The organism is Anaerococcus cruorum, assembly GCF_046365495.1.
GTDB classification, from domain to species: Bacteria; Bacillota; Clostridia; order Tissierellales; family Peptoniphilaceae; genus Anaerococcus; species Anaerococcus cruorum.
This window is the reverse complement of sequence record NZ_JBGMEH010000001.1, coordinates 230,687-287,276: the sequence shown is the minus strand read 5'-3', so window position 1 is coordinate 287,276 and position 56,590 is coordinate 230,687. Positions and strand designations below refer to the sequence as shown.

Annotated in this window: 68 protein-coding genes (2 of these 68 cut by a window edge); 58 read left to right on the top strand and 10 right to left on the bottom strand. The window is 32.6% G+C overall.

The features are described 5' to 3' along the window. Both ACCQ40_RS01475 and hemZ read left to right on the top strand, forming a co-directional pair. Positions 1-3, top strand: the final stretch of a protein-coding gene (locus tag ACCQ40_RS01475; RefSeq protein WP_410032306.1) for an AbgT family transporter. 1,329 nt of this gene lie to the left of the window's left edge; the window shows 3 of its 1,332 coding nt (coding positions 1,330-1,332); its start codon lies off the left edge, out of view; the stop codon is at positions 1-3. A 64-nt stretch (positions 4-67) separates the two neighbouring features. Further along, on the top strand, positions 68-1,366 hold the full coding sequence (hemZ, locus tag ACCQ40_RS01470) for a coproporphyrinogen dehydrogenase HemZ (RefSeq protein WP_410032305.1): 1,299 nt from the start codon (positions 68-70) through the stop codon (positions 1,364-1,366). A gap of 20 nt (positions 1,367-1,386) precedes the next feature. Here the strand turns inward: hemZ and ACCQ40_RS01465 are convergent, their stop codons facing one another. Beyond that, entirely contained in the window at positions 1,387-2,256 is an 870-nt protein-coding gene (locus ACCQ40_RS01465; RefSeq protein ID WP_394019648.1) for a C39 family peptidase, read from the bottom strand. Positions 2,257-2,552: 296 nt separating this feature from the next. Between ACCQ40_RS01465 and pepD the strand changes: the two genes are divergently transcribed. The 26 genes from pepD (at position 2,553) to ACCQ40_RS01335 (ending at position 27,969) form a co-directional block, all read left to right on the top strand. Then, entirely contained in the window at positions 2,553-3,695 is a 1,143-nt protein-coding gene (gene pepD, locus ACCQ40_RS01460; protein WP_410032304.1) for a beta-Ala-His dipeptidase, read from the top strand. Next, entirely contained in the window at positions 3,614-3,964 is a 351-nt protein-coding gene (locus ACCQ40_RS01455) for a M20/M25/M40 family metallo-hydrolase (protein WP_410032456.1), read from the top strand. Before pepD ends, ACCQ40_RS01455 begins: the two co-directional genes overlap by 82 nt. 142 nt (positions 3,965-4,106) lie before the next feature. Then, positions 4,107-4,373 (top strand): HPr family phosphocarrier protein, encoded by a 267-nt coding sequence (locus tag ACCQ40_RS01450; protein ID WP_394019652.1) that lies wholly within the window; start codon positions 4,107-4,109, stop codon positions 4,371-4,373. 138 nt (positions 4,374-4,511) lie between these two features. Next, entirely contained in the window at positions 4,512-5,243 is a 732-nt protein-coding gene (gene sufC / locus ACCQ40_RS01445) for a Fe-S cluster assembly ATPase SufC (RefSeq protein WP_410032303.1), read from the top strand. Between the two features lie 3 nt (positions 5,244-5,246). Continuing rightward, a complete protein-coding gene (gene sufB, locus ACCQ40_RS01440; protein WP_410032302.1) occupies positions 5,247-6,659 on the top strand; it encodes a Fe-S cluster assembly protein SufB in 1,413 nt (470 codons plus the stop codon). Next, positions 6,659-7,699, top strand: coding sequence for a SufD family Fe-S cluster assembly protein (locus ACCQ40_RS01435; protein ID WP_410032301.1), 1,041 nt, complete (start codon positions 6,659-6,661; stop codon positions 7,697-7,699). The genes sufB and ACCQ40_RS01435 overlap by 1 nt, the downstream gene beginning before the upstream one ends. Position 7,700: 1 nt before the next feature. Continuing rightward, positions 7,701-8,921 carry a SufS family cysteine desulfurase gene (locus ACCQ40_RS01430; protein WP_410032300.1) on the top strand — a complete coding sequence of 407 codons (1,221 nt, stop codon included), beginning with the start codon at positions 7,701-7,703 and terminating at the stop codon, positions 8,919-8,921. A gap of 1 nt (position 8,922) precedes the next feature. After that, on the top strand, positions 8,923-9,342 hold the full coding sequence (gene sufU / locus ACCQ40_RS01425) for a Fe-S cluster assembly sulfur transfer protein SufU (RefSeq protein ID WP_410032299.1): 420 nt from the start codon (positions 8,923-8,925) through the stop codon (positions 9,340-9,342). A gap of 678 nt (positions 9,343-10,020) precedes the next feature. Continuing rightward, on the top strand, positions 10,021-12,540 hold the full coding sequence (locus ACCQ40_RS01420; protein ID WP_410032298.1) for an ATP-dependent Clp protease ATP-binding subunit: 2,520 nt from the start codon (positions 10,021-10,023) through the stop codon (positions 12,538-12,540). A gap of 2 nt (positions 12,541-12,542) precedes the next feature. Continuing rightward, positions 12,543-13,715 carry an ornithine cyclodeaminase family domain gene (locus tag ACCQ40_RS01415; RefSeq protein WP_410032297.1) on the top strand — a complete coding sequence of 391 codons (1,173 nt, stop codon included), beginning with the start codon at positions 12,543-12,545 and terminating at the stop codon, positions 13,713-13,715. A 1-nt stretch (position 13,716) separates the two neighbouring features. After that, positions 13,717-14,811: a putative NPN-dependent ornithine cyclodeaminase gene (locus tag ACCQ40_RS01410; protein ID WP_410023782.1), complete on the top strand. Its 1,095-nt coding sequence runs from the start codon at positions 13,717-13,719 to the stop codon at positions 14,809-14,811. Between the two features lie 273 nt (positions 14,812-15,084). Then, positions 15,085-15,960 carry an ATP-dependent sacrificial sulfur transferase LarE gene (gene larE / locus ACCQ40_RS01405; protein WP_410032296.1) on the top strand — a complete coding sequence of 292 codons (876 nt, stop codon included), beginning with the start codon at positions 15,085-15,087 and terminating at the stop codon, positions 15,958-15,960. Continuing rightward, positions 15,950-16,696, top strand: coding sequence for a nickel pincer cofactor biosynthesis protein LarB (larB, locus tag ACCQ40_RS01400; RefSeq protein WP_410032295.1), 747 nt, complete (start codon positions 15,950-15,952; stop codon positions 16,694-16,696). The genes larE and larB overlap by 11 nt, the downstream gene beginning before the upstream one ends. After that, a complete protein-coding gene (larC, locus tag ACCQ40_RS01395) occupies positions 16,697-17,536 on the top strand; it encodes a nickel pincer cofactor biosynthesis protein LarC (RefSeq protein WP_410032294.1) in 840 nt (279 codons plus the stop codon). A gap of 2 nt (positions 17,537-17,538) precedes the next feature. Then, positions 17,539-17,961 carry a nickel pincer cofactor biosynthesis protein LarC2 gene (larC2, locus tag ACCQ40_RS01390; protein ID WP_410032455.1) on the top strand — a complete coding sequence of 141 codons (423 nt, stop codon included), beginning with the start codon at positions 17,539-17,541 and terminating at the stop codon, positions 17,959-17,961. A 2-nt stretch (positions 17,962-17,963) separates the two neighbouring features. Next, positions 17,964-19,226, top strand: coding sequence for an ABC transporter substrate-binding protein (locus ACCQ40_RS01385; protein ID WP_410032293.1), 1,263 nt, complete (start codon positions 17,964-17,966; stop codon positions 19,224-19,226). Further along, positions 19,213-20,172: a FecCD family ABC transporter permease gene (locus ACCQ40_RS01380; RefSeq protein ID WP_410023777.1), complete on the top strand. Its 960-nt coding sequence runs from the start codon at positions 19,213-19,215 to the stop codon at positions 20,170-20,172. Before ACCQ40_RS01385 ends, ACCQ40_RS01380 begins: the two co-directional genes overlap by 14 nt. After that, positions 20,165-20,893, top strand: coding sequence for an ABC transporter ATP-binding protein (locus ACCQ40_RS01375; RefSeq protein ID WP_410032292.1), 729 nt, complete (start codon positions 20,165-20,167; stop codon positions 20,891-20,893). The genes ACCQ40_RS01380 and ACCQ40_RS01375 overlap by 8 nt, the downstream gene beginning before the upstream one ends. A gap of 67 nt (positions 20,894-20,960) precedes the next feature. After that, complete coding sequence (locus ACCQ40_RS01370) at positions 20,961-21,893, top strand: DMT family transporter (protein WP_410032291.1); 933 nt, start codon at positions 20,961-20,963, stop codon at positions 21,891-21,893. A gap of 57 nt (positions 21,894-21,950) precedes the next feature. Next, a complete protein-coding gene (locus tag ACCQ40_RS01365; protein WP_394010679.1) occupies positions 21,951-22,202 on the top strand; it encodes a hypothetical protein in 252 nt (83 codons plus the stop codon). A 108-nt stretch (positions 22,203-22,310) separates the two neighbouring features. Continuing rightward, a complete protein-coding gene (locus ACCQ40_RS01360; RefSeq protein ID WP_410032290.1) occupies positions 22,311-23,312 on the top strand; it encodes a LacI family DNA-binding transcriptional regulator in 1,002 nt (333 codons plus the stop codon). Next, on the top strand, positions 23,299-24,189 hold the full coding sequence (locus tag ACCQ40_RS01355; protein WP_410032289.1) for a ribokinase: 891 nt from the start codon (positions 23,299-23,301) through the stop codon (positions 24,187-24,189). Before ACCQ40_RS01360 ends, ACCQ40_RS01355 begins: the two co-directional genes overlap by 14 nt. Then, positions 24,189-24,581, top strand: coding sequence for a D-ribose pyranase (gene rbsD, locus ACCQ40_RS01350; RefSeq protein ID WP_410032288.1), 393 nt, complete (start codon positions 24,189-24,191; stop codon positions 24,579-24,581). Before ACCQ40_RS01355 ends, rbsD begins: the two co-directional genes overlap by 1 nt. Before the next feature lie 8 nt (positions 24,582-24,589). After that, the gene (locus ACCQ40_RS01345; RefSeq protein WP_410032287.1) at positions 24,590-26,071 is read left to right on the top strand and encodes a sugar ABC transporter ATP-binding protein; all 1,482 of its coding nucleotides are present in this window, start codon (positions 24,590-24,592) and stop codon (positions 26,069-26,071) included. Next, a complete protein-coding gene (locus tag ACCQ40_RS01340; protein WP_410032286.1) occupies positions 26,068-27,012 on the top strand; it encodes an ABC transporter permease in 945 nt (314 codons plus the stop codon). Before ACCQ40_RS01345 ends, ACCQ40_RS01340 begins: the two co-directional genes overlap by 4 nt. A gap of 9 nt (positions 27,013-27,021) precedes the next feature. Next, positions 27,022-27,969 carry a D-ribose ABC transporter substrate-binding protein gene (locus ACCQ40_RS01335; protein WP_410032285.1) on the top strand — a complete coding sequence of 316 codons (948 nt, stop codon included), beginning with the start codon at positions 27,022-27,024 and terminating at the stop codon, positions 27,967-27,969. Positions 27,970-28,039: 70 nt separating this feature from the next. Here the strand turns inward: ACCQ40_RS01335 and ACCQ40_RS01330 are convergent, their stop codons facing one another. Both ACCQ40_RS01330 and ACCQ40_RS01325 read right to left on the bottom strand, forming a co-directional pair. Then, positions 28,040-28,300 carry a hypothetical protein gene (locus ACCQ40_RS01330; RefSeq protein ID WP_394010672.1) on the bottom strand — a complete coding sequence of 87 codons (261 nt, stop codon included), beginning with the start codon at positions 28,298-28,300 and terminating at the stop codon, positions 28,040-28,042. Further along, positions 28,297-28,779 (bottom strand): dihydrofolate reductase, encoded by a 483-nt coding sequence (locus ACCQ40_RS01325; RefSeq protein ID WP_410032284.1) that lies wholly within the window; start codon positions 28,777-28,779, stop codon positions 28,297-28,299. The genes ACCQ40_RS01330 and ACCQ40_RS01325 overlap by 4 nt, the downstream gene beginning before the upstream one ends. 64 nt (positions 28,780-28,843) lie before the next feature. On the opposite strand from ACCQ40_RS01325, the gene nagA reads away from it, so the two are divergent. Further along, positions 28,844-29,971 (top strand): N-acetylglucosamine-6-phosphate deacetylase, encoded by a 1,128-nt coding sequence (gene nagA, locus ACCQ40_RS01320; RefSeq protein ID WP_410032283.1) that lies wholly within the window; start codon positions 28,844-28,846, stop codon positions 29,969-29,971. A gap of 40 nt (positions 29,972-30,011) precedes the next feature. Here the strand turns inward: nagA and ACCQ40_RS01315 are convergent, their stop codons facing one another. Together ACCQ40_RS01315 and ACCQ40_RS01310 are read right to left on the bottom strand one after the other, a co-directional pair. After that, a complete protein-coding gene (locus ACCQ40_RS01315; RefSeq protein WP_394010669.1) occupies positions 30,012-30,209 on the bottom strand; it encodes a hypothetical protein in 198 nt (65 codons plus the stop codon). Between the two features lie 62 nt (positions 30,210-30,271). Next, complete coding sequence (locus ACCQ40_RS01310; protein WP_394010668.1) at positions 30,272-30,640, bottom strand: hypothetical protein; 369 nt, start codon at positions 30,638-30,640, stop codon at positions 30,272-30,274. A 221-nt stretch (positions 30,641-30,861) separates the two neighbouring features. Between ACCQ40_RS01310 and fsa the strand changes: the two genes are divergently transcribed. The 6 genes from fsa (at position 30,862) to ACCQ40_RS01280 (ending at position 35,799) form a co-directional block, all read left to right on the top strand. Continuing rightward, positions 30,862-31,515, top strand: coding sequence for a fructose-6-phosphate aldolase (fsa, locus tag ACCQ40_RS01305; protein ID WP_410032282.1), 654 nt, complete (start codon positions 30,862-30,864; stop codon positions 31,513-31,515). A gap of 120 nt (positions 31,516-31,635) precedes the next feature. Continuing rightward, a complete protein-coding gene (gene tkt, locus ACCQ40_RS01300) occupies positions 31,636-33,630 on the top strand; it encodes a transketolase (protein ID WP_410032281.1) in 1,995 nt (664 codons plus the stop codon). Positions 33,631-33,745: 115 nt separating this feature from the next. Next, the gene (locus ACCQ40_RS01295; protein WP_410032280.1) at positions 33,746-34,309 is read left to right on the top strand and encodes a chromate transporter; all 564 of its coding nucleotides are present in this window, start codon (positions 33,746-33,748) and stop codon (positions 34,307-34,309) included. Continuing rightward, positions 34,299-34,856: a chromate transporter gene (locus tag ACCQ40_RS01290; RefSeq protein WP_394010664.1), complete on the top strand. Its 558-nt coding sequence runs from the start codon at positions 34,299-34,301 to the stop codon at positions 34,854-34,856. Before ACCQ40_RS01295 ends, ACCQ40_RS01290 begins: the two co-directional genes overlap by 11 nt. A 9-nt stretch (positions 34,857-34,865) precedes the next feature. Continuing rightward, entirely contained in the window at positions 34,866-35,102 is a 237-nt protein-coding gene (locus ACCQ40_RS01285) for a hypothetical protein (RefSeq protein ID WP_410032279.1), read from the top strand. A 49-nt stretch (positions 35,103-35,151) separates the two neighbouring features. Further along, the gene (locus tag ACCQ40_RS01280; protein ID WP_410032278.1) at positions 35,152-35,799 is read left to right on the top strand and encodes a DMT family transporter; all 648 of its coding nucleotides are present in this window, start codon (positions 35,152-35,154) and stop codon (positions 35,797-35,799) included. A 52-nt stretch (positions 35,800-35,851) separates the two neighbouring features. On the opposite strand, the gene ACCQ40_RS01275 is transcribed toward ACCQ40_RS01280, so the two are convergent. The 3 genes from ACCQ40_RS01275 to ACCQ40_RS01265 form a co-directional block, all read right to left on the bottom strand. Then, complete coding sequence (locus ACCQ40_RS01275) at positions 35,852-37,072, bottom strand: diphosphate--fructose-6-phosphate 1-phosphotransferase (RefSeq protein ID WP_410032277.1); 1,221 nt, start codon at positions 37,070-37,072, stop codon at positions 35,852-35,854. A gap of 207 nt (positions 37,073-37,279) precedes the next feature. After that, positions 37,280-38,080, bottom strand: coding sequence for a Cof-type HAD-IIB family hydrolase (locus ACCQ40_RS01270; protein WP_410032276.1), 801 nt, complete (start codon positions 38,078-38,080; stop codon positions 37,280-37,282). Positions 38,081-38,122: 42 nt separating this feature from the next. Beyond that, positions 38,123-38,629: a PTS sugar transporter subunit IIA gene (locus ACCQ40_RS01265; protein ID WP_410032275.1), complete on the bottom strand. Its 507-nt coding sequence runs from the start codon at positions 38,627-38,629 to the stop codon at positions 38,123-38,125. Between the two features lie 172 nt (positions 38,630-38,801). Between ACCQ40_RS01265 and hcp the strand changes: the two genes are divergently transcribed. The 10 genes from hcp (at position 38,802) to ACCQ40_RS01215 (ending at position 49,468) form a co-directional block, all read left to right on the top strand. Then, a complete protein-coding gene (hcp, locus tag ACCQ40_RS01260) occupies positions 38,802-40,421 on the top strand; it encodes a hydroxylamine reductase (RefSeq protein WP_410032274.1) in 1,620 nt (539 codons plus the stop codon). A 129-nt stretch (positions 40,422-40,550) separates the two neighbouring features. Further along, positions 40,551-41,198 carry a Crp/Fnr family transcriptional regulator gene (locus ACCQ40_RS01255; RefSeq protein ID WP_410032273.1) on the top strand — a complete coding sequence of 216 codons (648 nt, stop codon included), beginning with the start codon at positions 40,551-40,553 and terminating at the stop codon, positions 41,196-41,198. Positions 41,199-41,234: 36 nt separating this feature from the next. After that, positions 41,235-42,713, top strand: coding sequence for a hypothetical protein (locus tag ACCQ40_RS01250; protein ID WP_410032272.1), 1,479 nt, complete (start codon positions 41,235-41,237; stop codon positions 42,711-42,713). A 59-nt stretch (positions 42,714-42,772) separates the two neighbouring features. Then, a complete protein-coding gene (locus ACCQ40_RS01245) occupies positions 42,773-43,306 on the top strand; it encodes a DUF4367 domain-containing protein (RefSeq protein ID WP_410032271.1) in 534 nt (177 codons plus the stop codon). 46 nt (positions 43,307-43,352) lie between these two features. Beyond that, positions 43,353-44,129, top strand: coding sequence for a putative ABC transporter permease (locus ACCQ40_RS01240; protein WP_410032270.1), 777 nt, complete (start codon positions 43,353-43,355; stop codon positions 44,127-44,129). A 46-nt stretch (positions 44,130-44,175) separates the two neighbouring features. Beyond that, positions 44,176-44,940, top strand: a complete 765-nt coding sequence (locus ACCQ40_RS01235; RefSeq protein ID WP_410032269.1) for a putative ABC transporter permease — start codon at positions 44,176-44,178, stop codon at positions 44,938-44,940. 82 nt (positions 44,941-45,022) lie between these two features. Beyond that, entirely contained in the window at positions 45,023-45,709 is a 687-nt protein-coding gene (locus ACCQ40_RS01230; protein WP_410032454.1) for a response regulator transcription factor, read from the top strand. Further along, on the top strand, positions 45,693-46,649 hold the full coding sequence (locus ACCQ40_RS01225; RefSeq protein WP_410032268.1) for a sensor histidine kinase: 957 nt from the start codon (positions 45,693-45,695) through the stop codon (positions 46,647-46,649). The genes ACCQ40_RS01230 and ACCQ40_RS01225 overlap by 17 nt, the downstream gene beginning before the upstream one ends. Positions 46,650-46,748: 99 nt before the next feature. Next, positions 46,749-47,507, top strand: a complete 759-nt coding sequence (locus ACCQ40_RS01220; RefSeq protein ID WP_410032267.1) for an ABC transporter ATP-binding protein — start codon at positions 46,749-46,751, stop codon at positions 47,505-47,507. Further along, positions 47,504-49,468, top strand: a complete 1,965-nt coding sequence (locus ACCQ40_RS01215) for an ABC transporter permease (RefSeq protein ID WP_410032266.1) — start codon at positions 47,504-47,506, stop codon at positions 49,466-49,468. The genes ACCQ40_RS01220 and ACCQ40_RS01215 overlap by 4 nt, the downstream gene beginning before the upstream one ends. Before the next feature lie 33 nt (positions 49,469-49,501). On the opposite strand, the gene ACCQ40_RS01210 is transcribed toward ACCQ40_RS01215, so the two are convergent. Both ACCQ40_RS01210 and ACCQ40_RS01205 read right to left on the bottom strand, forming a co-directional pair. Beyond that, the gene (locus ACCQ40_RS01210; protein WP_410032265.1) at positions 49,502-50,203 is read right to left on the bottom strand and encodes an LrgB family protein; all 702 of its coding nucleotides are present in this window, start codon (positions 50,201-50,203) and stop codon (positions 49,502-49,504) included. Continuing rightward, positions 50,196-50,549 (bottom strand): CidA/LrgA family protein, encoded by a 354-nt coding sequence (locus tag ACCQ40_RS01205; protein WP_394010644.1) that lies wholly within the window; start codon positions 50,547-50,549, stop codon positions 50,196-50,198. The genes ACCQ40_RS01210 and ACCQ40_RS01205 overlap by 8 nt, the downstream gene beginning before the upstream one ends. Positions 50,550-50,946: 397 nt before the next feature. On the opposite strand from ACCQ40_RS01205, the gene rpsJ reads away from it, so the two are divergent. The 13 genes in view from rpsJ to rplX are tightly spaced (at most 54 nt apart) and all read left to right on the top strand, a layout consistent with a single transcriptional unit that may run on beyond the window. After that, entirely contained in the window at positions 50,947-51,258 is a 312-nt protein-coding gene (gene rpsJ, locus ACCQ40_RS01200; RefSeq protein WP_044565289.1) for a 30S ribosomal protein S10, read from the top strand. 54 nt (positions 51,259-51,312) lie between these two features. Further along, positions 51,313-51,948, top strand: coding sequence for a 50S ribosomal protein L3 (gene rplC, locus ACCQ40_RS01195; RefSeq protein WP_394010643.1), 636 nt, complete (start codon positions 51,313-51,315; stop codon positions 51,946-51,948). 11 nt (positions 51,949-51,959) lie between these two features. Beyond that, positions 51,960-52,583: a 50S ribosomal protein L4 gene (gene rplD, locus ACCQ40_RS01190; protein WP_410032264.1), complete on the top strand. Its 624-nt coding sequence runs from the start codon at positions 51,960-51,962 to the stop codon at positions 52,581-52,583. Beyond that, complete coding sequence (rplW, locus tag ACCQ40_RS01185) at positions 52,583-52,876, top strand: 50S ribosomal protein L23 (RefSeq protein WP_394010641.1); 294 nt, start codon at positions 52,583-52,585, stop codon at positions 52,874-52,876. Before rplD ends, rplW begins: the two co-directional genes overlap by 1 nt. Positions 52,877-52,887: 11 nt before the next feature. After that, positions 52,888-53,718: a 50S ribosomal protein L2 gene (rplB, locus tag ACCQ40_RS01180; RefSeq protein WP_410032263.1), complete on the top strand. Its 831-nt coding sequence runs from the start codon at positions 52,888-52,890 to the stop codon at positions 53,716-53,718. A 9-nt stretch (positions 53,719-53,727) separates the two neighbouring features. Further along, the gene (rpsS, locus tag ACCQ40_RS01175) at positions 53,728-54,015 is read left to right on the top strand and encodes a 30S ribosomal protein S19 (protein ID WP_203126086.1); all 288 of its coding nucleotides are present in this window, start codon (positions 53,728-53,730) and stop codon (positions 54,013-54,015) included. Positions 54,016-54,024: 9 nt separating this feature from the next. Next, positions 54,025-54,363, top strand: coding sequence for a 50S ribosomal protein L22 (gene rplV, locus ACCQ40_RS01170; protein WP_101539547.1), 339 nt, complete (start codon positions 54,025-54,027; stop codon positions 54,361-54,363). Between the two features lie 9 nt (positions 54,364-54,372). Then, entirely contained in the window at positions 54,373-55,122 is a 750-nt protein-coding gene (gene rpsC, locus ACCQ40_RS01165; protein WP_394010638.1) for a 30S ribosomal protein S3, read from the top strand. Positions 55,123-55,145: 23 nt separating this feature from the next. After that, a complete protein-coding gene (rplP, locus tag ACCQ40_RS01160) occupies positions 55,146-55,574 on the top strand; it encodes a 50S ribosomal protein L16 (RefSeq protein ID WP_410032262.1) in 429 nt (142 codons plus the stop codon). A gap of 2 nt (positions 55,575-55,576) precedes the next feature. Beyond that, positions 55,577-55,783, top strand: coding sequence for a 50S ribosomal protein L29 (gene rpmC, locus ACCQ40_RS01155; protein ID WP_101539544.1), 207 nt, complete (start codon positions 55,577-55,579; stop codon positions 55,781-55,783). A 5-nt stretch (positions 55,784-55,788) separates the two neighbouring features. Further along, on the top strand, positions 55,789-56,049 hold the full coding sequence (rpsQ, locus tag ACCQ40_RS01150) for a 30S ribosomal protein S17 (RefSeq protein ID WP_394010636.1): 261 nt from the start codon (positions 55,789-55,791) through the stop codon (positions 56,047-56,049). 18 nt (positions 56,050-56,067) lie between these two features. Beyond that, the gene (gene rplN, locus ACCQ40_RS01145) at positions 56,068-56,436 is read left to right on the top strand and encodes a 50S ribosomal protein L14 (RefSeq protein WP_394010635.1); all 369 of its coding nucleotides are present in this window, start codon (positions 56,068-56,070) and stop codon (positions 56,434-56,436) included. A 9-nt stretch (positions 56,437-56,445) separates the two neighbouring features. Then, on the top strand, positions 56,446-56,590 hold the beginning of the coding sequence (rplX, locus tag ACCQ40_RS01140) for a 50S ribosomal protein L24 (RefSeq protein WP_410032261.1). It continues 164 nt past the right edge of the window; 145 of the gene's 309 nt are visible here — the first part of the coding sequence; the start codon lies at positions 56,446-56,448; the stop codon falls past the right edge of the window.

Sequence of the window (56,590 nt, the reverse complement as noted above, 5' to 3'; positions counted from 1 at the left end):
TAAATAGTAGACAGGTTTTCCCTATGAAAGCCTGTTTTTATTTACCAACAATAAGTATAATCATCCCATGAAAATTTACTTAGCTAATGAAAATAAAAGAAAAATTGTATATGATATTTTAAATATATTTTATGATGATAGGGAAATTATTTTTGCCGATGATGGTGAGCTTATTATTTTAGATGATGAGCTTAAATATGGTGGACAAGTTTATTCTTATAAGGATAATTATCAGCTTAAGGGTACATTGTATAACATATTAGTGGAAGTAAATGATTATAAATCTCCATGGGGCTTGCTCACCGGGTCTAAACCATCCAAACTCTTGCAAAAACAAAGTCCAAATCAGATAAAAGAAAAATATTTTGTTTCTGATGAGAAAATAAAGTTATTGGTAGATGTAGAAAATCAGCAAGAAAAATTAGAATTTGATAAAGATAATTTTAATTTATATATCAATATTCCTTTTTGCCCAACTAGATGCGAATATTGCTCCTATCCAACTATAATAGGACCCAACCACGATAAGAGCGAGTATGTTTCGTATTTAATAAAAGAAATTAACGAGACAAATCTGCCAGAAAATTTAGATACTATTTATATCGGTGGTGGGACTCCCTCTTATATTAGCCATGTGGATTTAAAAAAACTTTTAACTGCTATAAATAATAAGTTTACCTATAAAGAATTTACTTTTGAGGCAGGTCGTGAAGATACACTTGATAGAAAAAAATTAGAAATACTGAAGGCAAATGGTGTGAACAGGATATCTTTAAATCCCCAAACCTTTAATGAAAAAATTATAAAATCTGTGGGTAGGATCCAAGATATGGATCATTTTCTAAAAATGTATGACCTAGCCTCTGATTTAGGATTTATAATTAATATGGATTTTATAGTAGGGTTGGTAGGAGAAACTAGCAGAGACTTTATAAAAAACTTTGATATTCTAGAAAAATTGACTCCCGATAATATTACCTTCCATGCCTTGGCTACAAAATCTGGCAGTAAGTATAAGGAAAAAAACAAAAAGGGATCTATTGATGATGCCCTTGCTATAAATGAAGCTATAAAAAGATTTACAGAAAAAAATTCTTATAAACCCTACTATCTCTATCGCCAAAAAAATATTATCAGCAACCTAGAAAATGTTGGCTATCAAAAGGCAAATACTGCCCAAAGATACAATATAATTATCAATGAAGAAATAGAGAATGTTATAGGCTTGGGTATGAATGCTAATAGCAAGCTTATGAATGGTAAAAAATACAGGAACGCTCGCAATATGAAAGACTATAGGGAAAATATTGAGAAAATAATTAGGGATAAAAATCAAATTATAAATGAATATATAAGGCAAAAGTGAACCTAAGATTGGGTTCACTTTTACTTTATCAGCCAAATTTTAGCGATTTGATTAGAAATCTCATCATAAGACCAAGATTTTTGACTCTTGCGTATACTGTTTGGGTCGTTTATGACAAATTTTCCATTCCTATATGAGTCTATGACCATAATATGACCAAAAAGGGTGAAATACCCGCGGTTTACAGAGACGATCAGAGGTCCCTGGTCTAAGGCATAGATCAATTCATATTCATCTAGGGGGATTTCACTAATAGTATAACCATATCGCTTGGCCTCATCTGAGAAAAAATCCCATGAAATTCCTCCGTAGGTCATGTAGGCTTCTGCATCTTTGGCAACTATATCTGGAGTTATGGAAATATCTCCATTTAACCTAGCCAGGACCATGGCCATAGCTGTAGGGCCACAACCATACAAACCTATATTTTTATCATCTAAGGCATTATAAGCCCACCTATTGTCCCATTGTAAAAAGTAGGGAGTCTTACGATCTAGTAAAACTGACTCGCCAGGGAAAAACTCGAAATTAGTAATGCCGTTTTGATAGTTGTAAACAAAATCAATTGTATCGGAGTCATTGCCAGCAAGATAAATCAAAGCATCATCTAAATTATCAAAATTATCTACAATCCAACTTGCTTTATCATTACCACTATTTGCTTCTTTTTTTAAATTATTTTTAAGAATTCTCTTATCATCTGTTTTATATCCATCTGGGTCAAATCCTAGACCAAAATTAAATAATTCACTTATTAGATCTAGTGGGGAATCTGTGTAATAAGAAACCTCATTGTATCTTGTTTTTAAGAAATTAAAAATGATTATTAAAAAAACTATTATTACCAAAGTGGATAAGCAGCCAAATTTTTTTCTTTTATGTACTTTCATATCTACTCCTACACTTATGTTTAAATATATTATATCATGATTCGAATTAATGAACAATATTAGTTATAAAAATAAATATATGTAACTAAGTAATTAAATTTATTAAATATCGACAGTTATTATCTTTTGTCTATAAAATAGTAGTGATAATAAATTAAGGACTAAGGCCTATTATTAAAATTAAAGCAAACCCTTTGCCCCAAGGTCGATCAAACTTGGGGTTAATATACAAAAGTTTAAAATAAATTGGGTATTAAATAATATAGGACTTAGTTAAATAGAAAAAGGAGATATAAATGGAAATTAAAGATTTAAAACCTGAACTAGTTTGGAAATTTTTTAGTGAATTAAGTGAAATTCCAAGAGGTTCTGGAAATGAACAAGCCGTTTCTGATTATTTGGTAAATTTTGCCAAAGAAAGAAACCTAGAAGTACGCCAAGATGATGCTTTAAACGTAGTATTTAAAAAAGATGCGACAGAAGGTTACGAAGATAAACCAACCATTGCCCTTCAAGGACATATGGATATGGTTTGTGTAAAAGAAGATGATTCTGACCATGACTTTAGCAAAGACCCTATCAAATTATTAATCGAAGATGGCTGGGTAACAGCTGATGGTACAACTTTAGGTGCTGATGATGGTATGGGAGTTGCTTACATTTTAGCAATTTTTGATGATGAAGATGTAGTTCACGGGCCACTTGAAGCAATCATTACAACTGGTGAAGAAGTTTCAATGATTGGTGCAAATGAACTTGATACTTCAGATATCAAGGCTGATTATTTAATTAACATCGATACAGAAGATGATGGTATACTTACAATCGGCTGTGCTGGTGGTTGTGATTTAGAAATTAGCTTTAAAAAAGAAAAAGAAGCTGCCCAAGGCGAATTTTTAAAACTTGACCTAAGAGGTTTTGAAGGTGGCCACTCTGGTATGGAAATTGACAGAGGACGCCTAAATGCAATCAAAACTGTTGGTAGACTTTTAGCTGGTATTGATGGAGTACAAATTGCATCAATCAACGGTGGAGTAAAAAGAAATGCAATTGCCTCCACAGCCCAAGTTACTTTTGCAGTAGCTGATAAAGACGCTGCTAAAAAAGAATTAGAACAAAGAATAGCTGATATATTAAACGAATCAAAAGATACAGATCCAAATGGAAAAATTACTCTTGAAGATGCAAGTTTTGATGGGGAAGTATTGACAAAACAACTTTCAGATAATATTGTAAATACTCTTTACACCCTACCAGATGGATTAATTAAAAAACATGAAGGTGAAGTTATTTCTTCTTCAAACTTAGGTATTCTAGAAGAAGACGAAAATGAAGTGAGGATAGTATCTATGATTAGATCACAATTGACTCTGCTAAATTTAACAGAGCAGCAATTTCTCAAAAAATTGCTGAACAATTTGGTGCTCACTGCGAAGTAAACAATCCTTACACAGGATGGCAAAGAGAAGAAACAAAATTAATAGATATTGCCAATGATATTTGGAAAGAACAAACTGGATCAGAAATGATAGTAGAAACAACTCACGGTGGTCTAGAATGTGGATTATTTAAAGGTGTTATGCCAAATGTAGAAATGCTATCATTTGGACCAACAATAGAGGGCGCACACTCACCATCTGAAAGAGTAAATATAGAATCAACAGAGAAAAATTATAAATTCTTAGTTGAATTATTAAAAAGAGCCTAGTTAAAAAGTCCACCCAGCTAGGGTGGTCTTTTTATATGCTTTTATTAAAAATATTAACAAAAAAATCACGGAAAATGTTTGCATTTTCATAGATTATATTGTAATATAATTACATAAGAAAAAACCTAAAAAAGGAGGTACTATGTACGAGCAAAAAGTTATACTAACTAATGAAATTGGCTTGCATGCAAGGCCTGCATCAATTTTTATAAGAGCAGCGGTGAAATTTCCTTGTGACATCACAGTTGAGAAAAATGGAAGAAGTTATAATGCAAAGTCAATCATGTCAGTTCTTAGCATGAGTGCTTCTAATGGTGATGAGTTAATTGTAAGAGCTAGTGGAGATAACGAACAAGAAGCTGTAAAAACTCTTGTTGATGTTATAGAAAATAAGATAAATAACCAATAAAAAAATTTACGAGCCTAGGCTCGTTTTTTTATTGCATAAATAAAGGTACAATGTGTAAAGGATTATAATTGATAATTCCTAGTAAAGTAGTATATTTTAATTGAAGATTTATTACTAAATTTAAAAGAAGAGGTAAAAATGTCTGAGTTATTAAAAATAGAAAATCTACATGTATCAGTTGAAGATACTGAGATTTTAAAAGGTATAGATTTAACAGTAAACAAAGGTGAAGTCCATGTTGTAATGGGATCAAATGGATCTGGTAAGTCAACACTTATGAATACAATCATGGCAAATCCTGTTTATGAAGTAACAGAAGGAAAAATTTATTTTGAGGGCGATGATATCACAGAAGAATCTGTAGATAAAAGAGCTCGTCGTGGAATCTTTATGAGTTTCCAACACCCTGATGAAATTCCAGGAGTAAAACTAAATGATTTCCTAAGAATTTCTGAAGAACAAATTACAGGCGAAAAACCACAAATGCTTGCATTTACAAAACAACTTACAAAAGAAATGGATAGCCTAAACTTATCTGAAGATTATGCAGGTAGATATGTAAACGTTGGTTTTTCAGGTGGTGAACGTAAAAAATCTGAAATATTACAAATGAAAATGCTACAACCAAAACTTGCTATGCTAGATGAAACAGACTCAGGTCTTGACGTTGATGCTGTAAGAATAGTAAGTAAGGGTATCGAAGATTATTTATCAGAAGATAATGCAGTAATTATTATCACTCATCACAGAGAATTGCTTGAAAATATCAAAGCTGATTATGTTCATGTTATCAAAGATGGTAAGATTGCACACGAAGGTGATGCAAGCCTTATGGATGAAATCGAAAAACGCGGATACGAATGGGTGTAAATTATGCCAAGTAACAATATAGAAGAAAAATTAAAAGAACTTGATCGTGGGTTCTATGATTTTATAGATGAATTTACCTACGATAAGATAACAGAAAAAGGTATCAATGCTGATATCGTAAACGAAATATCTCGTGAAAAAGGCGAACCAGATTGGATGAGAATTAGAAGATTAAAATCTCTAGAACTCTTTAACCAAATGGAAAATCCAACTTGGGGACCAGATTTATCAGAGCTAGATGTTAATGACATTACAGCATATGTAAAACCAAAAACAGATAAAAAATCAAACTGGGAAGCTCTTCCTGAAGAAATCAAAGCAACCTTTGATAGACTAGGTATCCCACAAGCTGAACAAGAATCTCTAGCAGGTGTTGGTGCCCAATACGATAGTGAAGAAGTATATTTCTCTATCCAAAAACACTTAGAAGACCAAGGTGTAATCTTTATGGACTTTGCAACAGCCCTAAAAGAACACGAAGACCTTGTTAAAGAATATTTCCAAAGAGCAATCCCACCAACACTTCACAAATACGCAGCCTTACACGGTGCAGTATGGTCAGGTGGATCATTAATCTATGTCCCAGAAGGAGTAAAAGTAGATATTCCACTTCAATCATATTATAGATTAAATGCTCCAGGAGCAGGACAATTTGAACACACAATGATTATTGCAGAAGACAATGCAAAAGTTCACTTTATCGAAGGATGTTCTGCACCTAGATATAACGTAGTAAACCTACACGCAGGATCAGTAGAAATTTTTGTTGGGAAAAATGCAGAAGTAAGATTTTCTACCATAGAAAACTGGTCAAGAAATATGTATAACCTAAATACCAAACGTGCTATCGTTGATGAAGGCGGAAAAGTAATTTGGGTATCAGGTTCTTTTGGATCAAAAGTTTCTATGCTTTACCCAACATCAGTTTTAGCTGGGGAAGGTGCAAGCGCAGAATACACAGGAATTACTTTTGCATCTGATGGTCAATACATTGACAATGGATGCTCAATGATTCACCTAGCTCCAAACACATATTCAACAGCCCTTACAAAATCAATCACAGCTGGAACTGGTAAATCAATGACTAGATCATTAGTTCAAATGAAGAAAAATGCTAAAGGCAGCCGTTCTACAGTAGACTGTGAAAACCTAATGTTAGGTGAGAATGCTCAATCAGATACAATTCCAGTATTAGACATTAGAAACGATGATGTAGACTGTGGTCATGAAGCAAAAATTGGATCACTAAACCAATCACAAATATTTTATCTAATGAGCCGTGGTATTCCAGAAGATGAAGCGAAATCAATGATTGTTCGTGGATTTGCAGAGCCAGTTAGCCGCGAGCTACCATTAGAATATGCAGTTGAAATGAACCACCTAATAGATATGGAACTAGAAGGAGCAAACGGTTAATGAGTAGACTAAATGAAATGAGAATGTACACTTGGAATTCTCAAGGGCTAAACTACGTTGATACAAATCTTACCCTAAAAGAAAAACAAGAGTACTTTAAAAATAGCGAAGGCCAAGCCATAAAAGAATTAGACGATGCTTTTAAGGCTTATGAATATGGTCTTTCAGAAGAAACTAAAAACGAAAACCAAGAATTTAGAAACTTTAGCATCTACCGTGATGTAGAAGGTAAAAAAGATTTTGAATCTATTGAGTTAAAACTTGATGATGAAAATAATATTTTAGTAGCAGGCATTGATATCAATGCCCGCGAAAATTCTGAATCTTCATTTTTAATATCAGCCCTAGGGGAGGGAGAAAATTTATATTTAAACTCTCAATTAAGGGTAAATGTAGCTGATAAAGCAAAAGTAAAATTAGTTGTAGTGACAAACTTTGGTGAAAGCTCAACTAACTTACAATCTATAACTACAATTGTAGGAGAAGATGCACTTTTAGATATTTCATATATTGAAATTGGAGCTGACTATTCAATAGTAAATATTAAAAATATCTTAAAAGGAGATAGAGCTCATGTTATTGAGGATGGAATCTACTTTAAAGAAAAAGAGCAATTCCTAGATATCCTTGCCAACAATGACCATTACGGCAATGAAACTGATTCCGATGCTATGTTTAATGGTGCATTAAAGGATAATGCTCATAAAAACTGGAAGGGTGTTGTTGATTTAAAACACGGTTGCTTTGAAGCAGATGGTAAAATTGGCGATTACTCAATGATGTTTTCAGATAATGTAAAAAATAAAACTGCCCCAATCCTTCTTTGTGCAGAAAAAGAAGTAGCAGGAAACCATGCTGCTAGTGTGGGTAGATTAAATAAAGATATGTTATTTTACATCATGAGTCGTGGTTTTGATAAAAAACAAGCAGAGTCAATGATGCTAGAAGCAACATTCTCAAAAGCCCTTGATAAAATTGAAGATGAATCTTTAAGGGGCGAACTAAAAGAAATAGTTCGTCAAATGAATACAAGGAATTAAAATGGATATACAAAAAATCAGAGCTGATTTTCCTTACCTAGATAGTAAAAATCTAGGTAAGGAAGTCATTTATTTAGATACAGCAGCAACCAGCCAAAAACCAATCCAAGTTCTTGAGGCTGTTGACAAATATTATAAATACCAAAATGCTAACCCTCACAGAGGAGCCCATTATTTAAGCTATGTGGCAACAGAGGCTTATGAAAATTCTCGTGATTATATTAAAGAATACATAGGAGCAGCTCATCGTGAAGAAGTGATCTTTACAAGAAATGCTACAGAAGCATTAAATTTAATTGCTTATTCCTATGCCTTGAACAATTTAAAAGCTGGTGATGAGATTCTAATTACAATCTTAGAACACCATGCAAACATAGTTCCTTGGCAAATAGTAGCAAAAAAAACTGGGGCTAACCTAGTTTATGCCTACTTAAATGATGACTACTCCCTAGACTATGATGATTTAAAAGCAAAAATAAATGAAAATACAAAAATAGTTTCCTTTACAGGTGCAAGCAATGTAAATAGTGAAATCATCGATGTTAAAAAAATTACAGGCTGGGCCCATGAAGTAGGAGCTATTGCAATTGTAGATGGCGCTCAATTAATCCCACACTTAAAAACTGATGTAGCAGACCTTGACTGTGACTTTTTAGTATTTTCAGGCCATAAACTTCTTGCACCAATGGGAACTGGAGTTTTATATGGTAAAAAAGAAATACTAGAAGACATGGTTCCATTTAATACTGGTGGGGACATGATAGAATATGTTTACGAACAAGAAGCAACCTTTGCAGAACTTCCTTACAAGTTTGAAGCTGGAACCCAAGATGTAGGTGGAGTAGTAGGGCTTGCAGAAGCAATAAAATATATGGAAAACATTGGTGTAGATGAGATTTATGAATACGAATCAGACCTAGCTCGCTATGCCTACGGTTTAATAAAAGATATTCCAAATATCAAAATATTCTATCCAGAAAATGTAAAAACTGGAGCAGTTTTATCATTTACCTTTGAAGACATCCACCCACACGATATTGCATCTATCCTTGATAGTAAAGGAGTTGCAGTAAGAAGTGGCCACCACTGTGCTATGCCTCTTCACAAATATTTTGGAGTAAGTGCTACAGCGCGTGCAAGCTTTGCATTTTATAATACCAAAGAAGAAGCAGAAATATTTGCAAAAGAACTTTTAAATGTTAGAAAGGTAATGGGTTTATAATATGAATATGGAAGAAATTTATAGCCAAATAATCCTAGATCATTCCAGAAACCAAGCCAATAAGCACGAACTAGCAGACGCTGATATCACAGAGCCTGGCCACAACCCATCTTGTGGAGATGAAATAGTTTTAGAACTTAAAACAGATGGAGAAAAAATTGTGGATGCAGCCTTTACAGGTGATGGTTGTGCTATCAGCCAAGCAGCTACAAGTGTAATGTGTGATACAATCATTGGTAAAAGCAAAGAAGAAGCCAAAGAAATGGCTGATATTTATATAAGAATGATCAAAAGAGAAGAAGTAAGCGATGAAGAACTAGAAAAATTGGGAGATGCAGTAGCTTTTATAAACATTCAAAATATGCCACAAAGAGTAAAATGCGCCCTACTTTCTTGGAAAACCCTAGATCAAGTTATCTAATATGAATAAAAATAACTTAGAGTATATGGAGTTTATAACAAGTGCTGTCACGGCAGCATTACTATACTTGTTAACATACTTACAATATCAAAAATCTCGTTCATATTGGTGGATAATACTCATAGTATCTATCTTTATGACGGCAAATGCTTATTTAAAGTATAAAAATATAAATAAAAACTAAGGCTTGAAACCAAAGAGGTTTCAAGCTTTTTATTTACATCCTTAATTTAGAAATATATTATATTTTTAATTTTGATAAAAAATAGACTAAATACTTAGCTTATATAATAAAATAAACAAAAAATATTGGAAATCGTTTTTGGTTGTGTTATACTACATATAGGCAAAAGCCAAACATAATGTTAGAAGAAGTGGTAATATTAGTAAGTTTAGAACCTATATCCTAAAAATCTATAAGCTAAATATGTTATTAACGTTATAAGAGTACATACTAAATAAACTTAATAACGTACTTACTAGCTTAGTAAATATTTAGAATATCAGTTTTAACACTTAAGGATTTGGTTTCTGCCATGGCAAGATGTTTCTATACCTGGGGAATATTTCTATTTTTGGGTAAAAATTTATATAGGTTAGATAAATATTTATCTAACATTAAATTTTAACGCAAAAAAATATTGATGTTTTTCATGGCATTTGGAGGTAATTAACTTAATGGATATTAAAAAGTTTTCGCAAGCATCTGTGGATGTTATAAATCATGCAAATAAGATTGCAATTAGGTATGCAAATTCTGAGGTGACAGACTTACATTTACTTTATGCAATTTTGCAAAATCCTAACAATCAAATAGAAGAGTTTTTAAAAGAATCTTCAGTTAATTTCCAACAATTAAAAGATGACGTAGAAAATGCTTTAACTAGGATAAGAAGTGCTAAGGGTGTTACAAAGCTTTATGTAAGTAGGTCTTACCAAAAAGTTTTGCTAGTAGCTGAAGAATTGTCTCGTAATTTATTTGAAGAAAAAGTAAACCTTGACCATATTTTTCTAGCTTTACTAAAGGAAACAGAAACTACAAGTTCAAAAATTTTAAACCAACATGAGCTTAACTATGATGACTTTATGCAATTTGTATCTAGGAAATTTAATGAACAATTCCTAAATGGTGTTGCAAAAGAAACTATAGCTAGCCTTGAAAAATATGGGAGAAATCTAACCAAAGAAGCTATTGAGGGTAAGCTTGATCCAGTTATTGGTAGGGAAGAGGAAACTCGTAGTTCAATCCGTGTTTTATCTCGTAGGATAAAAAATAACCCTATCCTAATTGGTGAAGCTGGAGTTGGTAAGACAGCAATTGTTGAAGGGATTGTCCAAAGAATTGTAAAAGGCGATGTGCCTGACAATTTGAAAAATAGGATAGTTTTTTCCCTAGATATGACATCGTTAGTTGCAGGTACAAAATTTAGGGGAGATTTTGAGGATAGACTTAAAAAAATCCTTGAAACTGTAAGAGACTCAGATGGCAAAATAATCCTATTTATCGATGAGATTCACAATATCATCGGTGCAGGAAATACATCTGGAACTATGGATACAGCAAATATTTTAAAACCAATGCTTGCCCGTGGTGAAATTTTTATAATAGGTGCAACCACAACTGAGGAATACAAAAAGTATATTGAACAAGATGGGGCCCTAGATAGAAGATTTCAAAAAATTATGGTAGCAGAACCAAGCGTTGAGACATCTATTGCTATCCTTAGAGGTATAAAGGCAAAATATGAAAAACACCATATGGTAAAAATATCAGATACTGCTCTTGTAGATGCAGTAAAACTTTCAAAAAGATTTTTATCTTACAGAAAATTACCTGATGTTGCCATAGATGTAATCGATGAAGCAGCTGCATTAACGCGAATGACCAAAGATCAGAAACCAGTCGAAATAGACAACTTAAACCGCGCATTAATCCAGCTTGAGATGGAAAAAATTGCCCTAGACGACCAAACAGATAATATATCAAAAGATAGGATCCTAGATAAAGAGAATGAAATAGAGGATTTGAAAAAGACTCTAGAAGAAAAGACCCAGTTATATAACAAAGAAAAAGAAAGACAAGAGCAAATTTTACTATACGAAAAAGAACTTGAAGGCATTTTAAGTGATATAGAAATAGCTCAAAATGAGCATGATATTAACCAATTAGACGAAAAGATGAAGTCTAAAAAATTGGTAGAAGCTAAACTTGATAAGTTAAATAGTCAAGAAGCTTACTATCCACTATCAACTAGCGTAACAAGTTCTGAAGTAAAAGAGATTATTTCTAAATTATCTGGCATGCCAAAGATAAAACTACAACTAAACAAAATCGAAAACCTAGATGATATTAGGCAAAAGATGAAAAGTGAGTTTGTAGGTAATGATCAAATGATTGATAAAATCATAGATACCTATTTAATTTCTGAAGGTGGCTTATTTAATAGGAGCAAACCTATCGGAAGTTTCCTAATTGGCGGTACTGGCGCAGGCAAAAGTTATATAGCAGAGCTAACTTCAAAATATTTATTTGATGGAGATACTAGCTTACTAAGATTTGATATGGGTGAGTTTACCGAAAAATCATCTGTAACAAAACTGATAGGAGCTCCTCCAGGATATGTTGGCTATGAAGTAGGTGGAGTGCTTACTGAGGCTATAAGAACAAAACCATATAGCGTTGTAGTATTTAATAATATCGAAAAAGCTAATATTGAAATCCAAAGTTTAATCTCACAAATCTTAAGTGAAGGTAAGCTAAAGGATAATAAAGGACGCAGTATCGATTTAAAAAATACTATGATTTTCTTAACCACTTCTGAAAATATTAAAGATAATAATTTAGAAAACAATATCTCGGGTATAAGTAATGTAGTGGATTATGTTTTTTATCTAAACGAACTAGAAAAAGATTCTATCGATAAACTAATAACTATCAACTTAGACAAGTTAGAAGATGATCTTGAAGAAAACCGTATTGAATTAGTATATGATGATAATTTTATAAAAAATCTAACCGCTTATGCTATAAAAATGGATATGGATATTAGAGATATCAAAAAATTTATCGAACAAGAAGTTTATCTAGAGATAAGTAAAGAAATTTTAGCAACGAAGTCAGATAATCCATTGCAAATAAATCTAAAATTTGAAGATGAAAAACTAAATCTGACAGCAAAAGAAAAAAATTGGAGGTAAAAATGGCTTTTCAAGTACCAGAATATGTTAGTCCAAACTTTTCAGATGAAAAGTATCAAAATGCTCAGGATGTAAAACTAGGTAAAGTTGAAAAAGATGGTGTAGCACCAGATGAATTTTATCTAACAACTTACATGCCAACTTACTACAAAGTAGATGGCGAATGGGTATTACCAGAACACACATCAATTAACTGTGTAGCAGTTGTTGAAGGTAGTGATGTAGTTATCAAAGAAATTAGAGATTTAAAAGCAGGCGAAGAAGTTGTACTTAGAGGCGATGATGAAGCAGAAAGCGGAATTGTTGTTAATGCTGAAGGTTTCCCAGAAGAAGTTTACTCAAGACCAGGAAAATCAGTAGAAACATCTTTCTCAACCGATTATGACAAATTATTTGATTTAATGGAACATGAACGTGACAGTGAAGATGGATACATAGTTTGGGTTCTAGGACCAAGTGTTGTATTTGACTATGATACAAGAAATGCTTTAAATAAACTTGCAGAAAATGGATACATCAACTGCTTACTTGCAGGAAACGCTATGTGTACTCACGACCTTGAAGGTGGATTCCTACAAACAGCTCTAGGACAAAATATCTACACACAAGTAAACCAACCAATGGGTCACTACAACCACTTAGACTTACTAAATGAAGTAAGAGATGCAGGTTCTATAAAAGAATTTATCGCAGGTGGTAACGTAAAAGATGGTATCATCAAAACACTTTCTGATATGGATATCCCATTTGTACTATCAGGATCAATCAGAGATGACGGTCCACTTCCAGAAGTACACGGAGATACAGATGATGCTTTAAACGCTACTAAAAAAGAACTTGACAAAGCAACATTAGTTATCTGTATTGCTACAATGCTTCACAGTGTATCAGTTGCAAACTTAGCTTCAAGTTACAAAAAAAGAGCAGACGGAACAGTTTCACCAGTATACTTATACTCAATAGACGTTACAGAAAACGTAGTACACAAAGTAGGTGCAGCTAGAGAATACATGGGATTTGTACCAATGGTAACAAACGTACAAGACTTTGTAGTTAACTGTGAAAAAGCATTAGTTTCTCCAGCACAAGGAGTACTTTCTGAAGATATGGAAATTCCAGCAACTGAAACTGTTCAAATAACAGGCCACAAAGAACAAAGCAAGGAGGAATTATAAGATGAAATTTGAAATGCCAAAATATCATCACCCTGATTTTGATCAAGATTTCTTGAAAAATGCCCCAAATGTTAAACTTGAAGAAGTAACAGAAGAAGGTATCAGCCCACGCCACTACCACGCACTTTCTGTATTCCCAGAATACTTCAAAGTTAATGACAAATGGGTACTTGCAACAGAATCTAGAATGGATACTGTTTGTGTAGTAAATGATACTCCAGGTGAAGAAAGTGTTGATATCGTTGAATTTAGAAACCTAAAAGTAGGCGATAAAGTAGCTATCGGACGTACAGAAGATGCTTCAGAAGGTATCTACGTATGGACACAAGGTTTCCTTGAAGAAGGTAGCGAAAAAGATACATTTGCTTTCCGTTCAGGTCGTTCAAGAGAAACAGCTTTCTCAATGGACTATGATAACCTATACGAAGTATTAAAACATGAAAAAGAAAACAATGGTTATGTAACAATGGTAGTAGGTTCTGCTATTGCCCTTGATAGAGATGCTAGACTTGCTTTACAAAGATTAATTGAAAATGGATTTATCAATGCAATCTTCTGTGGTACAGAAACAGCAGCATTTGACCTTGAACGTGGTCTATATGGTACATCTTGGGGACAAGAACACTTTGAAAAAGAACAAAACTCAACAAGAAATCTTTTTGAAACAATCAACTTAGCTCGTAAATATGGTTCAACAAAAGCATTAGTAGAATCAGGACAAGTTAAAGATGGATTTATCAAAGCTTGTGTTGAAAATGATGTTGACTTTGTAATTGCTGGTACTATTCGTGATAGATTTGGTCTACCAGAAACTATCAACAATGTTTATGAAGCACAAGATGCTATGAGAGCTCACTCAAGAAAAACATCTACAATCATCATGCTTTCAGCAATCTTATTTACAATTGCAACAGGAAACATGACTCCATCATACAACGAATTTGATGGTGAAATCAGACCAGTTTACATGTACACAGTAGATATCCAAGAATTTGCTGTAAATAAACTTTCTGATAGGGGTACTGTAACAGCTGTTACTATGGTAACAAATACCCAAGACTTCATTAGAAACGTAGATAGAGCTTTAAATAACTAGAAGTTATTTAAATAGCTTTAAAAGAAGGGTTCCGTGCCCTAAGAATAAATAGATAAAAATTAATTATTTTTATCCATATATGATTCACATTAATAGGCTGATTTTTACACTTAGATTTGTAGAATCAGCCTATTTTCTTATTAAAAACTTTCTTTTGAAAAAAATTTACTAGTTAGAGTTTTTATTCAAACTATGATAAAATAATATTGTAGAATGTCAATAATGCTACAATATTATTTATATTTGTAGCTTGCTTATAGAAAGGATTTTTTTATGGAAAGTACAGTAACAAGCATTAGTGCTGAAAAAAAAGAAAAGCTTGATAGTATAATAAAAGAATTGCTAAAAGAAAAATTTGTTTTAGCATTTTCAGGTGGTGTAGATAGTACACTTATTTTAAAACTTGCATCTGAATTAAGAGAAAATCGTGATGATGTAGTTGCTATGACATTTGTAACAGAGTTTTCTCCTAAAGATGAACTAGATGAGTGTGTAAGACTAGCTGAAGAAATGGATGTAGAACTTACAGTAGCAAATGTAAGTATTATGGATAATGAAAAACTACTTAATAACGTAAACTACAGATGCTACCACTGTAAGGGTGGACTTTTTGAAAATTGCTTTAACCTAAAAGATGAACTTGGCTATGGCTACGTAGTAGATGGAACAAACCTAGACGACTACCAAGTATTTAGACCAGGTATTAAAGCGCTAAAAGATTTAGGAGCTAGATCACCACTTTATGAAGCAGGGCTTAGCAAGGCAGAAGTAAGAGCTTATTCAAAAGAATTAGGCATAGAAACTCACAAAAAACCATCAAAACCATGTATGGCAACAAGATTCCCATACAATACGAGAATCGACATTGATATGTTCCCAATGATTGAAGAAGCTGAAAATTACTTAGAAAGCCTAGGATTTGCTGTAAATAGAGTAAGAATTTACGGAGATAATACAAGAATCGAAGTAGAAAAAGAAAAATTAGGCCAAGTATTTGAACATTCAGAAGAAATTGTTAAAAAATTTAAAGACTTAGGATTTAAATATGTAAACATTGACTTAGAAGGATACAGATCTGGTTCTATGGATGAAGTTGTAGATGATAACTTAAAAACTGAAGTAAATCCATGGTTGACTGATGAACAATAAAGAATTTTTAGAAAAAATAAAAAATAATGAAATATCTATAAACGAAGGTCTAGACTACCTAAAAGATTTTAACTACAAGGATCTAGACTTTGCAAAACTAGATTTTCAAAGAAAAGAACGCCGTGGTTTCGGCGAAACAATATTTTGTGAGGGCAAAGAAGACTTTGCCCTTGCACAAATTTATAAGTCTTTTAGTGAGCGTAAAGAATCCGTAATTGGAACAAGGGCTACTCCTAGCCAATATGAAAGAGTCTTAGAACTAGTACCAGAAGCAGCATATGATCCGACAGCTAGAATAATTTCTCTAGTTTATGAACAAACTCCAAAAATTGGTAATATTGCCATTTGTACTGGTGGAACAGCAGACTTAAAAGTAGCTGAAGAAGCAAGGATAACTGCTGAATTTTTTGGGGCAAATGTTACTAAGTTCTATGATGTAGGAGTATCTGGCCTTCATAGATTAACTTCAAAAATAGATGAAATAGCAAAAGCAAATGTAATAATTGCTATTGCTGGTATGGAGGGGGCCCTACCAACTGTAATAGGGGGATTAGTAAATAAACCAATTATAGCTGTACCAACTTCTATTGGTTATGGAGCAAATTTTAATGGTCTTTCAGCCCTACTTACTATGTTAAATACCTGTGCCGAAGGGGTAAATGTTGTAAATATTGATAATGGTTATAGTGCAGCCTACAATGCTTGTCAGATTAATAAATTGATTGAGGAGAAGTAAATGGATTTATATTTTGAAATGAACTCTGGGATTGCAGGAGATATGACAATTGCAGCTCTCCTTGACCTTGGAGCTAGTAAGGAAAAATTAGTAAACGCTATTGATTCTTTAGGAATTGACGGCTATGAATTAGTCTTTGATAGAAAAATTAAAAATAATATAGATGCTAATAACTTCGATGTAATTTTAACAAATGAAAATCACAATCATAGTCATGAAGGCAAAGAAAGTCATGACCATGACCACACCCATGAACATGTAGATGAAAATGGAAATACTTATACACATTCTCATGGAGATGACCACCACGGTCATAGACATTTAAAAGAAATTACAGAATTAATTAATAAGGCAGATATATCAGAAAAAGCAAAAGAAGATGCTTTAGGTATCTTTGATATAATTGCTGATGCAGAAGCAAAAGCTCACGGCATAGAAAAATCAGCAGTCCACTTTCACGAAGTTGGAGCAGTAGATTCTATAATTGATATTATAGGAACAGCTGTTTTAATAGATGATTTGGGAGCTGAAAATATTTATTTTTCAGACCTTAGTGAAGGATACGGCTACCAATATTCATCTCACGGGCAAATGCCTATTCCAGTACCAGCAGTAGTAAATATCCTAGCTGGGTCAAATGTAACTTTAAAGTTATTAGATGAAGAAGGTGAACACGTAACTCCAACTGGTGCTGCCATAGTAAGATACTATGACAAGGGCGAAAAAATTGATAGTTTCAAAGTAAAAAATGTAGGTCTTGGAGCAGGTAACAAAGACTTCGACAAATATACCAATATCCTACGAGTAATGGAAATTGAAACTAGTAAAAAAAAACATTAGAAATATTAGAAACTAACATAGACGATAGTACAGGTGAGGTCTTAGGTTTTATAGTAGATGAATGTATGAAATATGCCTTAGATGTGTTTTATACATCAATTTATATGAAAAAAAATAGACCAGCCTATAAGCTATCAGTTATTTGCGATATAGAAAATGAAAAACTCATTGAAGATATTATCTTTAAACACACTACCAGTATAGGTATTAGAAAAATCCCTATAGAAAGAGACATCCTGGATCGCAAAAAAGAAGTACTTACCTATGAGGGCATAGATTACAAATATAAAGTAGTAAGTTATAATGGTGATACTTATTCTTATCCAGAATTTGAGTCAGCAAAAGAACTTGCCCAAAAAGAGGACATAGGTATAAAAACTGCCTTTGATTTACTAAAAATATTATATGATAAGGAAGGAAAATAGAGATGAAATATTTCAAAACTTTATTATTATCTTTAGCACTGATTTTATCTGGCTGTAGTAATAACCAAGAAGCCAAACCAGAAGAAAATACAGTCACAGAAGAAACAACTGTAAAGGAAGAAGGTAAAGAAACAGAAAATAAAAACGAAACTGATAAAGAAGAAGATACAGAAAAAGAAGGCGCAGAAAAAGTAGAATCTACTTCCCAAAAAGATGGCTATCCAAAAACAGTTACTGACCTAGCTGGTAATGAAATTACTTTAGAAAAACCTTTAGATAAGGTAATCATCCAAGGATCTAGTTCAGGTGGTCCATTTATGCCAATGATGTATATAGATAAGGATAATTTCTTATCAAAAATTGCAGCTATGGATGATAGTGTAAAAATAGACCGTAATGACTTTTACACACGTCTAGAAAAAGAAATGCCTGAAATAGAAGAGGTCCCACGTATTGCAAACTTTATGGATAACGATTTTTCGTATGAGTCTATCTTAAACACAGATGCTGATGGGATTATTGCACCAATTGGTTTTAAAACTCAAATTGAGGCTATCCAAGAAAAAATCGATATCCCAGTATTTTACGTAGACTATCACTCTCAAGAGTTTGATAAGCATATAGCTTCTACAAAACTCATAGCAGATGTAACAGGTCTTGATAAAAATCTTGATGAACTAATTGATTTTTATACATCAAAAGTTAGTCCTATCATTGAGAAGAAATTTGAAGAAAGTGAAAAACCAAAAGTATACGTAGAACACGGATACGAAGGTGAAAAAGAATACGGTAACTCTTATGGATCAAACAAAATGTGGGGCAAAATCGTAGAAGATGTTGGCGGCCATAACATAGGTTCAGATGCCCTAGGAGCTGATGAAGCTATCCCGCTTTCAAGTGAATTTGTACTGGCAGAAAACCCAGAAAAAATTATTTTAACAGGATCTCAATGGGTAGAAAAACCACACTCTATGAAAATGGGCTATGACACAACAGCTGACTGGGTTCAAGAAAAAGTTGACCAATATAAAACACGTCCAGGCTGGTCTGACCTAGATGCTATGAAAAATCACGAAGTATATGTAATTAGCCAACAATTAGTTCGTGATATGAGTGATTTTTACGCTTATGAGTACTTAGCAAAAACTTTCCACCCTGATGTATATGGGGATTTAGATCCTGATAAAGACTTAAAAGAGTTTTATGAAAAATTTATGCCGATTGACTTAGAAGGAACGTGGTCCTATAAATATGAAGAGAAGTAAGAAAATAGTTTTTTCTATAATTCTTTTATTAATAGCAAGTATAATAGACCTATTTATTGGTGATAGTAAGATTGTCCTAACTGATATTTTAAACTTAAATGAAATTCAAAGAACAATTTTATTTGATATTCGCCTTCCAGAAGTTCTTACAGCTATAGTTGTGGGACTTTCTTTAGGACTAGGTGGGGCTATTATGCAAACTATTTTAAATAATCCCTTGGCAGATCCCTTTACTCTAGGGATATCTTCAGCAGCAGGATTTGGGGCAAGTCTATTTTTAATCTTAGGCTTATCCCTATCCTATGTTGCCTTTGGGTCTATTATATTTTCTTTAATATCCATGTTTTTTGTATTTTACATATCAAAAAAGAAAGCTATGAATACTGAGGATATGATTTTAGCAGGAATTGCTGTAAAATTTTTCTTTGACTCTCTAACTTCACTTTTACAATATTTGGCTACAGACGAAGCCTTAGCTTCTATAGTATTTTGGCTATTTGGTAATGTTACAAAGACAACTATGAAAGAAATACTTTTAATCTTAGCATTTTTTGTATTTATCTTAATAATGTCATTAAAAGATGCCTGGAAGCTTACTGCCATGCGTTTTGGAGAAGATAGGGCAAGGGCTATGGGAGTTGATACTAAGAAACTAAAGGTAAAAACTTTTATCTTGGTTTCAATCCTTGCTGCAATTTCTGTTTCATATGTAGGAATCATAGGTTTTATAGGAATTCTTGCTCCACACTTTGCTAGACGCTGGGTTGGTGAAGACCAAAGATATTATTTAGTTTTATCAGCTATTATAGGTGGCATGCTTTTAGTAGCATCATCTATGGTTACTAAAGTCATAAAACCTGGAGTTGTAGTTCCTATAGGTATTATTTCATCATTAATAGGCCTTCCACTTATATTTATAATATTGTTTGGAGTCAAAGATGATTGATATTAAAAACCTTACTATAAATTATGATAAAAAAATTATTGATGATGTGAGCTTTAATATAGAACCTGGCAAACTCCATGTACTTATGGGAAGAAACGGAGCTGGTAAATCATCTATCCTAAATGCTATTAATGGCTTAGTTAACTATGATGGAGAGATAAAAACAGACGGCAAAATTTCTTACCTAAACCAAAATATAAATACAAACGTCAATTTTACCGTTTTTGAAACTATTATCCTTGGTAAGGTAAAAAGTCTTAACTTTAAAGTTAGCAAAGAAGATATAAAAGATACTTATGAGATTATGGATCTTTTAGAACTTAGAGAATTTGAAAATAAGAAATTAAATAAAATGAGCGGGGGAGAAGTCCAAAAAGTACTCATTGCCCAAGCTCTTATAAGTAAACCAGACATTTTATTATTAGATGAACCAGTAAGTGCCTTAGATTTACACAACCAATATGAAATTTTGGCTATAATAAAAAAACTAACCCATGATTTAAATCTAACTACCCTCATAACCCTCCACCAAATGGAACTTATAGAAAAATATGCTGACAATATTATTTTAATAAATGATAAAAAAATATATGCAATTGGCAATAAATACAAGATATTTACCAAAAAAATGTTTGATGATGTTTATAACATAGATGCAATAATAAAAGAAGTAGATGATAATTTGTTATTTTTGTTTAATATTAATTCTAATTTAGGGTAAATATATAAATAGGAAAAGCTAAAACGAAAGAAGTGATATATTTTAGCTATATCACGAAGGAGGAATTATGACAGAAAAGAAAAAACGTGATAGTAGTACAATGGCCAAACTGGGCCTACTAATCACAGCAATCCTTTGGGGTTCATCCCTAACAGTGGTAAAGGGTGCAGCAGATACCTTTAACCCAAACTTTATTTTGATGGTAAGATTTGCTTTATCAGCAATCATACTAGCTATTATCTTTAACAAAAAAGTTAGAAAAGCAACAAAAGATGATGTGAAAGCAGGCTTTATAGTAGGATTTTTCTTATTTATAGCTTATTCATCCCAGACTTTAGGTGTTACATATGCAGATCCAGGTAGAAGTGCTTTCTTATCAGCATCCTACTGTGTAATAGTGCCATTCTTATCATGGGCAGTTACTAAACATAGACCAGATAAATACAATATTTGGGCAGCAATTATAGCAATTATAGGTATTTATCTTATCTCAAAATCAGGTGTTGAAAAAGGAACTTCAATCTTTAATGCTAGTAGAGAAATGAAAATTGGTGACGGTCTTGCTTTACTAAGTGGTTTCTTATTTGCATCACATATCGTTGCAGTAAACCAATTTACTAAAGGCAAGGATCCAATTTTAATGACTATCTTCCAATTTACATCAGCAGCAATTCTTTCTGCTATAGTAACATTAATATTTGAAGATAACTCAAATATGGTAGTTAATTCATCAAGACCAATCTTTGAATTACTATATTTAGCTATATTCTGTACAACAGTAGCCCTATTACTACAAAATATAGGACAAAAATACACAAACGAATCATCAGCAGCAATTATTCTTGGATTTGAATCAGTATTTGGTATTCTAATCCCAGTTATGCTAGGAATTGAAAGTTTAACAGCAATGTCAGTTGTAGGATTCGTACTAATGTTTGTTGCAATAATGATATCAGAAACAAAACTATCATTCTTGAATAAGAATAAAGCAACAGCATAACAAACTTACCCCAAAATTTTTATAGATTTTGGGGTTTTTTTATTTTAAGGAGACAATATGGAAAATGATAAGATAGAAGTTTTTGGTATAAAACTAACAAGACCCCATGCCATGGCTATAGTAAGGTTTATTGTAATAGTAGCAGTAGCTATTTTTTATAATAATCCGCCGGGAACTGTGCATGAAGATTATGTGACAACCTATTCAAACTCACCATTTTTATATGGTTTTCAGACCATGTGCATTTTTGTAATAATTACTCAAACTATAAAAATTTTTGAAGACTTGTTATATAAAGGCAAAAAGTAAATCTCTAAGATATCTTAGAGATTTTTTTATTTGGTTTGTAAAATAGATTGACAATAATTGTCTAGGATGTTATTATAAATGCGATTAAAACGTTTTAACGAGGGTGATATGGCGAATATAAAAGATGTAGCAAAGCTAGCAGGTGTTTCTATCACAACTGTTTCTATGGTTTTGAATAATACTGAAAATAAAATATCAGATGCCACTAGAAAAAAAGTAATGGATGCTGCAAAAAAGCTAAGTTACAATCCAAATAGTTATGCAAAAGCCTTGGCCAGCAAAAAAAGTAATATAATTATGGCCATAGTGCCAGATATAAATAATCCATTTTTTTCACAACTCGTTAAAGAACTAACTGGTTTTGCTCAAGAATATTCGTATTTCTTATATATCCACAATACAAACAACAAAAAAATAAAAAGGCAAGAGTTTGAAAGTCTTATTGTCAGCAATTTTTTTGCAGCAACCCTAGTTGTTGATAGAAATGTAAAGGGCCTAGATGAGGATTTAATAAAAAAACATAATATAATCTTTTTGGATGAAGTTGACTTTAATGGCAGAGATAGCCAAATAGTTACTGGCAACAACGAAATGGGTGGCTATATGGCCATGGAATATTTAATCAAACGAGGTTTTACAGACATAGGTCTTTTAATAGGCCCAAGGTCAACTGCAAATTCTTCTAGAAGGCTTTCTGGAGCTATAAAAGCTGCCATGAATTATGACATATACATAGATCAGAAAAATATTATCCACGGAGACTATAGCTACGAAGAAGGCTATAAGGCTGGTAAATTTTTTAAGGAAAGAAAAGTAGATGCAATATTTTCCTTTGCAGATATGTCTTCTTATGGGCTTATAAATTATTTTGCTGAAAATAATATAAGAATCCCAGAAGATATCTCCTTAATTAGCTATGACAATTTATTTTTAAATAAGATAATCCCACCAAGGCTTACATCAATTGACCAAAACCTAAAGGAAATAGCAGCAACAGCTATAAAAATGGCTGATGATTTAATAAAAAAAGGCAGCATCCAAGAAAAAATACTGGTAAAACCAAAAATAGTAAAAGGAGAAAGTGTAGGTTTTAAAAATGAAGATAATTAATTTTGGCTCTTTAAATATAGATATTTTCTTTAGGGTAAATCATATAGTAAGACCTGGAGAAACTATAAGTGCCCAAAGCATCGAAAGAAGAGCAGGCGGCAAGGGACTTAATCAATCAGTAGCTCTTGCAAAAACTTTTGATAAAGTCTACCATGCTGGCAGTATAGGCATGGATGGATCTTTTTTAAAAGAATATTTAGCTGGTGAAGGCATAGATACAAGCTACATAAGACAGTCAGCAGCTGCTACAGGTAATGCCATTATCCAAGTAGATGATAAGGGCGAAAACTCCATAGTTTTATATAAGGGTGCCAATTTTGATAATGATAAGGACTTTATAGATGAAGTTTTAGCAAATTTTGACAAAGATGATATACTTGTTTTACAAAATGAAATAAATAATATGGCTTATATAATAGATAATGCCTACCAAAAGGGAATGAAAATTGTCTTAAATCCATCACCTATTACAGATGAGCTAAAAGACTTTGACCTTAATAAGATAGATTTACTTTTAGTAAATGAAACTGAAGCGTGCGCTATCTCAGAATGTGAAGATATAGAAAAAATCATTGCCTTTTTTAGAAAAAATTATGAAAACTTAAAGCTAGTAATAACCCTAGGTAGTCGCGGGTCAATTTTTGTAGATAAGGATAATAAAATTAGCCAAGAAGCCTACAAGGTAGAAGCAGTAGATAGTACAGGGGCAGGAGATACCTTTACAGGATTTTTTGTAGCAGAGTTTTACAAAAATAAAAATATTAAAAAATGCTTGGAGCTAGCAACAAAGGCATCAGCTTTATCTGTTACAAAAAAGGGAGCAAGCATATCTATCCCATCCTTAGAAGAAGTAGAAAAATTTAATGGAGAAAATTAATGAAAGAACATGGAATACTAAATAGTGAGATATCAAAAAGACTATCAGACCTAGGCCATACAGATTTAATTGCCGTTGGTGATTGTGGATTGCCTATAGATTCTGATAAAAAAATTGATTTGGCCCTAAAACTAGGTGAGCCAAAATTTATCGATGTCCTAGAGGTTTTATTAGAAGACTTTGGCTGTGAGCACTACATACTGGCTAGCGAAATAAAAGAAAAGAACCCAGACCAAGAAGCAGCTATCAAAAATCTTTTAGAGGATGTATCTAGCGAATATATAAGCCACGAAGATTTTAAGAAAAAACTAGATGATGTTAAATTTGTTATAAGAACTGGTGAAAATACCCCATATTCTAACATAATTTTAAGATCGAAAAATATCTTTTAGGAGTATATATGATTATTCAAATGAAAGATATTTACAAGTCCTTTGGAAAAAATGATGTACTAAAGGGTGTAGATTTTAACTTAGCTGAGGGAGAAATCCACGCTCTAGTTGGAGAAAATGGGGCAGGTAAGTCAACCCTTATGAATATTTTATCTGGTGTTTTAAATGAAGATGCTGGAAAAATTATTATTGATGGTAAAGAAGTAAATATTACCGATACCAATATTGCCAAAGATTATGGTATAAGCTTTATCCACCAAGAACTAAGCGACTGGCCAGAGTTAAGTGTTATGGATAATATTTTTATGAACAATGAGCTTAGTAAGGGTTTATTTTTAGATAGAAAGTCCATGCGCAAAAAATGTATAGAACTTCTTGATAAATTTGACTTAGATATAGATCCAGACACTAAAGTTTCAAAATTATCTGTTGGCCAAAGGCAGATGATGGAAATAGCTAAGGCAAATTTAAATAAGGTAAATGTATTAATCTTAGATGAACCAACCAGTGCCCTAACCAACAATGAAATAGATAAGTTATTTTTACTTATTAAAAAACTTAGAGATGACAATGTATCTATGATTTACATATCCCACCGTATGGAAGAAATATTTTCTCTAACTGATAAAATAACAGTCATGCGTGATGGAAAATCAGTTGCTGTCATGGATACCTTTGCTACAAACGAAAAAGAAGTGGTCTCCCACATGGTTGGTAGGGATATAGGCGACTTTTATCCTGAAATGGATGCTGAAGTTTCTGATGTCAAAATAGAACTTAAAAACTTTTCTAGGGATGGATATTTTGAAAATATAAATATAGCTGCTAAAAAAGGAGAAGTTTTAGGTGTAGCTGGTCTCATGGGAGCAGGCAGAACAGAGATTATGAGATCTCTTTATGGACTTGACCCAAAAGATAGCGGAGAAGTTTATATCGATGGAAACAAGATAGAAATAAATAAGCCAATCGATGCTATAAATAATAAAATTGGTTTTGTAACAGAAAATAGACAAGAAGAAGGCCTAGTCCTTGATGAGTCTATTAGAGAAAATATATCTTTATTAAACTTTAATCAATTTACTAATAAATCCTTTATAGATAAGAAAAAAGAGAGAGACTTATCAAATTCCCTAGTAGATTCATTTAGGGTCAAAACCCAATCTAGCGAAAGTAAGGTGCGCGATTTATCAGGAGGTAACCAGCAAAAAGTTGTTTTTGCCAAATGGTATGCCATAGGTCCTGAGATTCTAACTTTAGATGAACCTACCAAGGGTGTAGATGTGGGGGCCAAAAGAGAAATATATGATTTGATAAAACAATTAACCCATAAGGGAGTGTCAGTAATCCTAATATCAAGCGATCTTCCTGAATTATTATCCCTTTCTGATCGCATATATGTAATTCATGAAGGAAAAGTAAATGGAGAGCTTTTAAGAGAAGAAGCCGACCAAGAAAAAATAATGACTCTTGCTACAGGAGGAAAGCTATGAGCAATTTTAAAACAAAAATGAAAGAAAATCAAAATTTAGGTACGATATTAGCCTTAATTATCCTTATGATTTTTGTAAGTATCCTAAATCCTACATTTTTACAGGCAAATAACCTGATGAACCTTATGAGGCAATTGATAATAAATGGATTTATTGCCCTAGGTATGACCTTTGTAATCCTAACTGGAGGCATCGACCTATCAGTGGGCTCAACCTTAGCCCTTACATCTGCAATTTTTGCAGGCCTTTTACAAAATGGAATGAACACAGGCCTTGCAATTTTAATAGCAGTAGGCCTTGGTTTAGTTTTAGGTTTACTAAATGGACTTTTAATTACAAAAGGGAAACTCGCTCCATTTATAGTAACCCTTGCTACCATGACAATTTTTAGAGGGCTTACCCTAGTTTACACAGACGGTCGTCCTATAGCAGGACCAAAAGATAACTTTGCCTTTCAATTTTTAGGTAAGGGTCAATTTTTTGGCATTCCTTTTCAAGTAATATTATTTATCCTAGCCTTTTTATGCTTATGGATTATCCTAAATAAAACAGCCCTAGGCCGCAAAATTTACGCAGTAGGGGGTAATGAAAAAGCAAGTTTTATTTCAGGTATTAATATAGATAAGGTTAAGATCTGGGTTTATGTTATATCATCCCTTATGGCTGTCTTATCAGGTTTAGTTTTAACCTCTAGGTTAAATTCTGCTCAGCCAACTGCAGGAGCAGCTTATGAAATGGATGCTATTGCTGCAGTTGTGCTTGGTGGTACAAGTATGACTGGTGGTAGCGGATCACTTACTGGCACTCTAATCGGTATTTTGATTTTAGGAGTACTTAATAACGGACTTAATTTATTGGGAGTTTCAAGTTTTTACCAACAAATCGTAAAAGGGATTGTAATATTAATTGCAGTTCTAATTGACCGTAAGAGAAACAAATAGGAGGGTAATATGAAAACAATTAAAAGATATTTATCAGTAGCTTTTCTAGCCTTATTTGCCTTTACAGGCTGTTCTTTAGAAGGACAAGATAATAATGCTAACACAGACACAAAAACAGAAACAAGTGATACAGCTCAAACACCAAAATCAGAGGGTAATCTTAAGATAGGAGTATCACTTTCTACACTTAACAACCCATTTTTCGTATCTATTAGAGAGGGTATTCAAGAAGGTGCTGGAGAAGATGCAGAAACAATAGTTTCTGATGCACAAAATGATTCCTCAGCTCAAAGTAACCAAGTAGAAGACTTAATCACTCAAGGGGTAGATTTAATTATTATAAACCCAGTTGACTCAACAGCTATTGCTCCATCAGTTGAAAAAGCAAATGAAGCAAATATTCCAGTTATCTGTGTCGATAGGGGAACAGATTCAGGAGATATAGTAAGCTTTATAGCAAGTAACAACGTTGAAGGCGGCAAGATGGCTGGAGAATTTATCTTAGAACAAGTTGGTGAAAATGCAGAAGTTATTCAACTAGAAGGCATTCCTGGAGCAAGCTCTACTCGTGAGAGAGGAGAAGGCTTTAGCGAAGCTACAAATGGAAAAATTAACCTTGTAGCTAGTCAAACAGCAAACTTTGATAGAGCAGAAGGTATGAGTGTTATGGAAAACCTACTTCAAGCTCATGCAGATGTAAAAGCAGTTTTCTGCCAAAATGATGAAATGGCTCTAGGAGCTAGTGAAGCAATTAAAGCTTCTGGTAAAGATATAGTAGTAGTTGGTTTTGATGGAAATGATGATGCCATAAGTGCAGTAGAAGATGGATCCATGTCAGCAACAGTTGCCCAAAAACCAAAAGAAATGGGTAAACTTGCTATAGAAACTGCTATTAAATACCTAAAAGGTGAAACAGTAGACGAACAAATTGACTCACCACTAGAATTAGTTAAGTAATAAAGCTTAAATTCCCGATAAATCCCATAAAAAGGGCCGGTAGCAAAACTACCAGCTCTTTATTTTTATCCTATTTTTTAAGTTCTTCTAGAAAGTCTACTTTTTCTCCATCAACAACTCTTGATGGAATACCGATTCTGGATTCTTCTCTTACTTCTTTGTAGCCATCGAAATTGTCACGGTATTTTAACAGTCTTTTTAGATTTGGCAAGCTTTCAGAAATATTTATTATTTCTACATCTTCATATTTGTCTGGATTTGCCTCTTGGTCTTTAAAGACTCTTTGGCAATGTGGACATTTATCACTTACAAAAATTTCTGTTTTACTCATCTTATCCTCCTGTAATTGACATAAGAAAAATGTATACCATTTTCTTCGTAGTTTTGAGATTCACTTACAAGCTCAAAATCTTTGTCTTGGTCAAAATTATGCAAATAGGTATCAGCATCTTTTTTTGCCTTTATTTTTGTAATAATGGCTTCATCGATATATGGTAAAAATATATCGACAATTTCTGCTCCGCCTATTACAAAAGCTTCTTTTTTGCTGTCTTTAATATAATTTAAAATATCATCTGGATTATTAAAAATTTGGGCATTATCCGCTTCATAATCCAGATTTCTAGTTAAAATAATATTTTCCCTACCTGGCAAAGCTTGACCTATTGATTCATAAGTATTTCTACCCATTATCACAATATTTCCATAAGTAGTTTCCTTAAAGTGCTTTAAATCCTTTTTTATATGAAAAAGCATCTCATTATCCCTACCTATGCCCCAATTTTCATCAACTGCTAATATTAATTTCATTTTTTTAACTCCTAGACCTATAATACCCATTATCAATGGGTAAAATACTAGAAAAGGAGCGAATATGTTTTATAAAGCAAATTATATTATTTTAGAAGATAAAGTTTTAGAAAATTATTATATGGAAGTAGAAAATGGTAAAATCAAGTCATTTTCTAAAGATGAACCAGAAGAATATGAAGATCTGGGAGAAATAATTGCCCCAGGTCTAGTAGATACCCACATCCACGGTTACCATGGAGAAGATATCATGAATGCCAAAAAAGGTGCTTTAGAAATTATTTCAAAGGGCCTTTTAGAAACAGGAGTTACCAGCTTTTTACCAACAACTCTTACAGATTCTACAGAAAAATTAGATGAAGCATGTCGAGTTGTTGGTGAAGAATACAAAGATGTTACCGGTGCAAAGGTGCGTGGGGTTTTCTTAGAAGGCCCATTTTTTACAGAAAAATATAAGGGTGCTCAAAATGAAAAGTATATGTCAGACCCAGATATAGAAAAACTTAAAAAATGGAAAGACTTATCAGATGGTTTAGTAAATAAAATAGCCATAGCTCCAGAGCGAGAAGGAGTAGCAGATTTTATTCATAAGGCAAATGCCATGGGCGTTGCAGTAGCCCTTGGCCATTCTGATGCAAGTTATGAAGATGCTATGGCTGCAGTAGATGAGGGAGCAAATATATTTGTCCACACCTATAATGGCATGAGCGGCCTGCACCATAGAAATCCTGGCATGGTAGGAGCAGCTATGAATTCAGATGCCATTAGCGAATTAATTTGCGATGGCCACCATGTAAACCCAGCCAGTGCAAATATTTTAATGAATGCAAAGGGTTGTGATAAAATAGCCCTAATTACTGATTGCATGTCAGCAGGTGGTATGGCAGATGGTGATTACAAACTAGGAGAGTTTGATGTAATAGTAGCAAATGGAACAGCTAGGCTAAAAGAAGGTGGCAACCTAGCAGGATCCATTTTAAAATTAAAAGATGCAGTAAAAAATGTTGTCGACTGGGAAATAGCAGACGTCTTTGAAGCAATCCAAATGGCAAGCCTAATCCCAGCAAAGTCTGTGGGCATAGATCATGTGTGTGGAAAATTAAAGGTCGGTTATGATGCAGACTTTATAGTCCTAGACCAATCTTTAGAGTTAAAATCTACATTTATAGACGGACAAAGAGTATATGGATAAAAAAACAGGCTGATGCATTTTATAGTGCACCAGCCTGTTTTTAATTCTTTTGATTTCTATCATAACATTTAGATGTAAGATGTGTATCAAAAAATGAAACTATTGGACCCATTAAAAATGCGTTTGCAACAGTACCTATTCCAAGCACTGCCCTACCAATAAATCCTATTATTACAGAAATTACATCGCAAATTATATGAGAGTATTTGTACTGAAGTCCATTTATTTTATCAGTCATTATTAGCTGAATGGCATCATAGGCTCCACCACCAAGGTCAGATTTTAAGTAAAAAGAAATTCCTAACCCATTAAGATTAAACTGACTCCAAAAATAAGAATTTTCAAAGTGAGATTGGCATTTATAAAAGCGCTAAGAAGAGACTCGCGTGTCAAATCTGCAAAAAACCCAATCAAGCTCACATTTAAAATTGTTGTAATTTCTATAAGTTTACGGTCAATAAATAACACAATTGCAATAATTATTCCATTAACTATAGGATAAATTGTTCCAAAACTCAAATTTAATAAGTTTCCTACACCATAAATAAAAGCGGTAAAAGGATCTACCCCAAGTCCACTCATTTGAATCCCACCAACAGCAATACCATCTATAATTACACCAAAAAGCCCCATTAATAGCCTGGTTATAAATTTTTCTTTATTTTTCATAATTCCTATTTACTAAAAATTTCACTAAGTTATTATAACCTATTGATGCTGATGTGAAATAATTATATATTTTAAAAATTCTTATGTATTTATAAAAATTATTTAAGTATCAAACATAAAGAATATATACTAAAAAAAAACAAAATATTTATGCTTACGTTTTCTCATGAAGCTCTACCATGGTATAATAAGCTTAGAATCTTTTAAAAAGGAGTTTTACTATGAAATTTTTCTTGGATACTGCAAACGTTAACGAAATAAAAAGAATCAATGACTTAGGTCTTGTTGATGGGGTTACTACTAATCCTTCTTTAATCAATAAAGAAGGTCGTGATTTTAGGGAAGTTATTGCTGAAATTACTGAATTAATTGATGGTCCTGTTTCTGCTGAGGTTACTAGCTATGATTATGAGGGCATGGTAGAGCAAGCTCGTGACCTTGCTAAGTGGGCTAGTAATGTTGTTGTAAAAATTCCTATGACTGAAGATGGTTTAAAAGCTATCCATACATTAAGTAAGGAAAGAATAAAAACTAACTGCACATTAATTTTCTCTGTTGCTCAAGGGATTATGGCTATGAAAGCTGGAGCTACTTTCATTTCTCCATTCATGGGTAGAGTGGATGATATGGGTGAAGATGGGGCGCAGCTGATAGCTGAGCTTCGTGATGTTATTGATATTTACGGTTATGATTCAGAAATCATTGCTGCAAGTATCAGACACATCAATCACCTTGAAAAAGCAGCTTTAGCTGGTGCACACATTGCAACTATTCCAGGTTCATTATTTGAAAAATTGTGGACACATCCTCTTACCACTGCTGGTATAGCAGCCTTTGTAAAAGACTGGGATGATTTTGAATCTAGAAATAAATAATAAATAGGGTGGGTCAAGAGGCCCTCCCTATTTTGCTTGGCTGATTTAATTGCTATTAAAAATCTCTTGATGTTATAATATATATCAGGAGATTTTTTTTGAAATTAATAAGGAGAAATTATGTTTAACAAAAATGATGATCGTGCAATTAGTGCTATTCGTGCGCTATCTCTGGCTCAAATAGAGGCGGCAAACAGTGGTCACCCAGGACTTCCTATGGGGGCTGCGCCAATGGCTTATGTTTTATGGAATAAATTTTTAAAGGCAAATCCTAAAAATACTGACTGGTTTAACCGTGATAGATTTATCTTATCAGCAGGTCATGGTTCTTCTATGCTTTATTCTTTATTGCATTTAGCTGGATATGATTTAAGTATTGAAGATTTAAGAGACTTTAGACAATTAAGTGCAAAGGCTGCAGGTCACCCAGAGCGCGGCCATGTTGATGGAGTAGAAGTAACTACTGGACCACTTGGCCAAGGTTTTGCTCAAGCAGTTGGTATTGCAATGGCTGAAAAACATTTGGCAGCAATGTATAACAAGGATGATGCACAAATAATTGATCACTACACATATGTACTTTGTGGTGATGGTGACCTTATGGAAGGTATTTCCTATGAGGCAATGAGCCTTGCAGGTCATTTAAATCTTTCAAAACTAATAGTGCTTTATGATTCAAATGATATTTGCCTAGATGGTGCTACAAATACAACCTTCTCAGAAGATATCAAAAAACGTGCAGAATCATTAAATTGGAATTATTTAAAAGTTGAAGATGGCAGAGACCTTGATCAAATTTATGCAGCTATTAATGATGCTAAAGGCAATCTACAAGGGCCAACATTAATTGAAGTAAAAACAATTATTGGTTACGGGTCAACTAACCAAGGGACAAATAAAGTCCATGGGGCGCCAATTGGTGAGGAAGAATTTAAAAAAGCTAAAGAAATCTACGAATGGACTGAAGATGACTTTAATATCCCAGATGATATTTACCAAACTTTTGCTGATGGCATCGTAAAGACTGGTGAAGAAGAAAATCAAAAATGGGATGATCTTTTAAAAACATATGAAGAAAAATATCCAGAAGACTACAAAAATCTAATGGCAGGTATTAACCGCGAATTACCAGAAAACTTTATAGATGAAGTTAAAAAATACTCAGCAGATGATAAAGCAATAGCAACTCGTGCATCAAATGGAGAAATCATCCAAGATTTAGCCAAAATTAACCCAAACTTCTGGGGTGGATCTGCAGACTTATTCTCATCAAATAAAACAAATATTAAGAATACAGTAGCATTTACGGATAGAACTCCAGAAGGACGCAATGTTTGGTATGGTGTGCGTGAATTTGCTATGGCTGCTATTGGAAATGGTATCATTGCCCACGGCGGAACTTGGCATCACGTTTCAACATTTTTTGTATTTACAGATTATTTAAAACCAGCTATTAGATTATCTGCATTGTCAAAATTACCTTTAACATATGTAATGACTCACGATTCAATCGCAGTTGGTGAAGATGGGCCAACCCACGAGCCTATCGAGCAATTAGCAATGATAAGATCAATTCCAGATACAATTATGCTAAGACCAGCTGATGCAAATGAAACAAGACTTGCTTGGAAACTTGCCCTAGAATCAAAAGAAAAACCAGTAGTAATGGCCCTTACTCGTCAAAATGTAGGAAACCTTGCTGAAACTGAAAATATTACAGATATCAACAAGGGTGCTTATGTAATTTCAGATAGTGAGGGAAGACCAGATGCTATTATTATTGCAACAGGATCCGAAGTAGAACTTGCCCTAGAAACTAAAAAATTATTAGCAGAAAATGGCAAAAATATCCGTGTAGTTTCTATGCCATCTATGGAATTATTTAGAGAGCAAGATGAAGCCTACAAAGAAGAAGTCTTACCAAAAGAAGTTACAAATAGAATTTCTCTTGAAATGGGATCTACTTTTGGCTGGGCAGAATGGACTGGCACAGATGGACTAAATATCGGTATAGATACATTTGGTTTATCAGGAAAAGGTAACGAAGTTACAGAAGAATTTGGTTTTACACCAGAAAAAGTTGCTGAAAAAATCACTAATAAATATTTTAACTAAAATATAAATTTTTAAGCTATATCCTCAAATTATTAAAATTTGGGGATATTTTTATTCTCTTATGGCTAAAAATTTATGGTATTATATTACTTAGATAAACAGAAATGAGGAGTAAATGCAAAAAGAGAAAAACTTGTGGGATTTATTTAAATCAACATTTTATTTATCAGCTTTTACCTTTGGTGGGGGATATGTAATTTTATCTTTAATGAAAGAAACTTTTGTAGAAAAATTAGGTTGGATAGATAAAGAAGAGATGTTAGATATGACAGCCATTGCCCAATCAGCACCAGGTGCAGTTGCAGTAAATGCTGCAGTCGTTGTTGGTTTTGAAACTTTAGGTTTGCCTGGAATGTTGGTTGCGATTTTAGGAACTATCTTACCACCCCTTATAATTATTTCTCTAATATCTATAGCTTATCAGGCTTTTATTACAAACCAGTATATAGCCTTGTTTTTAAAGGGTATGCAGGCTGGAGTAGGTGCTTTAATAATAAAAGTTGTAATTGATATGGCAAGAGACTTATTAAAAAATAAAGATCCAATTATCCCTTTTATAATGGTTATAAGCTTTGTGCTAGGATTTTTCTTTGATGTAAATGTAGTATATATTATCTTATCTTTAATTGTAATTGGAATGATTTATACATTTGTGAAAAGAGGTAGCCATGCTGATTAAGTTATTTATAAGTTTTTTAAAAATCGGTCTATTTTCCTTTGGTGGAGGCTATGCAGCCCTTCCTATCATCCAAGAAGAAGTGGTAGACTTAAATAATTGGCTGTCTTTAAGTGAGTTTAATGATTTAATTACCATATCTCAAATGACCCCAGGACCTATTGCTATAAATTCAGCTACCTTTGTTGGAACCCGTCTAGCAGGTTTGCCTGGAGCATTGGCAGCAACTATTGGTTGTGTTTTGCCATCAGCAATTATTGTTGGAACAATTTCTTATTTTTATAAAAAGTATAAAAATTTAGATGCCATGACCAATGTCCTATACTTCCTAAGGCCAGCCATTGTTTCTATGATTTTGATAGCAGGAGTACAGATTTTAAGGACAGCATTTTTTGCAAGTGATGCTATTGCTTTTGCAAATCTTGACTATTTAATGGTTGGTATTTTTGTTCTAAGCCTTTTTACTATGTTTAAATTTAAAATTGATCCGATAAAAATTATGCTTGCTAGCGGAGTAGTTTATCTACTCATTTCTGTTTTTATACTTTAAGGAAAATGTATGAAAGTAAATTTAAAAGATAAAAATACTGCGATTTTATTTACGCTTTTTGCTATGTTTTTATGGGGATCTGCAGTCCCAACTATAAAAACAACTTATAGGATTCTCGATGTTACTGGAACTGATACTGGAGCTCAAATTTTAATAGCAGGTATAAGATTTTTTCTAGCTGGAGTTTTGGCCTTTATTTATTACAAGACTATTAATAAGAAAAAGGTGAAAAAAAGAGAATATTGATTGGAAATATATAATTGTTCTTTCACTCATCCAAACCTTTATTCAATATATGATTTATTATATAGGTATGAGTAATACTGCCGGCATCAAGGCATCTATTATTCAAGCTATGAATTCTTTCATTGTAGTTATTTTATCAGCAATAATGCTACCAAGTGAAAAAATAAACAGTAAAACTATCCTTGCAATTTTATTAGGAACTTTGGGAATAGTAGTTGTAAATGGTGGTCTTACAAATTTTAGAAGCGGTTTTAGCCTAATAGGTGAGGGTTTTATTTTGATTGCCACAAGTTTTAATGCCCTATCTGCAGTTTATGTAAGAAAATATGGCGCTAGTCAAAATGAATTTTTTGTGACTGCTGTGCAATTTATCCTAGGTTCTGTGCCATTAATCATAATTGGCCTTATTATGAACACCAATACACTAATTTTTACACCCCTTGCAATTATTTTACTAATCTATGGAGCTTTCATTTCTGCAACAGCTTATGTGATTTGGAATATAGTTTTAAAATATCATGCAGCAGGGGAAATGGGCATGTATAAATTATTCATCCCTATATTTGGATCTATCTTATCAGTACTTATTTTAAGAGAAACTTTTACTGTAAACCTACTTATAGGTCTCATCTTAGTTATACTCGGCTCTTTGATTTTAAATATTAATAAGGATAAAAAATTTACTAAGAAAAATTAGATTAAAAAACTCTACTAGGTTTTACCAAGTAGAGTTTTTATTTATGTTATATTTATAGTATAAAATCATCAAGTTTTACAAAAACAGGCATGCCATTTTCATAACTTTGTTCTATACTTCCTGTTATAAGAGGGAGGGTATAGGAAGTAATTTTTTCTTCTAGAGTCTTTTTATCTACTAGCCAATCTTTAGGGATTTTCATTTCCTTATTGGCGATTTTTTCTGGACTTACAGCTTCATAGTAAACTTCGTAGCTAGCGGTATCTTTTCTTTTTAAAACAGGGATAAGATTAGTTTTATCCATGCCAATTTCAATAGCTTTGTAGCCTAAGTTATATGCTTCACTGGCATCCGTTTTACTAATGAGATTGCTGGTTCTTTGAACAATAGAAAGTTCTACTGCACGAGATTTTATTTTAAGCTTATTACGAACAATATCAGCTAACCTACTTGCTACTCCAGAGACTATTTTATGACCAAAGGCATCATTTTTATTGGTAAATGTTTCTTCATCTAATCTATTTTCTTTATCTCTAAAACCTTCTGCTACAGCAACTATAAGATTATTTTCATATTTTAAGGCATCTTCGATTTCATCAAAAACTTGGTCTAGAGATTTTTGATCTTCTGGTAAGTAAACAAGGTTTACAACTTCCTTGTCCATTTTATAATTTGCACTTAGAGCAGAAGTGGCAAGCCATCCTGCGTGTCTGCCCATGATTTCTACAAAGGTAACTGATTTTAAATCGTAAATATCCACATCAGTTCTAAGAGTTCTTAAAGTGGATGCTATGTATTTTGCAGCAGATCCAAATCCTGGAGAGTGATCCATTTCCATTAAGTCATTGTCAATAGTTTTTGGACAACCTATTATGTTTATATCAGTTATATTATTTTCCTTCATATAGACATTTAGCTTCATAACTGTATCCATAGAGTCATTTCCGCCTATGTAGACAAAGGTTGATATTTCATAAGCCTTTAAAGTCTTAAATATTTTTTCAAAAACCTCATCATCAAAAGACTCTGGAAGCTTAAAACGACATGACCCTAGGATAGAAGAAGGTCTAGCCATTAATTTATCTTTAATATTATTATTCTTATATTTTTCCTTATCTACTTCCTTGATTTCATCATTTATTATCCCCTCAATACCATGAAGGCTTAAATAAATTTTATCAAAATCATTTTCTATTCCTGCAGAAATTACTCCAGCAAGGGAAGAATTGATAACACTAGTCGGTCCACCAGATTGAGCCACTATAATATTCATTAATTATTCTCCTTTTTTATATTAGTTACTAATAATACCTTACTATAAATTTTATCATTATCTTAATATAGATAATCATTAGTATTTTTATAAAGGTGTGAAGCTTTTTCTATAATAGTTTTTAAAATGATTTATCAAGAATGATAGCATGTTCATTTTATTAATTAATCTATCAGCAAAATATTAATTTATAAATTTACGTAAAACTTAATTTAGTACAAACTTTTCTAAATAATCCGCTATTCCGTCTTCATCATTTGATAAGGTGACATAGTCCGCTATTTCTTTTATCTTTTCTACCGCATTGCCCATAGCAACTCCTGTGCCAGCTACTTCTATCATTGTTTCATCATTTAATTCATCACCAAAGGCAATTATATCTTTTTGGTCAATATTATAATATTTTGCAATCTCTAATAAACTATTGCCTTTTGAAAGATCTTTTGGCATGATTTCGTAATAAAATCTTTGGCTTCTGACTTGGGCGGTTGTTTCTCCGTAGGTGTTGATTAAAAACTCTAGGTGTTCGTCGAGTATTTCTGGATCATTGGCAAAAATAATTTTGTTTGGACCAAAATCTAAATTTTCGCGAAGTCCTTCTATAGCTTCTGTCTCAACTTTTAGTAAGTTTCTTTCAACATCCAAATATTTATTTTCTGAATCAGAAATGATCTTATCTCCACTTGGAATAATTATTTCAAGTGGCAAATCTTTGGTAGCGGTTAAAATTTCTTTGGCTAGATCCAAATCCAAAGTGTGGTTAGAAATTACTTCACCAGTTTTAAAATTTGTTATCGATCCGCCATTATAATTTGAAAGAAGTCCGCCATATTTTTCAAATTCTAATTCTTTCGCAAGATATCCTACTCCAGAAGTTGGACGTCCAGAAACTATTGCAACTTTATGGCCTTCTTCTCCAGCCTTTATCAAAGTTTCTTTGGTTTTTGGAGAAATTTCGTTGTTGCTATTTAAAAGTGTTCCGTCTACATCTACTGCTATTAATTTCATATTATTTTCCTTAATTAATAAAAAGGTATCACTACTGATACCTTAAATTTTTCTAACTTCGATTAAATCATCACCATGGCTTACTTCACCATATTTTAATACGGTTATTTCATAGCCATCTGGATTTGTAACTATGATTGGTGATTGGGTAAGTTTATCGTTGGATTTTATTTGTTCTATGTCAAATTCTAAAAGTAAATCTCCTTTTTTAACATTTTGGTCTTGGCTGGTTTTTATATTAAAAGGTGCGCCTGCAAGGTCTACTGTATCAAGACCTATATGAATTAAAATTTCAAGTCCACTATCAGATGTTATGCCAATAGCATGTCCTGTTTCAGCCACCATGGTTATAGTTCCATCAACTGGTGCATAAACTTTACCCACACTTGGAATAATCATTGTGCCTTTTCCTACAATATTTTGAGCAAAAACTTGGTCGTCGCATTCAGCTATATTTTTTGCTTCACCACTCATAGGTGCGAGTATTATATTATCACTTGCTTGTGTATTTTCGTTTGTTTTTGATTTAAAGAGATCAAATAATCCCATACATTCCTCCTTAAGTTTTTTAGACTGTTCTATAATTATACCCGTAATTATTATCGACTTTTTTATAAAAAAAAATGAAATTGTAACATATGTTACCGACTTTTAATGGAATCTATTTTATACTATAATCATAGTAGATATTTAACATTTAAATTTACAAAAGGAGTAATATATGTTTTGTTATCAATGTCAAGAAACAGCAAAAAATGAAGGATGTACCATCCAAGGTGTTTGCGGTAAAAAAGAAGATACTGCAAATAGCCAAGATTTATTAATATACGTAACAAAAGGACTTGCTGAAGTTGCTAATAGACTAGGTGAGGATAATGAAAAAGTTTATGATAAAATTTCAAAAAACTTATTCGTAACAATTACAAATGCAAACTTTGATACAGAAGCAATCTTTAAAATAGTTAAAGAAACTATTCAAATGAAAGATGAGCTTTTAGAAAAAGTTGAAGATAAAGAAGGTCTATCTGATTTTGCTCTTTATTCATCCATGGATGATAGCGAATTAGAAAGAAAAGCTGTTGAAGTTGGTGTTTTAAATATAGTAAATGAAGATGAAAGAAGTCTTACAGAACTTACTACATATGGTCTAAAAGGGATGGCTGCTTATAACCACCATGCAAATGTATTAGGTTATAGAGATGTGGAAGTTGATAGATTTATCGCTAAAGCACTTGAAGAGACAACAAAAGCTGATAAAGAAGTACCAAATCTAATTGACCTTGTAATGGCAACTGGTGAACACGGTGTAAAAGCTATGGCTCTTTTAGATAAGGCAAATACAACAAGCTATGGTAACCCAGAAATCACAGAAGTAGATTATTCTGCAGGTAACAAACCAGGAATTCTTATTTCAGGCCACGACCTACACGATATGAAAATGCTTCTAGAACAAAGTAAAGATAGTGGAGTAGAAATTTATACTCACTCAGAAATGCTTCCTGCAAACTACTATCCAGAATTTAAACAATACGACCACTTCCACGGAAATTATGGTTCATCTTGGTGGCACCAAAATGAAGAATTTGAAGCTTTCAATGGTCCAATCTTAATGACAACAAACTGTATTGTTCCAATGAAAAAAGATAATACTTACCAAGATAAAATGTTTACATCAGGCCAAGCAGGATATCCAGGTTGCAAACACATCGAAGCTGATGAAAATGGCTACAAAGACTTCTCTGAAATCATTGAATTAGCTAAAACTTGTGAAGCTCCAACAAATCTTGAAGATTTAAAAGTAGTAGGTGGATTTGCTCACAATCAAGTTATCCAATTAGCTGATAAAGTTGTAGAAGAAGTTAAAGCTGGCAATATCAAAAAATTCGTAGTAATGGGTGGATGTGACGGTAGATTTAAAGAAAGAAATTACTACTCAGAATTTGCCCAAGGCCTACCAGAAGATCACGTAATCCTAACAGCAGGTTGTGCAAAATATAGATACAACAAATTAGGACTTGGAGATATAAATGGTATTCCAAGAGTACTAGATGCTGGTCAATGTAATGACTCATACTCACTTGTACAAATTGCACTAGCACTTAAAGATGCTTTTGGATTAGACGATATCAACGATTTACCAATTGAATATAATATTGCTTGGTATGAACAAAAAGCAGTAATAGTATTACTAGCTTTACTAAGTCTAGGAATAAAAAATATCCACCTAGGACCAACACTACCAGCATTCTTATCACCAACAGTTGTAGATTTCTTAGTAGAAAACTTTGGCATTGCTCCAATTTCTACAGTAGAAGAAGATTTAGCAACAATGACAGCTTAATAAAATATTTTAATCAGGTTCTAAAAAGGACCTGATTTTTTTATACAAAATATTTTAGATAAGTAAATTAATTAGTAAAATACATTGAAAAATTTACTTTCTTTTTTTATACTTATCTTGAGGTGAAATATGAATTTAAGAGAAATTGCACTTTTTAAAAACTTATCTGATGAAGAATTAAAAATATTGACTCAAAAAACAAAATTTGAAGAAAAAATCTATTCAAAAGATTCGCAAATATTTACTGTTGGAGAAGTCACAGGTGCTATGTATTACTTGATTGAAGGTAGTATTTTAGTTTATAAAATAGACCCTAATGGTAAAAGATTTATCATTAGAAAGTTTAATAAACCAGCCATATTTGGAGAAGTATACTCCTATTTTGAAGAATCCTTTGATTTTTCTGCTCAAGCAGAAACTGATTCCAAAGTACTTGTAATCCATGATTTTAAAAAACTTTTTGCAGATGATATACCAAGAAATTTTTTAATCTCCTATACAAACTTAGTTTCTAAAAAATGCTTGCAACTAAGTAGATCAAATCAGATTACTTCTCAATCTACGCTAAGGCAAAAAATAGCAAAATATTTAATAATAAATGAAGAAAATGAAATGGTAAAAACTGATTTATCTCGCGAAGAATGGGCTGATATATTAGCTACTACTAGACCATCTCTTTCCAGAGAACTTTCCAATATGGTTGATGATGGACTTATCGAAGTTAAGGATAAAATTATAAAAATAAAAAATCGTAGTCTTTTAGCTGATATCATTTAGGAAAAAACGGGGTATCAAAGCATTAAGGAGAGGATTATGAATTTAAATAAAAGTTACCAAGAGGATTTTGATAAGATAAGCAAATCAGATTTAAAAACGCGACTTGCAAGACTTTCAAGAATATGTGAAAATTTGAAAATACCTGTATTGGTGATGATAGATGGTTTTGAGTCCTCAGGCAAGGGTTATGTGATTAATGATTTAACTGAAGAGCTCAATCCAAAATATTGCGATGTTGAAGTTTTTGAAAAAGATGAGGAATATGATAAAAAATATCCCTTTACAAAAAGATTTTTTGACAGCATCCCTAAAAAAGGCCATATAAAAGTTTTTGATAGATCATTTTATTATAAATTGTTTGACGATATAAATGTTAATGACAAAGATTTGGAAAACAGGATAGAGTCTTTAGGAAAAGTTGAAAAAATGCTTTATGATGACCAGACAATAATTATAAAACTTTTCTTAAATGTAAGCGAAGATGAGCAGAAAAAACGAATTAAAGAATTAGAAAATAGTAAACAAAAAAGCTTTTATTTAACCCAGTCTGATAAAGATCAAAATAAAAACTATAAGGAATATCAAAAGCACTTTGAAAATATTTTAGAAAAAACAAATTTTGATTTTAGTCCTTGGACCATTATTGACAGTAACAATTTGAAAAAAGCCTCCAAGGAAGCTCTCTATCAAATGTTAGAAGAACTTACAATAGGACTAGAACGCGTATCAACTCAAAGAATTGATAGCAAAAACGAAGAAAGATCTTATAGCAATCCAATAAAAGTAATAGAAAATTTAGACCTAAATAAAAGTATCTCGGATAAAGAATATGATGAGAAAAAAGACAAGTTAGAAAAAGAAATCAAGGATTTTCTTTTTCAATTTTACGAAAGAGGTATTTCTACAGTTTTAGCATTTGAAGGTGTAGATGCCGCTGGAAAAGATGGGGCTATTGAGCGTTTGATAAAAAAAGTTGACCCAAGACTTTATACTGTCCATGCTATCTCTGCACCAAGCAAAGAAGAAAATGAATATAATTATTTATGGAGATTTTATAATAAATTACCAGAAGATGGTTATACGGGGATTTTTTCTAGATCATGGTATGGAAGAGTAATGGTTGAGAGAGTGGAAGGATTTGCTAGTACAAGTGAATGGGCTAGAGCCTATGATGAAATACTAGAGTTTGAAAAACAAATTGCTGAGCATGGAACATTAATTTTGAAATTTTTTGTAGTAATAGATAAAGATACCCAATATCAAAGATTTATGGATCGTGAAAATAATCCTGATAAAAACTATAAAATTACAGATGAAGATTGGCGCAATCGTGATAAATGGAGTAGCTATATCGATGCTATGGATGAGATGTTATATAGAACAAATGTCGACTATGCTCCTTGGATAATAGTGGAAGGTAATCAGAAACATTATGCACGAATTAAAGTAATGGAGGAATTTTTATCAAGGGCTAAAGCTCATTTGAAAGAATATGATAAGAATAATAATAAATAATTTTTTATTTTTAAAATAAGTAGTATAATTATGCCTGTATGAATAAAAGGGGAGATTTTATGAGAAATAAGAGATATTTATCATTAGCTTTAATTTTAGCTTTATCTGCACCACTTACAGCTTGTGGCAATACACAGCCATCAGAAGAAAAACCGGCTCAAGAAACAAGCGAAGAAGTAAAAGAAGCTGAAAAAACTGGTGATGTTGCAGTAGAGCCAGTTCCAGCAAATGAAATAGCAAATAAAGATGCAGGAGAGAAAGGCATCTATGACCTAGAATTTGGCTACCTACCAGAAACATTTGTAGAAAACTTTAAAGATGAAAAAAATGACCTAAGAACTGTAGAATACATGGCAGAAAAAAATCCTGCTAAAAAAATTACAATACAAATCACACCAAAAGATGAAAGATTAGAAGAGATTGTAACAGTACCAGCAGATGCAGAAGACATCACAATTGGGGAAAACACAGGAAAATTCTGGGATGATGGTTCATTTAACTACATTGTAATTAAGGATGGAGAAAACCACATTTACACAAGAAGTACAATCGATAAAGAAGAAGCTATAAAAGTTATTGAAGAAATAAAATAAATTTGTAAGATATACTCTTAAGAAGTCATTCTTAGGAGTATTTTTTATGCAATATTATATATCATATTTTTTTATATATGCCATTATAGGCTGGATACTTGAAGTATCATTTCATGTTATAACTAAAGGAAAGTTTATAAACAGGGGATTTTTTAATGGACCATATTGTCCTATATATGGATTTGGAGCTTTATCGGTAATTTCTTTTTTAAATTTGGTAGGGGATGGTAATAAATTAGTATTATTTTTTTCTGCTATGTTTATATCGACTTTATTAGAGCTTATAACGGGCTTTATTTTAGAAAAAATATTTCATAAAAGATGGTGGGACTATACTAGCTATAGATTTAACCTTGGAGGTTACATTTGTGCAGAATTTTCATTATTATGGGGAGCAATATGTTTTATACTTTATGAAGCCATCCATCCACTTATAAAAAAAGCAGTAATTCTTATTCCAGCAAAAATTTTATTAAGTATAAATATTTTAATGCTAGTAGTTTTTATAATCGATTTTGTATCCACTGTGATAACTCTAATGGGTCTAAGCGATAAGTTTAAAGCTATAGAAAATCAATCAAAGGATATTAGAAAAGTTTCAGATGATATAGGCAGGAGAGTTGCCGATAAAACATTTATTGCCCTAGATAAGAAAAAGGAATTAGAAAGCTCAAAGTTAGCTAAGGGATTTGACGAAAGAAGTGCTGAGTTTAAAAATTTATTTAACTCATCTGGAGAAAGAAGAATTTTACGTGCCTATCCTAATCTATTAAAAGATTTGGAAGCGAAATGGGAAAATATAGAGCATAGAAACAAAAAATAATAGTAGCAGGATATTTACAAATTTTATAACTATACCAGGAGTTTATATGTTAAAAGTTTATATAATTTACTTTTTTATATATGCCATTATTGGATGGATTTTAGAGGTTACCTATAATGGTATTCGCGCTGGCAAATATATTAACTGCGGAGTTTTAAACGGGCCATGGTGCCCTATATATGGGTTTGCAGCAGTTGCTATTTTACTTTTACTTAATAAAGTTGATACTAATAGCAAAATATACTTATTTTTTGCTAGCATGCTTGTAGCATCAGTTATTGAGTTGATAACTGGCTTTATATTAGAAAAAGTATTTCATAAAAAATGGTGGGATTATTCGGATAAAAAATTTAATATAGGAGGCTATATTTGTGCGGAGTATTCTTTATTATGGGGAGCCTTATGCTTTATTCTTTATGAAGCCATCCATCCAATGATAGCAAAGTTTGTAAAAGTCTTTCCGGTAAGATTTTTAATAATTGTAAATGTGATTATAGCTATAATATTTATCATAGATCTAATATCAACGGTAAATACTATCCTAGGAATTAATAAGAAGTTTAAAGAAATAGAGAAATCAAAAGAAAAGCTAGGAGAAGTAACTACTGAGATTGGAGAAAAAATTGCCCATAGGGGCATAGAAACTGCAGAAAAAACAAGTTATAAACGCAAGCACTTTGATGAACGTAGCACAGAGTTTAAGGAAAGTTTTCAAAGGTACGGAGAAAAGCGTATACTAAAAGCCTTTCCAAATCTAATTAAAGATTTGGATGATAGGGGATATGATTTTAAAAAATTGAAAAATAAATAAGCAAAAACTCTCAAACCGCCTGCTTGGCGGTTTTATTTTTTTGCATTTAACTTATAATTATAGGTAAGAAAGTAGGTGGCTTCTGGAACCTTTAAAGATATTTATTGTTGAAGATGATGATGTGATATTAAAGGCCTTGGAGAAATTTTTAAAAAGTTGGTCCTATGATGTATATTTTCCAGATGATTTTTCAAGTGTTTATGAAAATTTTATAAAAACAAATCCTGATTTGGTTTTACTAGATGTATCATTGCCATTTTTTAATGGATATTATTGGTGTGAGCAGATTAGAAAATCTTCGAATGTGCCTATTATTTTTATTTCATCTGCTGATGAAAATTTAAATAAAATAATGGCTATGAACATGGGAGCAGATGATTATATTTCAAAACCTTTTGATTTGGATTTTCTTTTGGCAAAAATAAAAGCTTTGCTACGCAGATCTTATGAATATAAAGATTTTTCTAACAATATTTCCTACAAAGACTTAATAATAGATAGGGATAGGATGGTCTTAAAGTTTGATGATAAAGAGATGAGCTTATCAAAAAATGAATATTTAATATTAGAAATGATGTTTGAATTTCCAGAAAAAATTTTTAAAAGAGAAGAATTTATGGATAAGATTTGGCAAACGGATGAATTTATAGATGATAATACTCTAACTGTAAATATAATGAGGCTTAGAAAAAAACTGGAAGAAATAGGGCTAAAAGATTTTATAAAAACAAAGAAAAAGGTGGGATATTATATTGAAAGAAATATATAAGTTTTTAAAGCTAAAGGTCCATAGCTTAATTATATTTTTAATCTATGTCATGTTTTTACTAGCAAGCGCTTTATTTGGCTTAAATACAAATTATATAATCTATATTGTCCTAGTTTCTTTATTTATGTTCGTAGTAAATATTATAATTTCCTACTTCAAATATAGAAAAATTATCCAAGATATAGACGATTGGTCAATGGATAAAACTTTAAGAGAGCCGTATATAATAGAAAAAACAAAATTTGCTAAAAAAATGTTAAATCTTCAAAAAGAAAATGAACGTATGGAAAATGCATTTGACTTAAAGATGAGAGGTTTTAAAGACTACATTACCATCTGGACCCACCAAATTAAAACTCCTTTATTTTCTCTAAGTTTAATTTTAAATGACCACCCAGTTGATAGTCATGCTGCACAAGGTGAAGTTTTTGAAATTGAAGAGTATATAGAGAGTCTTTTATCCTATATGAGGCTAGAATCTCTATCAACAGACTTTGTTTTTGAAGAGGCTTTTCTTGATGAACTAATCAACTCATCTATAAAAAAATATGCCAAAGTTTTTATAAAAAAGAAAAACCAAGTAAAATTTACTCCTACTAAGCTTAAAATAACTACTGATAAAAAGTGGTTTGGTTTAATTTTGGATCAGATTTTATCAAATGCTAATAAATACACTGACCAAGGCTTTATATCAATCTATATTAAGGGAACAAATTTAATTATAGAAGATAGCGGCATCGGAATTAGAAAAGAAGACTTGCCTAGAGTTTTTGATAAATCCTATACAGGTTATAACGGTAGGATTTACAAAAAATCTACAGGAATCGGTTTAAATTTAGTAAAAACTACTGCCGATAACCTAAGTATAGATGTATTTATAGAATCAGAAGTTGATGTAGGGACTAAAGTAATATTAAATCTTAGCCGTATTTTAAACTAACAAATTGTCACTTTAAGGATATATTTGTTAGCTTAATCCAAGGATTTTTATTTTTTCCTATTGTATTATATAGAAAAGATAAGAAAGGAAGAAGATTTTATGTTACTTGAAGTTTCAAATTTAGAAAAAATATATAAGACACGCTTGTCAGACAATAAGGTAGTAGCCCTAGATAATGTAAATTTCTCAGTAGAAGAGGGCGAATACATAGCCATAATGGGAGAGTCAGGATCAGGTAAAACCACACTTTTAAATTTACTGGCTCTTTTAGATAGACCTACTAATGGAAATATAGTTTTAGAAGGTAAGGACTTGTCTACTATAAGCGATTCTCAAATCTCAAAATTTAGACGCGATCACTTAGGGTTTGTCTTTCAAGATTTTAATTTATTAGACACCCTAACCCTTAAAGAAAATATATTATTGCCTCTAATACTTGCAGAAGAAAATCCAGAAACTTTTGAAAAAAGAGTTGAGGATGTGGCTAGACCCTTAAGAATTGATAAAATTTTAAATAAATATCCTTACGAGGTATCTGGGGGACAAAAGCAAAGATGTGCAGTAGCTCGTGCTTTAATCACCAATCCAAAATTACTTTTAGCAGATGAACCAACCGGAGCCCTTGATTCAAATTCATCAAGAGAATTAATGGAAGTATTTAGAGAGCTAAATAATGCTGGGCAAACCATAATAATGGTTACTCATTCGGTTCAAGCAGCTTCTGAAGCAAAAAGAGTACTCTTTATAAAAGATGGTAAAATTTTCCACCAACTTTATAATTCTGGCTTTACAAAATTTGACATGGCAGAAAAAATTGCAGCTACCATGCAAATGCTTCAAAGAGGTGATGTAAAATGAAATCACTCTATCATAGACTTGCCATCGATGGGATAAGAAGACATAAAAGATTATATTTACCCTTTATTGGGACAACAGTTTTTTTCATAGTGCTTATAAATATATGCTTATCCATTCGTGTAGATCCTTTAATAAAGCAATTTTTTGGAGCAACTACCATTGGAACCTTAATGAAATTAGGAGCTATAGTTTTATCGATATTTGCGATAATTACGATATTGACCAACTATAAATTTATCCAAAAAAATAAGGCTGAGGAAGCTGGCCTCTATCTCATGCTAGGTATGGAGAAAAAGCACCTTACAAAAATATATTTCCATGAGCTTTTAAATTTATATTTAAAATCAGTAGTCCTAGGAACGGTAATTTCAGCCCTTGTTTATAAATTAGTTTTAGCAGGTCTATTTAAACTTATGGAGTCTGTTATTAAAGTTTTAGAAAATGGAATATTTCCTGACTTTGCTCCCCTACTTTTAACAGCGGCTATATTTTTGGGAATTTTTGCTATTTTACTTATTATACAAATATTTAAAAGCAGAAGTTTTACTCCCTTAAGTTTCATGGAAGAAGCCAAGGCTGGGCAAAAGGCTCCAAAACATCCAATTTTAACTGGTGTATTTGGCATTATTTGTATAGGAGCTGGATACTACATTAGTCTATCTGTCCAAAACCCTATGCAAGCCTTTAAATTATTTTTCCTTGCAGTTTTACTTGTAATAATAGGAACATATGCAGCCTTTTCTGTAATAGTTTCTGGTATTTTAAAACTACTTCAAAAAAATAAAAATTTTTACTACAAAAAATCAAACTTTACAGCGGTTTCTGGTTTGGTTTATAGGGTGAGAAATAGTGCTAATACTCTTGCAAGTATTGCAATATTATCTACTATGGTAATTGTTGTTTTAACTTCAGGTTTTTCCCTTTATTTTGCAACAAGTGAGATTCAAGAAGAATTATTTAAAACTGACTATAAATTATCCTTTCCTGGTAATGAGGATATGGCTTATTATAAAGATGAAGTGGATAAGATTTTAAAAGAAAATAATAAAACAGGCAGCATTTGGACCTATGAAAGCATTATACTTCCAGTTGATAGGCAAGGGACTACTATAAGTAAGCAAATTACAGATGATCAGTCCTTAGATGGTAGCCAGATAGATGCAGTAACTTTTGTCCTGGATGAGGATTCTACTTATGATTTTGAAGGTAAGGATGCCATCTTTATTCAAGGTGATAAAAATAGGTGGATAGAAAAATTAGATGGCTTGGATATAAGTGTTAAAAAAGAATTGATGGAAAACTATCCAACTCCTATTTCTATTGCAGATATTTCAATGAGCGATAAGGACCAGCTAATCTTTAAAGACCCAGATATTTTTAAAAATGCAATAAATACCTTTAGTGTAGATTGGTATGGTGGCGGTGAAACTATTAGTAATGTAAACTTTGATGTTGATGGTGATTATGATCCTGATTTAACCAACAAAATATGGGAGGAACTAGAAAAAGATGCTGATTATCATTGGTTTAGCTTACAGGATAGTCAAGTAGAAAAATATGACCTTTTAGCTATCTATGCTGGAATATTTGTTGTTGGTATTATCTTAGGTTTAGGATTTTTGGTATCAACAGTACTTGCAATATATTACAAGCAACTTTCAGAAGGTATGGAAGATAAGGCAAGATTTAAAACAATGCGCCAACTTGGTATGACTGATGGGGAAGCTAAAAAGTCAATTTCAAAGCAAATGGGACTCGTATTTTTCCTACCTCTAGCCTTTGCCTTTATGCATTCGCTTTTTGCCATACCAATTATTACAAAATTTTTACAGATGCTAAATTTAAACAATGTTAGATTATATATAATGTGCTTAATCTCTGTATTTGTAGCCTATATAATTTTTTACCTACTAACTTTTAAGATGACAGAAAAAACTTACAATGATATAGTTTTAGAATAAAAAAACTGCAGGAAATAAGTCCTGCAGTTTTTTCTATATTACATTTGAAATTAAAACCATAAGTGGCATCAGGATAACTGTCATTAGTCCAGCAACGGCAATTGATAAACCACTCATAGCTCCTTGGATATCACCCATTTCACGAGCTTCCGCAGTTCCTAAAGCGTGAGCAGCAGTACCAAGTCCTATACCTTGAGCTACTGGATCATTTATTTTAAATACTCTTATTATAATTGGAGCTATAATAATACCTATTATTCCACGAATGATAACTGCTATAGCTGCAAGGGGAGCAATCCCACCATATTCTTCAGCAAGACCTACCGCGATAGGTGTAGTAACTGATTCTGGTAAAAGAGTCATCATCATTAACTCATCAACTTTTAAAACCTTAGCAAGGATAATAGTTACTATCATAGAAACAAAACTACCTATCAGAATACCAATAATTATAGCTGAAAAATTTTTCTTAAGAGTTTCTATATTATCGTAAAGGCTAACCATAAGAGCTACAGTTGCAGGACCTATAAAGAAAGATATTATTGATCCTCCTTTGTTATATTCTTCGTAAGAAACCCCTAGCAAATGTAATATTGCTGATATAACAATAATAGAGATTAAAAGAGGATTAAATATAGACTTTAAAACTCCATTATGTATTTTGCTAGTAAGTTTTTTAGCTAGTTCAAAAACAACAAACGATAAAACGATACCAAAATATGTACTACTAAACATTTTTTCTCCTTTTTTGAACTAATGTTACAACTAGCATAGTTACAGTCATAGCAATTGCCGTTGATATGAGAGTTATAATAAACATTGAAATAAAGCTTGCTTTAAATAAGTCAAAATGTTCTATTATTCCAACCCCTACAGGCACAAATAAAAAGCTCATATTATCTAATATGGTGTTCGATGCGCTTTTTACATCATCGGTTTTTAATGCTTTACTTACAAATAGTATAAATAGTATTGCCATTCCATAAATTGTTTCTGGTATAGGCAATGGAATTAGGTATTTTAATATACTACCTACAAATAAGCATGCGCATAAGATAACAAATTGTTTTAAAAATCCCATATTTTCCTTCCTTTCTTTTCCTTATATATAAATGTATAAGGTATTTATAGAAACTATTATATATTATAATTAAAAAATAATCCAAAAAATATTTGACATAGACTCTTTAGCCGGTATACTAAGTAAATGTTATACATCAAACGTCTGAAAATAGAGATTGTTCTATAGACTTTAGAAATCTTTATAAATTTATATAAAGTATTGTAAAATCTAGTAAAAGTGCTTGATTTTAAGATGTTTTTGTTGTATTATAATATGGTGCTTTGAAGCAAGATGTTGCTTGTGGCTTAAGCCAAAACCATGAGGGAACTCTTGTCTAGCAAGTTTAGAAATAATTCTAAGCGGTTTCCACACACATCAAACGCCCGGAGGCGTGGTATAGAAAGAGAGAGGAAAAATGGCTAATCAACAAAAAATCAGAATTAGACTTAGAGCTTATGATCACGAAGTTATCGATAGCTCAGCAGAAAAAATCGTAGAAGCGGTTAAAAGAAGCGGAGCAGAAGTATCTGGACCAATCCCACTTCCAACAGAAGTAGAAAAGATTACAATCTTAAGAGCGGTTCACAAATACAAAGACTCTAGAGAACAGTTTGAACAAAGAACACACAAAAGATTAATCGATATCATTAACCCAAATGCAAAAACACTTGATGCACTTAAGAAATTAAACTTACCTGCAGGTGTTGATATCGAAATTAAGTTATAATAACTGTAATTAGAATGATTGGATAATCAATCCGCTGTAATTAAGGAGGTACTCATGAAGAGTATATTTACAACAAAAGTAGGCATGACTCAAGTCATCGATGAAGACGGAGTTATCACTCCAGTTACTGTTCTAAAAGCTGAAGAAAATGTAGTTGTACAAATTAAAACAGAAGAAACAGACGGTTACAACGCAGCACAAATCGGCTATATGGACAAAAAAGAAAAAAATGTCAAAAAACCAGTGAAAGGTCACTTTGACAAAGCAGGCGCATCTTATAAAAGATACTTAAAAGAAATTAACTACGGAAATGACCCAGTAGACCTAGTAGTAGGTGATACAGTAGCTGTAGATATCTTTGAAGAAGGCGATATCGTAGACGTTGTTGCAACAAGCAAGGGTAAAGGTACCCAAGGTGCTATTAAAAGATGGAACTATGGTAGAGGTCCACAATCTCACGGTTCTAAATCTCACAGAGTAGCAGGTGCTCGTTCAGCAGGTTCAGATCCAGCAAGAGTATTCAAAGGTAGAAAAGGCTCAGGAAAAATGGGAAATGAAAGAGTTACTATCCAAAATTTACAAGTAGTTAAAGTAAATGCAGATGATAGTTACATCCTAGTTAAAGGTGCGGTTCCAGGACCTAAAGGCGGACTTGTTCAAGTAAAACAAGCGGTTAAGGGCCAAAACTAAGGAGGAGTTAGATGCCTAAAGTTAATGTTTTAAACATAAAAGGAGAAAATGTTGGGGAAATCGAGTTAAACGAAACTCTATTTAACACTGAAATTAGCGAACACGCTGTATATGAAGTAGTTAAAAACCAACTAGCAAATAAAAGACAAGGTACACAATCTGCTAAAACACGTGCTGAAGTACGTGGTGGTGGACGTAAACCATTTAGACAAAAAGGAACAGGTAGAGCTCGTCAAGGTTCAATAAGAGCACCACACTATACAGGCGGTGGAGTTGTATTTGCACCAAAACCAAGAGACTACAGTTACCAAGTTCCTAAAAAACTAAGAAGAAAAGCACTTTACTCAGTTCTTACTTCAAAAGTAAACGAAAACGAATTAGTAGTTTTAGATAGCCTATCATTTGAAGCTCCTAAAACAAAAGAAGCAGCAAACATTTTAAATGCAATAGATGCTGGTAAAAAAGCTTATGTAGTAACAGCAGAAAATGACAACATCGTTTATAGATCATTTAGAAATATCGAAGGTGTTGATGTATCAGCTGCAAACTTAATCAATGTTTATGACTTAGTAAGACATAACAAGCTAGTAATTACAAAAGATGCAATTGCTAAACTTGAGGAGGTATTTATATAATGAAATCACCTTATGAAGTAATTAAAAGACCAATTATTACAGAAAAAAGCATGAGCTTACTTGATGAAAACAAATACACTTTTGAAGTAGATAAAAATGCAAACAAACCAGAAATCAAAGCTGCTATCGAACAAATTTTTGACGGTGTAAAAGTTAAAAAAGTTAGAACTATGAATTACGAAGGTAAAAGAGTAAGAACTCGTCATGGTATCGGTAAAAAAGCTGACTGGAAAAAAGCTGTCGTAACACTAACAGATGACAGTGCAGAAATCGAATACTTCGAAGGTTTATAAGGAGGATTTAAATGCCTAGAAAATTAAAGCCAACCTCAAACGGCCATAGAAATATGTCTGTTTCAACATTCGAAGAAATTACAACAAACAGACCAGAAAAATCACTTTTAACAGACCTAAAAAGCAAAGGTGGACGTAACAACACAGGTAGAACAACTGTTCGTTTTAGAGGCGGTGGAGTAAAAAGAAAATACAGAATCATCGACTTTAAAAGAAATAAAGATAATATCCCAGCAACAGTAAAAACTATTGAATACGATCCAAATAGATCAGCAAATATTGCTCTTATCTCATACGCAGATGGAGAAAAGAGATATATCTTAGCTCCAAGAGGACTTAAAGTAGGAGATAAAATCATCTCAGGTAAAGATGCAGATATTAAACCAGGTAATGCACTTGAATTAAGAGATATCCCAGTAGGTACAACAGTACACAACATTGAAATGAGACCAGGACAAGGTGGTATCTTAGTAAGATCAGCAGGAACTGGTGCACAACTTATGGCTAAAGAAGGAAACTTTGCTACACTTAGATTACCAAGTGGTGAAGTGAGACTTATCCACTTAGGCTGTAAAGCAACAGTAGGTGTTGTAGGAAATTCTGAACACGAATTAGTAAGACTAGGAAAAGCTGGTAAATCTAGATACTTAGGACGTAGACCACACGTAAGAGGATCTGTAATGAACCCAGTAGATCACCCACACGGTGGTGGTGAAGGTAGAACACCAATCGGTCGTCCATCACCAATGACACCATGGGGTAAAAAAGCTATCGGTGTTAAAACACGTAACAAGAAAAAAGCTTCTTCACAATACATTGTAAGAAGAAGAGATGAAAAATAGGGGGATATAATGGCTAGATCACTTAAAAAAGGACCATTTGTCGATGATCATTTAATGAAAAAAATTGACGAATTAAATGAAAAAAATGAGAAAAAAGTTGTAAAAACTTGGTCAAGACGTTCTACAATATTCCCTGAATTTGTAGAACATACTATAGCAGTTCACGATGGTAGAAAACACGTGCCAATCTATATCACAGAAGATATGGTAGGACACAAACTAGGTGAATTTGTACCAACAAGAACTTTCAGAGGCCATGCTAAAAAGGCTACTGAAATGAAAAGTAAAATGCGTTAGGAGATGACAATGGAAGTAAAAGCAACAGCTAAATATCAAAGAATATCTCCTCTTAAAGTAAACTATATTTGTAAAGAAATTAGAGGTAAACAAGTAGACGAAGCACTAAACATTTTAAGATTTACAAACAAAAAAGGTGCTAGATTACTAGAAAATGTACTTAAAAGCGCTATTGCAAATGCTGAAAACAACAATGGACTTGACAGAGAAGACTTATATGTTAAAAACGCATTTGCTAATGATGCTCCAACAATGAAAAGATGGCATCCAAAAGCTAAAGGTGCAGCTTACCCAATACTAAAAAGAAGCAGCCACATCGGTGTAATTCTTGAGAATATAGAGGCATAGGAGGAAAAAATGGGCCAAAAAGTAAACCCAAAAGGATTTAGAGTTGGTGTTATAAAAGATTGGGATTCAAAATGGTTTGCAGACAAAGAAGAATTCTCAGATCTATTAGTTGAAGACTATAACATCAGAAAAGTAATTAAAAAAGAAGTTTATGATGCAGGTATTGCAGATATCGAAATAGAACGTGCAGTAAACAACCTTAAAATCACAATCTATGCTGGAAAACCAGGAATGGTAATCGGTAAAGGTGGAGCAGGAATTGAAGAACTTAAGAAAAAAATCGAAAAAGTTGCTCCAGGTAAAAGAACTATCATAAACGTAGAAGAAATTAAATACCAAGATTTAAATGCACAATTAGTAGCAGAAAACATTGCATCAGCATTAGAAAACAGGGTAGCATTTAGACGTGCTATGAAACAACCTATCCAAAGAACAATGAGAGCTGGAGCTAAAGGTATCAAAACTATGGTATCAGGTAGACTTGGTGGAGCTGATATGGCTAGAAGCGAAGGATATTCAGAAGGAACAATTCCACTTCAAACACTAAGAGCAGACATTGACTACGGATTTGCTGAAGCAGATACAGAATACGGTAAAATTGGTTGTAAAGTTTGGATCTATAAAGGCGAAGTCCTACCAGGCGAAAAAGCAGTTAGAGAACCAAAATTAAAACAAAGACCAAATAATAGAAACAACAAAAAAAGAAGAAACAACAATAGACGTCCTAACAGAAACGCAAACGAAAATACTAACAGATAGTATTTATATAAGGAGACAAACTTATGTTAATGCCTAAAAGAGTTAAATATCGTAGACAACACAGGGGCAGAATGAAAGGTGAAGCTCAAAGAGGTAACCAACTAGCTTACGGTGAATACGGCTTACAAGCCCTAGAAGCTACTTGGATGACAGCTAACCAAATCGAGGCTGCTCGTCGTGCGATGACAAGATATATCAAAAGAGGTGGTCAAATCTGGATTAAAGTATTCCCAGATAAACCAGTATCTAAAAAACCTGCAGAAGTAAGAATGGGTTCTGGTAAAGGTTCCCCAGAATATTGGGTAGCAGTAGTTAAACCAGGCCGTGTACTATTTGAAATGAGTGGGGTTAGTGAAGAAGTTGCAAGAGAAGCTATGAGACTTGCTGCACAAAAACTTCCAGTAAAAACTAAATTCATTCAAAGACTTGAAGTTACAGGTACGGAGGAATAATAATGAAAGCAAAAGAAATCAGAAATTTATCAGACCATGATTTAGATAAACAATTATATGATTTACAAAGTGAGCTTTTTAATCTTCGTTTCAGACTTGCAACTGGACAATTAGAAAATCCATCAGCAATAGGAAATGTCAAAAAAGACATCGCAAGAGTTAAAACAATTCAAACTGAAAGAAAGCTTAATATAAATAGGGAGGCTTAAATTTCATGGAAAGAAACAGTAGAAGAGTAGAGCGTGGTGTTGTAGTATCTGATGCGATGGATAAAACTATTACAGTTTTAGTAGAAGATAAGATATCACACCCAGTTTACAAAAAAAGAATTAACAGAAGTAAAAAATATAAAGCTCATGATGAAAATAATGAAGCTAAAGTAGGCGATAAAGTAGTGATAATGGAAACTCGTCCTCTATCAAAAACAAAAAGATGGAGATTAGTTAGAGTTAGTGAAGCTGCTGAGATTATTTAATAGTTTAAGGAGATATTGATGATACAACAAGAAACTCGCATGAGAGTTGCAGATAACTCCGGAGCACGTGAATTACAAGTAATCAAAGTTCTAGGCGGAACTGGAATTAGATATGCAAATATAGGTGATGTTGTAACTTGTTCAGTTAAAAGTGCAACACCCGGCGGAGCGGTAAAAAAAGGTGACGTTGTAAAAGCAGTTATTGTAAGAAGCAAAAGAGGCTTAAAAAGAAACGACGGATCAAAAATCAACTTTGATGAAAACGCAGCAGTAATCATAAAAGAAGATAAATCACCAGTAGGAACTCGTATATTTGGACCAGTAACTAGAGAATTAAGAGGGGAAGGATTCATGAGAATTATATCCCTAGCTCCAGAAGTATTATAGGAGGAAGTTATGCACGTTAAAAAAGGCGATAAAGTTCAAATAATATCAGGCTCATACAAGGGTCATGTTGGAGAAGTTTTAGTAGCTTATCCAAAAGAAAATAAAGTAGTAGTTGAAGGTGCTAATGTTCACGTTAAACACCAAAGAGCAACTC

What these genes read in the sequence shown, in the direction of transcription:
- hemZ (WP_410032305.1), top strand. Translation starts at nt 68, where the DNA reads ATGAAAATTTACTTAGCTAATGAAAATAAAAGAAAAATTGTATATGAT.
- ACCQ40_RS01465 (WP_394019648.1), bottom strand. Translation starts at nt 2,256, where the DNA reads ATGAAAGTACATAAAAGAAAAAAATTTGGCTGCTTATCCACTTTGGTA.
- pepD (WP_410032304.1), top strand. Translation starts at nt 2,553, where the DNA reads ATGGAAATTAAAGATTTAAAACCTGAACTAGTTTGGAAATTTTTTAGT.
- ACCQ40_RS01450 (WP_394019652.1), top strand. Translation starts at nt 4,107, where the DNA reads ATGTACGAGCAAAAAGTTATACTAACTAATGAAATTGGCTTGCATGCA.
- sufC (WP_410032303.1), top strand. Translation starts at nt 4,512, where the DNA reads ATGTCTGAGTTATTAAAAATAGAAAATCTACATGTATCAGTTGAAGAT.
- sufB (WP_410032302.1), top strand. Translation starts at nt 5,247, where the DNA reads ATGCCAAGTAACAATATAGAAGAAAAATTAAAAGAACTTGATCGTGGG.
- ACCQ40_RS01435 (WP_410032301.1), top strand. Translation starts at nt 6,659, where the DNA reads ATGAGTAGACTAAATGAAATGAGAATGTACACTTGGAATTCTCAAGGG.
- ACCQ40_RS01430 (WP_410032300.1), top strand. Translation starts at nt 7,701, where the DNA reads ATGGATATACAAAAAATCAGAGCTGATTTTCCTTACCTAGATAGTAAA.
- sufU (WP_410032299.1), top strand. Translation starts at nt 8,923, where the DNA reads ATGAATATGGAAGAAATTTATAGCCAAATAATCCTAGATCATTCCAGA.
- ACCQ40_RS01420 (WP_410032298.1), top strand. Translation starts at nt 10,021, where the DNA reads ATGGATATTAAAAAGTTTTCGCAAGCATCTGTGGATGTTATAAATCAT.
- ACCQ40_RS01415 (WP_410032297.1), top strand. Translation starts at nt 12,543, where the DNA reads ATGGCTTTTCAAGTACCAGAATATGTTAGTCCAAACTTTTCAGATGAA.
- ACCQ40_RS01410 (WP_410023782.1), top strand. Translation starts at nt 13,717, where the DNA reads ATGAAATTTGAAATGCCAAAATATCATCACCCTGATTTTGATCAAGAT.
- larE (WP_410032296.1), top strand. Translation starts at nt 15,085, where the DNA reads ATGGAAAGTACAGTAACAAGCATTAGTGCTGAAAAAAAAGAAAAGCTT.
- larB (WP_410032295.1), top strand. Translation starts at nt 15,950, where the DNA reads ATGAACAATAAAGAATTTTTAGAAAAAATAAAAAATAATGAAATATCT.
- larC (WP_410032294.1), top strand. Translation starts at nt 16,697, where the DNA reads ATGGATTTATATTTTGAAATGAACTCTGGGATTGCAGGAGATATGACA.
- ACCQ40_RS01385 (WP_410032293.1), top strand. Translation starts at nt 17,964, where the DNA reads ATGAAATATTTCAAAACTTTATTATTATCTTTAGCACTGATTTTATCT.
- ACCQ40_RS01380 (WP_410023777.1), top strand. Translation starts at nt 19,213, where the DNA reads ATGAAGAGAAGTAAGAAAATAGTTTTTTCTATAATTCTTTTATTAATA.
- ACCQ40_RS01375 (WP_410032292.1), top strand. Translation starts at nt 20,165, where the DNA reads ATGATTGATATTAAAAACCTTACTATAAATTATGATAAAAAAATTATT.
- ACCQ40_RS01370 (WP_410032291.1), top strand. Translation starts at nt 20,961, where the DNA reads ATGACAGAAAAGAAAAAACGTGATAGTAGTACAATGGCCAAACTGGGC.
- ACCQ40_RS01365 (WP_394010679.1), top strand. Translation starts at nt 21,951, where the DNA reads ATGGAAAATGATAAGATAGAAGTTTTTGGTATAAAACTAACAAGACCC.
- ACCQ40_RS01360 (WP_410032290.1), top strand. Translation starts at nt 22,311, where the DNA reads ATGGCGAATATAAAAGATGTAGCAAAGCTAGCAGGTGTTTCTATCACA.
- ACCQ40_RS01355 (WP_410032289.1), top strand. Translation starts at nt 23,299, where the DNA reads ATGAAGATAATTAATTTTGGCTCTTTAAATATAGATATTTTCTTTAGG.
- rbsD (WP_410032288.1), top strand. Translation starts at nt 24,189, where the DNA reads ATGAAAGAACATGGAATACTAAATAGTGAGATATCAAAAAGACTATCA.
- ACCQ40_RS01345 (WP_410032287.1), top strand. Translation starts at nt 24,590, where the DNA reads ATGATTATTCAAATGAAAGATATTTACAAGTCCTTTGGAAAAAATGAT.
- ACCQ40_RS01340 (WP_410032286.1), top strand. Translation starts at nt 26,068, where the DNA reads ATGAGCAATTTTAAAACAAAAATGAAAGAAAATCAAAATTTAGGTACG.
- ACCQ40_RS01335 (WP_410032285.1), top strand. Translation starts at nt 27,022, where the DNA reads ATGAAAACAATTAAAAGATATTTATCAGTAGCTTTTCTAGCCTTATTT.
- ACCQ40_RS01330 (WP_394010672.1), bottom strand. Translation starts at nt 28,300, where the DNA reads ATGAGTAAAACAGAAATTTTTGTAAGTGATAAATGTCCACATTGCCAA.
- ACCQ40_RS01325 (WP_410032284.1), bottom strand. Translation starts at nt 28,779, where the DNA reads ATGAAATTAATATTAGCAGTTGATGAAAATTGGGGCATAGGTAGGGAT.
- nagA (WP_410032283.1), top strand. Translation starts at nt 28,844, where the DNA reads ATGTTTTATAAAGCAAATTATATTATTTTAGAAGATAAAGTTTTAGAA.
- ACCQ40_RS01315 (WP_394010669.1), bottom strand. Translation starts at nt 30,209, where the DNA reads ATGACTGATAAAATAAATGGACTTCAGTACAAATACTCTCATATAATT.
- ACCQ40_RS01310 (WP_394010668.1), bottom strand. Translation starts at nt 30,640, where the DNA reads ATGAAAAATAAAGAAAAATTTATAACCAGGCTATTAATGGGGCTTTTT.
- fsa (WP_410032282.1), top strand. Translation starts at nt 30,862, where the DNA reads ATGAAATTTTTCTTGGATACTGCAAACGTTAACGAAATAAAAAGAATC.
- tkt (WP_410032281.1), top strand. Translation starts at nt 31,636, where the DNA reads ATGTTTAACAAAAATGATGATCGTGCAATTAGTGCTATTCGTGCGCTA.
- ACCQ40_RS01295 (WP_410032280.1), top strand. Translation starts at nt 33,746, where the DNA reads ATGCAAAAAGAGAAAAACTTGTGGGATTTATTTAAATCAACATTTTAT.
- ACCQ40_RS01290 (WP_394010664.1), top strand. Translation starts at nt 34,299, where the DNA reads ATGCTGATTAAGTTATTTATAAGTTTTTTAAAAATCGGTCTATTTTCC.
- ACCQ40_RS01285 (WP_410032279.1), top strand. Translation starts at nt 34,866, where the DNA reads ATGAAAGTAAATTTAAAAGATAAAAATACTGCGATTTTATTTACGCTT.
- ACCQ40_RS01280 (WP_410032278.1), top strand. Translation starts at nt 35,152, where the DNA reads ATGATTTATTATATAGGTATGAGTAATACTGCCGGCATCAAGGCATCT.
- ACCQ40_RS01275 (WP_410032277.1), bottom strand. Translation starts at nt 37,072, where the DNA reads ATGAATATTATAGTGGCTCAATCTGGTGGACCGACTAGTGTTATCAAT.
- ACCQ40_RS01270 (WP_410032276.1), bottom strand. Translation starts at nt 38,080, where the DNA reads ATGAAATTAATAGCAGTAGATGTAGACGGAACACTTTTAAATAGCAAC.
- ACCQ40_RS01265 (WP_410032275.1), bottom strand. Translation starts at nt 38,629, where the DNA reads ATGGGATTATTTGATCTCTTTAAATCAAAAACAAACGAAAATACACAA.
- hcp (WP_410032274.1), top strand. Translation starts at nt 38,802, where the DNA reads ATGTTTTGTTATCAATGTCAAGAAACAGCAAAAAATGAAGGATGTACC.
- ACCQ40_RS01255 (WP_410032273.1), top strand. Translation starts at nt 40,551, where the DNA reads ATGAATTTAAGAGAAATTGCACTTTTTAAAAACTTATCTGATGAAGAA.
- ACCQ40_RS01250 (WP_410032272.1), top strand. Translation starts at nt 41,235, where the DNA reads ATGAATTTAAATAAAAGTTACCAAGAGGATTTTGATAAGATAAGCAAA.
- ACCQ40_RS01245 (WP_410032271.1), top strand. Translation starts at nt 42,773, where the DNA reads ATGAGAAATAAGAGATATTTATCATTAGCTTTAATTTTAGCTTTATCT.
- ACCQ40_RS01240 (WP_410032270.1), top strand. Translation starts at nt 43,353, where the DNA reads ATGCAATATTATATATCATATTTTTTTATATATGCCATTATAGGCTGG.
- ACCQ40_RS01235 (WP_410032269.1), top strand. Translation starts at nt 44,176, where the DNA reads ATGTTAAAAGTTTATATAATTTACTTTTTTATATATGCCATTATTGGA.
- ACCQ40_RS01220 (WP_410032267.1), top strand. Translation starts at nt 46,749, where the DNA reads ATGTTACTTGAAGTTTCAAATTTAGAAAAAATATATAAGACACGCTTG.
- ACCQ40_RS01215 (WP_410032266.1), top strand. Translation starts at nt 47,504, where the DNA reads ATGAAATCACTCTATCATAGACTTGCCATCGATGGGATAAGAAGACAT.
- ACCQ40_RS01210 (WP_410032265.1), bottom strand. Translation starts at nt 50,203, where the DNA reads ATGTTTAGTAGTACATATTTTGGTATCGTTTTATCGTTTGTTGTTTTT.
- ACCQ40_RS01205 (WP_394010644.1), bottom strand. Translation starts at nt 50,549, where the DNA reads ATGGGATTTTTAAAACAATTTGTTATCTTATGCGCATGCTTATTTGTA.
- rpsJ (WP_044565289.1), top strand. Translation starts at nt 50,947, where the DNA reads ATGGCTAATCAACAAAAAATCAGAATTAGACTTAGAGCTTATGATCAC.
- rplC (WP_394010643.1), top strand. Translation starts at nt 51,313, where the DNA reads ATGAAGAGTATATTTACAACAAAAGTAGGCATGACTCAAGTCATCGAT.
- rplD (WP_410032264.1), top strand. Translation starts at nt 51,960, where the DNA reads ATGCCTAAAGTTAATGTTTTAAACATAAAAGGAGAAAATGTTGGGGAA.
- rplW (WP_394010641.1), top strand. Translation starts at nt 52,583, where the DNA reads ATGAAATCACCTTATGAAGTAATTAAAAGACCAATTATTACAGAAAAA.
- rplB (WP_410032263.1), top strand. Translation starts at nt 52,888, where the DNA reads ATGCCTAGAAAATTAAAGCCAACCTCAAACGGCCATAGAAATATGTCT.
- rpsS (WP_203126086.1), top strand. Translation starts at nt 53,728, where the DNA reads ATGGCTAGATCACTTAAAAAAGGACCATTTGTCGATGATCATTTAATG.
- rplV (WP_101539547.1), top strand. Translation starts at nt 54,025, where the DNA reads ATGGAAGTAAAAGCAACAGCTAAATATCAAAGAATATCTCCTCTTAAA.
- rpsC (WP_394010638.1), top strand. Translation starts at nt 54,373, where the DNA reads ATGGGCCAAAAAGTAAACCCAAAAGGATTTAGAGTTGGTGTTATAAAA.
- rplP (WP_410032262.1), top strand. Translation starts at nt 55,146, where the DNA reads ATGTTAATGCCTAAAAGAGTTAAATATCGTAGACAACACAGGGGCAGA.
- rpmC (WP_101539544.1), top strand. Translation starts at nt 55,577, where the DNA reads ATGAAAGCAAAAGAAATCAGAAATTTATCAGACCATGATTTAGATAAA.
- rpsQ (WP_394010636.1), top strand. Translation starts at nt 55,789, where the DNA reads ATGGAAAGAAACAGTAGAAGAGTAGAGCGTGGTGTTGTAGTATCTGAT.
- rplN (WP_394010635.1), top strand. Translation starts at nt 56,068, where the DNA reads ATGATACAACAAGAAACTCGCATGAGAGTTGCAGATAACTCCGGAGCA.